Below are 57,671 nucleotides of genomic sequence, written 5' to 3' on the forward strand. Positions count from 1 at the left end.
GTTCCACCACCTACAACATTTGCAATTTCATCTATTTTTTTAATTTTCCACTTATCTGAAAACTCCAAAAACCGTAATTTAGGAACTAATTTTTCTTCACTCATTAAAATCAATCCCTAAAATAATGGTGCTTTTATGCCTAATTCATCACAGTATTTTTTAATTTCTGCATCAACTTCTTTCATTTCTTCAGAAATTTTTTCAAGTTCATTGCAAACTTCATTTAAGTCTACTGGTTCTTCTTCTTCAAATGTATCAACGTAACGTGGAATGTTTAAGTTAAAATCATTCTCTTTAATTTCTTCAAGTGATGCTCTGTGTGAGTATTTGTCTATTTCTTCACGGTTGATGTATGTGTTGACTATTTTATTAATATCTTTTTCACGTAGCCTGTTTTGATTTTTAACTTTTTCAAATTCCTGTGAAGCATCAATAAATAATATGTCTTCGTTTTCTTCACGGCATTTTTTAAATACTAATACGCATGTTGGGATACTTGTTCCGTAGAATAGATTAGATGGCATTCCTATTACTGCATCAAGGTAATTTCTTTCATCAATTAGGAATCTTCTGATTCTTCCTTCTGCTGCTCCTCTAAATAATACTCCGTGAGGTAATACTATTGCCATTGTTCCGTTTTCATCCAAGTGATAAATCATGTGTTCTACAAATGCATAATCTGCTTTTGATTTAGGTGGTAATTTTCCTGCTGCACTGAATCTTTCATCATCTAGGAATTTTTTATCTGAGGACCATTTTGCTGAAAATGGTGGATTTGCTACTATTGCTTCAAATCTCATGTCCATGAATTGTGGTTCTTCTAAACTGTCTCCTTGACGGATTTCAAAGTCATTGAAGTTTACATCGTGAAGAATCATGTTCATTCTAGCTAAGTTGAAAGTTGTTTGGTTTAGTTCCTGACCATAAAAGTCTGTTACTTTTACTTCTTTACTTACACGAAGTAAAAGTGATCCTGAACCACATGTTGGGTCATAAACTGATTTTAACCTATTTTTACCAACTGTTACTAGTTTTGCTAAGATTTTACTTACTTCTTGAGGCGTGTAAAATTCTCCTGCTTTTTTACCTGCATCTGATGCAAATTGGCCTATTAAATATTCATATGCATCTCCAAGAATGTCGTTTTCATCATTTTCAAGTTCAAAATCAATTTCAGACAAGTGTTTTATTATTTCTGCAATTACTTTGTTTTTATCAGACACTTTTCTTCCTAGTTTGGAGGATTGCAGGTCTACATCATCAAAGAGGTTTTCAAAGTCCTGTGCACTTTCTCCACCGATTGAAGAGTCTCCTACTTTTTTAAATGCAGTTTCAACATTTTGAATTAAGTCTTCATCTCCAACTTTTGCTTGGTTAACTAAATTTGAAAAAAGATATTGAGGTTCTATAAAGTACCCTAAATTTTCAATGGCTTCCTCTTTTAAATCATTCTGAAATTCTTCTATTTCATATGCTTGTTCAAAAGTTAAACCATCTTGTTTTAATTCATTTGTTAACCTTAAATCAATTTTTTCAGATAGATATTTGTAGAAAATAAATCCTAAAATGTAATTTTTAAATTCATTTGCATCCATTTTTCCACGTAGTACATCTGCTACTGCCCATAGTTTTGCTTCTAAATTTTGTTGCTTGTCTGACATTTTAATAATTCCTCACTAATTTATCCAATAATGCTTTTTGTGCCTTTTTATTGTTTTCTATTGATTTTAACTTTAATTGAATTTTATCTTCCAGTAATTTCAATAATTTACCATATTTCTTTTGATTTTCATAATCTGGAATTGGCAATTTAACTTCTTGTATATATCTAGTTCTAATATATTTTGCGAATGAACCTTCAATTAACTTATTTAGTTCTCGTCTGAATATGCTACTTTTTAAAAGAAGAACCATGAAATCAGGATCTATATTTTCATGTAATCTTATAATTGCATATCTATCTGGAATTATTAATCCTTTTTTTGTAATTTTAGTTACTCTAGTTGGATCAAAAAGAGAAACAATAATATCATTTTCTTTTGAAAAGTATTTCTCAAATTTTTCAAGATAAATATTATCTGAAACTGTTCTAGATTCACAGTCAAACTTTAAAAAATCATCAGAGTATGTTTTGTGAATCACAACTTGTGATTCACTATACTCATCATCATATCTGGATAATCTAACTCCTGAAAAAACATCAGCTATCTGAGATAATTTTTTTGTTTCTATTTAGATTCCCCCTGAATTTTTTTATAAAGAACATCTTAACCTCCTAGGTGTGAAACCACAATCAAATCTATCATGATATTCTATTTTAAAATGATGTACTAATGAAAAGCTGTTCATTAAATTGTATGTTGAAGGTTTTTGATTGAATTTACATCCGCATTTCACACGAAGATTACGATATACATCATTGTAAATTTTCCCATAATCTATTATTTTAGTTAATGGAACTTCATCTAATCCATTGTATCTAACTCCATCTACAAACCTTAAATTTTTATTTTTTGTTAATAATAACTTATCATATTCACTTTCAAGTAGAGCATAGGATTTATTATATAATGCTCTTGAAAAATCTCCAAAATCATCTATTCCAAATATTTCCAATATTTTAGCTCGATATCTATTTTCATACTGGAATCCAACTAATGGAAGTTCAGACATTTTATCAAAGTTATTAATGATTTTTAATGTTTGATATAGACTTCCACTATCACGTTCATGGTTGATAAAATAGTTTAATCCAAATTTTACAGCATCATTATCTTCTAGTGATCCAATATTTGATATTTCCTTTCTAAGTATTTCATGTTCTTCCAATACTCTTTCATAGTCTGCAAAGGTTAATGGTTCATATACTTCATATTTTCTGAAGAGATTAAATATATCACTTTCATCAAATACTGTTCTTTTAATTCCATGGCGTATAGTAAGTTCCAATGCATTTTCAGAAATTAAATATTCATGATTATTGTTATAAACCACTAATTTATTATTATACCTATCAAAAGTTATTCCATCGTCGTTTAATTCTTGTATTTTTTGTTGTGTAGTTTGTTTACTCATTTTAATACCTTTTGTTTTTTTATTTAGAAAAAAAACTGCCAGTAAACATGAAAACAAATTTTATATTTTCCATTTTGAATTTCAAAATTAAACAACAGATTTAATAATGTTGAAATAAATAGAATAAAGTGCAATCAATTTACTTGTCATGTTTACATGGCAAGTTTTTTTATTCTTAAATTAATTTTGTCCTATTTTTGTAGGACAAATTATACTTTATACTTTTTAGTATATAAATGTTTTGTCCTAATCAATTAGGACAAAAAATTAAATTAATGCAAATTTATCTACCAAATTAATAATCTTATTTTTCAACAAATCTGCTTTATGTCTACGTTTTAAAAATCCTAAATCTTCATTAAAAGACTTTCTGATCTCATCATCATATAATTTACCACTATATTCATATTCTGCAATAACTTCCCTAGTCTTTTCATCAGATAAATTCTCAGAAGCCACTAAATCACTAATTTCCTTATTTTTTTCTTTTTCAAAGTATTTAGGCAATTCCTCATCAACATCAATAGGTACATCTGACTCAACAATATTTTCATGTATAAACTTATCAATAAGCTCAGCTTTACTTTTAAGATCATGGGAAGCCTGCATTAAATCATGAATTAACCTTACATCTTTCTTAAATGAAGCATCTTTCGGATCTAACTCTTTTAAAAGAGTTAAAATATATGAAACATTAATATTGTCCTGTCTCGTAAGTTCTATTTCAAAATCAATATCATTTAAAATACTTGATTTTTTAGGACTTTCCCTGCGAACATATTTATCATGCAAGTCCAAATATTTGCTTTTATAATCATTTACTTGTTGTTCATCTAAGTTTAAATCATCATAACTAAATTCTGCAAATGTAGTCATGCGATTTAATACTCTAAGAATATTTTTAAAATTCAATACAAATTTTGCTTCATCATTTTCATCTTCCAATAAATCAACATCCTGAACTTCAGGTACAAGATTTAAAAGTCTACTTACACATTTATTGAATTTTTCAACATAATCTTCATAAGGAAGTGTTACAATGTATCCTGAAGCATCCCCATCTGAAAAAAGCCTAATTGCTTCATCTGTACGTTTTTTAAGATTCCTAAAACAAACAATATTTCCCTGTGTTTTTTTAACATCATGCACCCTGTTTGTTCTTGAGAATGCCTGAATTAAACTATGATACTGTAAATTCTTATCAACATACAGTGTATTTAATAAAGGATTATCAAAACCAGTCAAAAACATGTTTACAACTAAAAGAATATCAATCTGTTTATTTTTACTTCTTTTACTTAAATCAACATAATATGAACCAAAATCATCTGTTGAAAAATTAGTTCCAAACATTTCATTATAATCTTCTATATGGCTTCCAAGATTATCTCTAGGATGTTTATTGCCTTCTTCCAAATCTACATTATCCCCATATGAATAGATTGAGGCAATTTTTAAATCTGGACTTTTCTTTTTAAAAATCTTATAATATTTATTTAATACCGGAACTGATGAAACACAAAACATACTTGTAAATTCTTTGTGATATGTTTTATTATCATGATATTTAATAATATAATCAACAATTTTCTCTAATCTTTCTTCAGATTCCATAACTTCCCTTGTATCAATAGCTTCAACTTCAATATCTGTTTTAACTCTACTTTTATATGTTCCTACATAATCTATCGAAAATCCTAAAACATTTTCATCATGAATTGCATCTTTAATTAAATAAGAGTGTAAACATTTTCCGAATAAATCCTGTGTTGTTCTTGAGTTATTTGCATTTTCTGCAAAAATTGGAGTTCCTGTAAAACCATAACAGCAAATATTGTTAAAAAAATTAGTTATATCTTTATGCATGTCTCCAAATTGGGATCTGTGACATTCATCAAACATTAAAACCATAGAAAGATCTTTATAGTTTTCCAATTGTTTTGCCTTACCTTTTACAGCACGATGCAATTTTTGTATTGTTGTGATTATAAGTTTATTTTGACCTTTTAATTGCTTAATAAGTGCTTTTGTATTGTCAGTACCATCTACTGCACCTGCTGAAAAACTATTAAACTCTTTAGTTGTTTGATAATCCAAATCATTTCTATCTACAACAAACATTACTTTGTCAATATCATCTCTTCCAGCTAATATTTGACAAGCTTTAAATGAAGTTAAAGTTTTTCCAGAACCTGTAGTGTGCCATACATATCCATTGGTTTTATTTGAAACACTTTCAAGAATAGATTCAACTGCATAATACTGATATGCTCTTAAAACCATTAATGATTTTCTTGTTTCATTTAAAACTATGTACTGTGAAATCATTTTAGACAGATGGCATTTTTCTAAAAATGTATCTGCAAACTCTTCCAAGTTATTAATATTCTTATTATCCTTATCTTTCCAGAAAAAGGTAAAATTATAGTTTAATTCTTGATTATTTGAGAAAAATTTAGTATTAACACCATTAGATATTACAAAAATCTGAACATAATTAAATAAATTATGGAATGAATGTAATTGGTATCTTTGAATTTGTTTAAATGCTTGTTTTAATTCTACACCACGTTTTTTAAGTTCTATTTGAACTAAAGGCAAACCATTAATAAGAATAGTTACATCATACCTGTTTTCATGTTTTCCTTTCATTGTAATTTGGTTTGTAACCTGAAAAATATTTTTACACCATTCTTTCTTATTTAAAAATTTAACATAGAATGTTCCTTCTTCACGAGAAAGTTCATATTGATCTCTAAGCTTTTTAGCTTTTTCAAAAATAGAACCTCCCTGTAAATGAATAAGAATCTTTTTAAATTCATCATCATTAAAAGTAGTATTATTAAATTTTTCCAACTGCTTTTTAAAATTAGATTCCAAGTCTGTTTCATCTTTAATTAAAACTCTATCATAACCACCATCAACTAAAGTTTTAATTAAATTATTTTCTAAAGCAGCTTCACTTTGACTAGCCATAATATCACAACAATATTTAAATCATTTAGAATATTTGTTGTGCTAATTATATACAAGTTACTATTAAAAAAAAAGAAAATGGATTAAATTAATCCAAAATATCATTCATGTGTTCTACTCTTTTATTAACAAGTTCTGTAGTTCCCACATCACTTCTATGGTAAACATTACCTTTTATGCAATCACATGCTTTTTCAGCTATTTTTTCAGCTTCTTCAATACTGTCTCCACTAGCTACAATACCTAATGCTCTGGAAGTTGAAAGGTGTATTCCATCATCTTCTAAACCTACTGCTGCATAAAATACTTTAGCTCCTAATTCTTCAATAGCTTTTTCATCAACTTCAATGAGTTCTCCACCGTGAGAAGTTTCCGGATATCCTTCAGGAACTATATATTTACATACACTAGCTTTATCGTTGAATTCTACAGTATCTAAGTTACCATCAACTATAGCTTGACATACATCAGCTAATGGTGTTTTAAGTAATGGTAGAACATTCATAGCTTCAGGATCTCCAAATCTTGCATTGTATTCAATTAATTTAGGTCCATCTGCAGTTAACATAAATTGTCCGTAAAGAATACCTTTATATGGTTCAGCTTCTTTTGCAATAGCTTCTAAAGTAGCTTCCATTATTTTTACTGCAGCATCATAATTTTCCTGAGATAAAAATGGTAATAATCCTCCTTTATCAGAGTAAGAACCCATACCTCCAGTAATTGCACCTACATCTCCTTCAAAAGCATGAGGATGGTCTTGCGCTGCAGGCATTGGTGCTAAGTGTGTTCCATCACAGAAAGCTTGAATTGTAAATTCTTCACCGATTAATCTTTCTTCAATGATAACTTGAGTAAATCCGCCCATTGCATTGTCGATTACTTCTTTTGAATATTCTTTAGCTTCATTATTGTCTTTTAAGTGGTCACCTACAATTTTAACTCCTTTTCCACCAGTTAATCCCACAGGTTTTACTACAACATCTCTATCAAAGTCATCTAGAAATGCAGAGACGTCTTCATAATTATCAAATACTTTATAGACAAGTGATCCTTCAATATTATAATCTTCAAATAGTTTTCTCATAAAAGATTTATCTGTTTCTATTCTTGCTGCACTTTGAGATGGTCCAACACATTTAATTCCATTTTTTTCAAGTTCATCAACAATTCCTTTACCTAAAGGAGCTTCCGGACCTATAAATGCTATGTCAATATTATTATCTACAGCAAACTTGGCTACTTTTTCTATTTCTCCTTCATCACCTTGTGCAAATTCAGCTATTTTTGAAATACCTGGATTTACCTTACTCATATAACAATATAATTCAACGTCATTTTTAAGTGCATCAGCTATTGCATGTTCACGAGCACCAGTTCCAACTACTAAGACCTTCATTAACAATTCTCCAATTTTTATATATTATATATTTATATAAATTGACATTAAAATATATTACCTATATTTTAAAGGAGAAATCTAATGGAATTAAACAATAACATGAAAGAGATTACAGGTGACCCTAAGAAAGCTGTTAAAAAACTGGCATACCCCATTATAATAAGTATGCTTCTCATAATGAGTAATAATTTAATTGACAGTATATGGGTTGCAGGATTAGGTCCTGACCAATTAGCAGCTATTGGTTTTGTAACACCATTATTTCTTATTTTAGTTGGAATTGGAACTGGTATTGGAGCAGGTGTAAATTCCTTGATTTCTCGTTATATAGGTAGTAAAAATCAGCTAAAAGCAAATGATGCAGCAATTCAATCTGTAGTTTTGGGAATAATAGTATCCATAATAGTTACAATTATTTTTGTAGCAATTTTAGAACCTACTTTATATATTATGGGTGCTAAAGAGGTAATTAACTATGCTTTAGCTTACGGAGAGCCTCTTTTCATATTTGCAATTATTACAATACTTCCTGTAGCTTATGCCGGAATTTTCAGAGCAGAAGGAGATATTAAAAGAGCTACATTACCTATGTGTATTTCAGCTATTTTAAACATGATTTTAGATCCTATTTTTATTTATACTCTAAATTTAGGAATAGCTGGTGCTGCAATAGCTACTTTACTTAGTATTCTAGTTGAATTACTCTTAATACTTTATTGGATGTTTATTAAAAAAGACACCTACTTCCAATACACATTTAAAAACTTTAAAATAAATTTTGGAATGTATAAAGAGATTTTAAATGTTGGAATTCCAGCAGGTCTTGAAGAACTTTTAATGGCTGTTGTTGCAATTATAGTTAACATTATTCTTGAAATAACTGGAGGAACAAATGCTGTAGCTACTTATACTATTGTAATGAGATTAGTGAGTATTGCTATAATGCCGACTATTGGAATTGCAACTTCAACAATTACTGTTGTTGGAATAGCTTATGGAGCAAGAAATTATAAAAATATTAAAATAGCTACAAGATATTCAATTAAATTAGGACTTATATTTTCAATTGTTACTTCATTAATATTTATTGTATTTTCTAATCAGATTGCATATCTATTTTCATATTCATCAAACAGCAGTTCTCTTGCACCAACAATCAGTTATATTTTAAACTTTGTCTGGCTTTTCATAATTCCAGTAGCCTTTGGTGCAACAGCAAGTTATGCATTCCAGGGAATGGGTAAAGGATTAACAAGTTTTGTTTTAACAATGCAAAGAGAAGCTATTTTAGTGATTTTATTTACATTTGTACTTGGAATAAGTTTAGCTTTAGGTGTTCGTGGTGTTTATTACGGAGTAGTTATTGGTAATGCTATCGGATCTGCTGTAGGTCTTTTTGCTATTGAAAGGTTTATTAAAAAACTTTTAAAATAATTATTTGACCTCATTTTCTTTTTTTATAATTGTATAAAATCCAAAAGTTTATATACCAACAATTGCATATGCAAGAGTAATACTTGCATGTGCAAGAATTGAGGTGAAACATGACAGAAAATTCAAATGTAGAATTAATAAGAGGAGACCCAAAAAAAGCTATAAACAAATTAGCTTACCCAATTATTGGTAGTTTACTTTTAGTAATGTTAAATAACATAATTGACAGTATATGGGTTGCAGGACTAGGTGCAGACCCATTAGCTGCAATAGGATATATTACTCCACTATTTATGATTTTAGTAGGAGTAGGAAACGGTATTGGAGCCGGTGCAAATTCACTTATCTCAAGATATATTGGAGCTCAAGACAAAAATAAAGCAGACAAAGCAACAGCACATTCATTAATATTAAGTATTATAATATCAATCGGATTCATGGTACTTTTCCTTATAATTTTAGACCCAATATTAAAAATAATGGGAGCTAGCGAAGTATTAAGTTATTGTAAACAATATGGTGTTGTACTATTTATCTGGACCTTTGCATTAGTAATACCATCAATTATTGGAGGAATATTTAGAGCTGAAGGAGATGTAAATAGAGCAACAATCCCTCTTGCAGTTACAGCTATTGCAAATATGATTTTAGATCCAATATTTATATACACATTAGGACAAGGAATCGCAGGTGCAGCTATGGCAACAGGAATAGCTGGATTTATCGGTCTTTTAATGCAAATCTACTGGATATACATTAAAAAAGACACCTATCTTTCATATTCTCTTAAAAACTTTAAAAATAACATGAAAATGTATTTAGATATATTATCCGTAGGAATTCCAGCTAGTTTAGAACAACTTATTATGTCTGTATTAGCTATTGTTATTAATTTTTTATTAACTATTGTATCTGGAACAACAGCAGTTGCAGTATATACTGCAGGCTGGAGAATTATCTCAGTTGGAATCATACCTGCAGTAGGAGTAGGAACAGCAGCAGTTACAGTAGCTGGAGTAGCTTATGGTGCTCGTAATTATGATAAAATAAAAACAACAGTAAGATATGCTGTTAAAATTGGATTTATTGTTTCATTAATTACATGCTTATTAATTCATTTCTTTGCTGGTCAAATTGCATACATATTCTCATATTCATCAACTAGTGCTGCATTAGCACCATTAATCACTGATTTCTTAAAAATAATGTGTTTATTTGTATTGTTTGTTCCATTTGGTGCAACTGCCGGAAGTGTATTCCAAGGACTTGGAAAAGGAACTATTTCCCTTGTATTAACAACATTCAGAGAATTAATATTAGTTTTAATATTTGCATGCCTATTAGGATTAGTATTTAATATGGGTGAAATTGGAGTATATACTGGAATGCTTATAGGAGGACTTATTGGTTCTATAATAGCCTATGGAATTATTGAAATTTATGTTAAACGTTTAATCAAGAGGAATCAAAATGGGAATTGAAGATGAAAAAGATATTCCTACAATTCCCCTTATTGGAACAATACACCGGAAATATGGAATATTCATAAATAATAAAATGAAAGAGTATAATTTAAGTTTTGGACAATATCCTCTTTTAATAAGACTTTATAAAGAAGAATCCTCCACACAACAAAAACTAGCTACAGTTTTTCAAATTAATGAAAGTACAGTGACAAGAGCATTAAACAAATTAGAAGAAAAAGAATACATTGAAAAACATCCCGATTATGAAAATAAAAGAAAAAATTATGTTAAAATCACCCCGAAAGGTGCTAAAATAGCCGAAAAGGTTATGGACTATGATAAAAAATGGGATGAAATATGTGCTGAAAACTTAAGTGATGAAGAATTTGAAGAATTTAAAAATACTCTTAAAAAAATATATTCAGCAGTTATAAAAAGAGAAGAAAAATGAGATTAAACTCATTTTTACATTTTTTCTGGAGCTGGAACTCCTAAAATGTCTAATGCATTTTTTAAGGTAGTTTTAGCTCTATCTACTAAAATAAGTCTTGTATCTTCTACATCTGAACCAATAACTTGTTCGGATTTATAGAATTTATTAAATGCACTAGCTAAGTCTTGACAATATTGTGTAATATTGTGAATCCTTTTTTTGTTAGCACAGTCTTCAATAACTTGTGGGAATTTAGCTATTATCCTAATTAAATCTTTTTCATCATCATTAGGTACCCATTCATCAGATATTTCTAAAGAAGAGACATCTTTAGTTGATTTTTTAAGTAATTTACATGCTCTTGCATGAGCATACTGAATTGAAGCACAACCTCTCTCAAAGCTTAATGCTTCATCCCATTTAAAGGTCAAATGTTTTTCTGGAGATAATTTAGCTATAAAGAATCTGATAGCTCCCACACCAATATCTTCAGCCATTGGTGCAATTTCTTCATCAGTTAAATCAGGGTTTCTAGATTTGATTTCACTAGCTGCTCTTTTTACAGCTTCATCAACTAATTCATCTACAGAGATAAATACTCCTTTTCTTGTAGACATTGATCCTTCTGGAAGAGTGATAAATTCATAAAAGATTACTTCAGGAGGAATTTCCCTTAATATTTCCTTAAAGATTACATTAATTTGTTGAGCTGCTAATTTGTGGTCTGAACCTAAAATATCTAAAACCACATCACCTTGAGTAGCTTTGTATCTATGGTAAGCTAAATCTCTTGTTGAGTAAAGTGAAGTTCCATCAGATCTTCTAAGTACAAATTCTTTTTCAATTTGGAAACAGGTTAAATCAATGTATGTTACATCTCCATAAGAGACAAATCCTTCATGGTCAAAGTAATCAACCATTTTATCTACTTCACCACTTCTTACAAACTGACCTTCCCATACAAAGTCATCATGGTCAATATTAATTCTATGAAGTGTTTCCTTAATTCCTAAAAGACAACTTTCAACTACTTCTTCAAAAATCTTATTTAACTCAGGTTCTGCTCCACCTTCATATCTTTCAATTAGATTATCTACATGTGAAACCAAACTTTCATCTTCATTTAATTTTTGATTAGCTTTAAAGTACAATTTCCCAATTTTATGGTCAATTTTGTCTCCTTCCTGATCTTCAATTTTTAAACCAAGTTCAGTAATTCCAAATACAATAATAGCTATCTGTCTACCCATATCATTTACATAATACTGTGTTTCAACATCCCTACCTGCTAACTTTAAAAGACGATTTAAAGAATCACCAAAAATAGAATTTCTTACATGTCCAATATGTAAAGGTCCATTTGGATTAGCAGAAGTATGTTCCAATATTATTTTTTCACCTACTTCTGGAAGCTGACCATAATCATCTCCCACATACTCTAAAAGTTTTTTAGAAAAAGTTGAGTAATCAATGAAAAAATTGACATAAGGACCAATAGCTTCCACTTTTTCAAAAATTTCAGGAATTTCAAGTTTTTCCACAATTTCAGAAGCTATAATATTTGGAGCTTTTCTTAATTTTTTAGCAAGAGAAAATGCAATAGTACTAGCTAAATCCCCCATATCTGGATTTGGAGGAAACTCTAATCTAAAATTTTTCTCATCTTCAACTTGGAAATTCTCCAAAGGAACATCAACATCAAATTTTTCCAAAGCATCACTTATAGCATTAATTGCTTGTTTTTCTATTTCAAAATACATTAACTCACCTTTAAATTACAAACCTCTTAACCAAAGAGAAATATTTCCAATATATGGAATAACAATAGGATGACCATCCCAGGTTAAAACCCTTTCATTTATTTGATCTGCTGTTGCATAATATGGGTCAGGATGACTATTATGGTCTCCTTTAATCATATAATACGTTGTTCCATTAATTTGGGTAATATTAATTACTCTATGAATTACAGGTTCACTATACCATGTTGCATTATAAACAACTATATCTCCTACCTGTACATCATTTGGATCAAATTCATGAATTCCTAAAAAATCAGCCTTTTCAACAGCTACAATATCTCCCCTGTAAAAAACAGGTTCCATACTTCCAGAAACAACTACATTTAAGTGTTGTGCAGCTACTAAAACTACTGCAAGAATAACGATGTAAGATATGATTTCTTTATAATCTGTCACGCTAACACCTTAATAGTTAATTATATATTAATAATTATAAATAAGTTAGCTAAATTTTCAATTAAATAAAAAAAAATAGTTGAAGATAATATCATGGAGATATTATCCTTTTTTCTTAAAAGCTACTTCCAAAGCTATTTCAATAGCTTCAGCAGTTTGTGTTAAATCTTCCATACTATGAGCGCTTGAAATAAAGTTACATTCAAATTGGCTTGGTGGAATAAATACTCCTTCTTTTAATAATGCTCTAAAGTATCTTAAGAATCTTTTCGCATCAGAATTATGTGCATCTTCATTATCATAAACTGGAGCTGGATTGAAATATATTTGGAACATAGACCCGCAACCTACAGGAGTAATATTATAACCTTGCTCATCAATAACTGACTGAATATTACTTCTTAAAAAGTTACCTTTTCTTTCTAAATCCTTATAAAATTGATTATCCAATTGTTTTAAGGTGGAAATTCCTGCCTGAACAGATATAGGATTTCCACTAAATGTACCTGCCTGATAAACTGGACCATTAGGTGCAATTAACTCCATTATTTCCTTTTTACCTGCAAAAGCACCCATTGGTAAACCTCCACCTACAATTTTACCCATTGTAGTTAAATCAGGAGTTACACCATAATATTCTTGAGCTCCACCTCTAGCTAATCTAAAACCAGTGATAACTTCATCAAATATTAATACAATACCATTTTCTTCTGTAATCTCTCTTACAAACTCTAAAAATCCCTCTTTAGGTTCAATGCAACCAATATTACCCATAACCACTTCCATAATAAGACAAGCTATATTATCACCTTCCCTTTTAATCAAATCAGCTAATGCTTCTTCATTATTAAAAGGAACAGAATAAGTATTTTTAGCTGTATCAAGAGGAATCCCATTAGTATCTGGAATGCAAGGTTGACCTGGCTCTCCTTTAACTAAAGTATAATCATGAGCTCCATGATATGCACCATCAAATTTAATAATTTTATCTTTACCAGTAAAACCACGAGCTAATCTAATAGCACTCATAGTAGCTTCCCCACCACTATTTACAAATCTAACCATTTCAGCACTAGGTATTCTATCAACAACTTCTTTTGCCAAAATAATTTCATTTTCAGTTGGAGCACCATAAGCAGACCCAATAGTTAATTGATTAGACACTTCCCTAACTACTTTAGGATCTGCATGTCCAAGTATTAAAGGACCATAAGCTAAACAATGGTCAATATACTTATTTCCATCAACATCATATATTTTTGAACCACTAGCTTTTTCAACAAAAAATGGATATGGTTCAAATGCACGAACTGGAGAACTAACTCCACCAGGTATGAATTTTTTAGATTCTTGGAATAAATCTTTAGAAGACATATTATCACATTATAAATTTTGAATTAAAGAATTTACACAAGCTACAGCTATTGGTGTTCCACCTTTAGGACCTTCAACAATAATATTTGGAATATTTGAATTTCTTAAAGCTTCTTTTGAATCTGCAGCACCTACAAAACCAACAGGAACTCCAACAATTGCTTTAAGATTCATTTGACCTTTTTCATATAAATCCATAGCTTCAAAAACAGCAGTTGGAGCATTACCAGAAACAACAATTCCTTCAAAATCATTTTGAGCAGCATACCTCATAGCTGCTGCAGCTCTGGTAATCTGATTCTCTTTAGCTATTTTTTTAACTTCTTCATTTTTAATAAAACATTCAACATTTCCCTCATATTGAGTTATACCATATTTAACCATGTTAATATCAGTTAAAATTGTTTCTTTATTTCTTAAAGAAGCCATAGCTGCTTCAACAAAATCAGCACTCATATGTACAAGTTCAGCATATTCTGGATCCGCAGTAGAGTGAACAATACGTTCAACAATATCTCTTTCAGCAGGAGCCAAATCTTTAATGTCATCACCAATAAGACTACGAATAATTTCCCTACTTTTAGTAGCTATATCATAACCTTGTTTAGTTGATGCACCCATAAACATCTGATTTTTCATAATATAATATATATTGTTAGGATATTTATAATTTATAAAAATAGACATATTGTTAAAAAAAAGTTTTTATTGTTTAATAATACCAAATAACATCAAATTATCTAATTTCACCAATAAACAGACCTTCTCATAAATTTATCATAATGATTATTTTAAATACTTTGTTTTATAAGATTATTTTCACTTTAAAATATTTAATTAACTGTTATTTTTTATATAACTTATTTAAAATTGCAATATAATTAAATGAAAAGTTTTAAATACATTTTAACGAATATAAAGTATTACAAAAATTTTTTAAGAAAGTGATAATTATGGTTGTTCAACATCTGGATAAAATTCTTAAAGGTATTGCTAAAGAAGATGCATTTAGTTTAATCAATAAAATACCTTTAGAAATGCTTAATATTACTCCAGACCAATTACAAACAAAAACTATTATATGTAACCCAACAGAATTGTTAGAAATAAATCCTAAATTATACCATGCAGATTTTATCATGGAATTAGATCATGTAATTTTAATAACAGAATTTCAATCAACTTACATAGACCTACATGATAAACGACAATTTAGATTATATACAGCACTTAAAGACAAAGATCGTACAAATAACAAGCCAATGTATTTGATTGTTTTTAGCACTGTAGAAAAAACTAAAATAATAGATTATAAAATCAATGATACCTGCAGCTTCAAAATATTAGTAATCTCTCTAAAAAATCATGATGCTGAGGAAGCTATAAATATTATTGAAACTAAAATAAAAAACAACCAAAAAATAAACCAAACCGAATTAATAAACCTTGCATTATCACCATTAATGAGTTTTGAAGGCACAATAGAAGAACAGCTAGAAAAAACTGTGAAAACACTAAATAAACTAATAAATTCAATAAATCGTAGCTCAGAATTTGTATTTGGCATAACTTGGCTATTAATAGATAAATTTATTGAAAATGAAAACACACGAAAAAGATTATGCAACTTATTAAGTGATAATATGAGATTAATAGAAGAATTTGGTCAATCCAAATTTGAAGATGGAATGGAAAAAGGAATAGAGAAAGGAATAAGAAAAGGAAAAAAGGAGGGAAAAGCAGAAGGTAAAATGGAAGGAATAATAGAAGGTATGATAAAAGGAGAAAAAAGAGGAGAAGAAAAAGGAATAATAAAAGGAGAAAAAAGAGGAATAAAAAAAGGTAAAGAACAATCACAAATAGAAATAGCTAAAGAATTACTAAAAGCAAATATTCCAATAAACACCATCTCACACGCAACCAAGATACCCAAAAACCAATTAAAAACACTATACGGGAAATAAGTGATAATATGAATGACATATTATACGAAGACCAAAGATTTAAAGAAGGATTTAGAATAGGATATAAAAAAGGATTCTACGAAGGATTCCAAAAAGGAATAACAGAAGGTGAAAAAGAAGGAATAATAACTGGTGCAGAACAGGGAAGGGAACAAAAAAGTATTAAAATAGCTAAAACATTGATAAAAGAAGAAAAAATGAATTTATATGACATATCTTATGTAACTGATGTTGGAATAGAGACATTAAGCGAAATAAAAGAATCATTGAAAAAATGATTCACTTTTTTATTTTTTTAGATGCAGATAATCCTGCTAAATAACCTGTAGAAAATGCAATTTTAAGATTATATCCTCCAGTAGGACCAACAGGTTCTAAGATCTCACCAGCAAAATATAAATCTTCCATTATAGTGGATTCCATAGTTTTAGGATTAACATTATCAATAGCTATTCCTCCTAAAGTAACATGACTTAAATCCTTATTAAATCCAATGATTTCAAATTTAAAATTTTTTAAGGATTCCACTAGTTTATTTTTTTGTTTTTTATTAATTCTACTTAATTGAGTTTCACCATCAATTCCAGCTTCTTCTAAAAAGAAGGGAATAAAATTATTAGTTAAAAAGTACTTTAAATAGTTTTTAATATATGTTTTTCCTTTATCCTGGAAATCATTAGTGAATTTAAATCTAAGTTCATCCTGATTAAAATTAGGACATAAATCAATAGCTAATGATTCATTTAATTTTACATCAGCATCTTTTAAAATATTATAATCAGCATTTCTTGAAATTTCCGTACTTATATTTAGAATTCCTGGTCCAGTTAATCCAACATGACTTATTAATACATCTCCAGAAATTTTAAAGTGTTTATATTTTATAATAACCTCATATAACGTAATCCCTGCTATATCAGATAAATCTTTTTTAGTTACTAACGGAACCAGAGCATATTTAATATTAGTAAGAGGATTATCTGTTAATAAATAACCATCTCCAGTAGAACCAGTTTTTGAAAATGTAGCTCCACCAGTAGCAATTATTACTTTTTTAGCTATTATATCATTATTTATTATAAAATTTCCATCTTTTTTAATATCTGAAACATTATAATTATATTTTATAGTTATATCACTTAAATAATCTTTTAAGATATTTAATACATCCAAAGATTTTTCAGTTTCTGGAAATATTCGATTATTATCTTCAGTTATAAAATCAAGGCCTTTATTCCTAAATAAGTCCAGTAGCATTTCATTTGTAAAAGTGTAAAAAGAGTGTTTTAAAAAGTTTTTATCATGAAAAGAATTTAATAGCTTTTTAATTGGTTTTCCATTAGTTATATTGCATCTTCCACCACCAGTTATAAGAAGTTTTTTTCCTAATGATGAATTTTTTTCAAGCAATACAACATTTAAATCACTGGAAATAGCTATTGCAGCCATTATTCCAGCAGGACCTCCACCAATTATAGCTATATCAAATTCTTCCATATTAATCAGATTTTTTTAAGGAGTTAATCTATGTCTGTCTCTTGGGAAGAGAACTGTTTCACGAATGTTTTCAACTCCAGTAAGTACCATAGCTAACCTATCAGCACCTACACCCCAACCTGCATGAGGTGGCATTCCATATTCGAAAGCTTTTAAGTAACTACCAAATGAAGCTACATTTAATCCTTTTTCTTCTATTTGTTTTACTAAAACATCGTATTGATGAACACGAGTAGCTCCAGAGGATAATTCTAAGTTATTATACATTAAATCAAAAGCTTGAGCTTTAGTAGGATCTTTAGAATTAGGCATTACATAAAATGGTTTAATTTCAGAAGGCCATTCAGTTAAGAAGTAGAATCCTCCCATTGCATCACCTAATGCTTTTTCTCCTGCACGGGATAAATCTTCACCCCAACTCATTTCAACATCTCTAGAATTTACAATATCTACTGCTTCATCATAAGTTACAACAGGGAAAGGTCCATCAGGAATAGGCATTTCATGTTCTAATATGTTTAATTCTTCTTTACAATCTTCATTAACATCAATAATAACTTGTTCAATCATATTATTGAGTATTTTCATGACATCAACATCATCCATGAAAGAAGCTTCTGCATCTATAGAAACAGCTTCATTTAAATGTCTTAAAGTATCATGTTCTTCAGCTCTGAAAATTTGACCTATTTCAAATACTTTATCCATTCCACTAGACATCATCATTTGTTTATATAATTGTGGAGATTGACCTAAGAATGCTTCTTTTTCGAAATATGTTATTGGGAAAAGCTCTGTTCCTCCTTCAGTAGCAGAAGCTACAAGTTTTGGAGTGTTAATTTCCATGAATCCATTTTCATAGAAGAAATCCCTTACAGTATGGAACATCCTATTTTTAATTTTGAAAATAGCACTAACATTTTCTCTTCTTAAATCAATGAATCTAGAATCAAGCCTGGTATCAATTTCAGCTTTAACTTTATCAGTAGGATCCATTGGAAGTGGTTGATTAGCTAAGTTTAAAAGATTAATTTCTTTAGGAATAATTTCAACACCATTAGGTGCTTTAGGTGCTTCTTGAACAGTACCTTTAATAGCTACAACAGACTCTTTCCTAAGTTTTCTAAGATCTTCAAGCATTTCTGCATCTACTTTTTTACTAGGTGCGGTAATTTGTACTCTACCTTCCCTGTCTCTAATAATAACAAAGATGATTCCACCTAAATCACGGATTTCATGTACCCAACCCATGACGACAACATCTTGTCCAGTTAATTCAGGAGTAACATTTTTAGTATAATTTGTTCTTCTCCATTCATTTAATAAACCTTGCATTAGTTCACCTCTAGGTTTTTTAAAAAAAATAATTATAATAAAATTAAATTTTCATTATATTAATAAATTTAAGTTTTATATTTAATAAAGATATGTTAATTTCCCAATGTTTTAAATATTTTATAAATAACTATTATTAAATAAGAAAAAACTAACCTACAATAAATTATGGAGCCAATTAAAATGTTAATTGATTTTGTTGATAAAGAAAGCCCCTTTCAAGTTGAAAAACCGGTTAGTTTTGATTATTTCAAAGGAAGGCAAAAAATTATCAAAAAATACTAAGATATTTAAATAAAGCAACAAAAGGAGATGCCCAACACTATTTTATAACTGGGAAAAAGGTATGGGTAAAACTTCATTGGCAAAATATGTTCAGAAATTAGTTTCAGATAAAATGCTTGGAGTATATATCTCTAACAAAGGAAATGAATCTCTGGAAAAACTAGCTACAGATATTATTGAAGGATTAGTTAATTACATCCCCGAAAATTCCATCAAACATAAAATTAAAAAAATATTTGGAGATTCTATTGAAAGTCTAGAATTTAAAGGAACAAAAGTTAACTTTAAACTAAATGATTACGCAACTAAAGATTTTGTAAATGATTTTTCACATTATTTATACGAAACATATTTAGAATTAAATACAGATAAAGGGATTTTTCTAATAATTGATGATATTAATGGTTTATCTGATTCAAAGGAGTTTGTTAATTGGTATAAACGATTTGCAGATACTATTGAAATGAGAAATTACAATATTCCAATCTATATATTAATAGCAGGATATCCTGAGAAATTTCAAAACCTCGTAAACCATGATGAATCATTTGCAAGAATTTTTCATTATGATGACATTGATTATTTAAGCGAAAATGAAATTACTGATTTTTTTAAAGATACTTTTAATAGTGTAAATATGAACTGTGATGAAGATGCATTGTCTTTTATGACTACATTTTCAAGAGGAATTCCTTTAATGATGCAAGAAATTGGAGACACAGTATTCTGGGAAACAGAAGGATTTAATGTTAATATTAATTATGCTAAAGATGGAATCATAGAAGCAGGACGTTTAATAGGTAGACAAATAAAACCTGTGTTAGATAGAACTATACGTAGCGAAAAATATGAAAATATTTTAATGAAACTTGGAAAATACAGTGCAGATTCTTTTAAAAAAAGTAATTTTGAAAAATATCTCACTTCTGATGAAAAAAAAGTTTTTTCAGATTTTCTTAAGAGAGCTACACAATTAAATATCTTAGAATCCATTGGAAAATACAAAAGCGGAGAATATCGTTTCAGCAATAGACTGTATTTAGTTTATTTTATGATTTTAAATTTTGAAAATGATATTTCAAATTAAATACCATTATATTTTCTTTTTTTAAAAGTAACATAGCTTTTATTTATTATTAAATATAATATTAAACCATTAAATGACTTAATGTGTGATTAAATGAAAAGTGATAATATTAAAAAAGGAATTCAAAGAGCTCCACATAGGTCCCTACTTAGAGCATGTGGTCTTAAAGATGATGATTTTAATAAACCTTTTATTGGAATAGCTAATAGTTTTACAGAAATCGTTCCTGGACATATTCATCTTAGAGAACTTGTTGAATTTGTAAAAGAAGGAATAATTGCTGCAGGAGGCATTCCATTTGAATTTAACACTATGGCTATTTGTGATGGAATCAGTATGAATCATGAAGGAATGAAGTATTCCCTTCCTTCAAGAGAAATTATAGCAGCTACTGTTGAAAGTATGGCAAAAGGTCACAGTTTTGACGGTTTAGTTTTAATGCCTAGTTGTGATAAAGTAGTTCCAGGTATGATTATGGGAGCAACCAGAGTAAATATACCTACAATTGTAGTTACTGGAGGTCCTATGGCTGCTGGACATTATAAAGGTAAAAATGCTGATTTAATCACTGTATTTGAAGCTGTTGGTCAGGAGTCTGCAGGAAAAATATCTGAAGATGAAGTTTATGAGATAGAAAAATGTGCTTGTCCAGGAGCAGGTAGTTGTTCTGGATTATTTACTGCTAATACAATGGCCTGTGTAACAGAAACATTAGGATTATCCTTACCATTTTGTGCTACAACACATGCTTTAGATAAAGCTAATGAAGAAATGGCTTATAATTCAGGAAAACAAATCATTAAATTAGTGGAAATGGATTTAAAACCATCTGATATTTTAACTCAAGAAGCATTTAATAATGCAATCACTATTGATATGGCTCTTGGCGGGTCCAGTAACACTGCACTCCACATTCCAGCAATAGCTAATGAAGTTAAAGATGTTGATGTTACTCTTGATTTATTTGACAAAATTAGTAGAGTAGTACCACATATCTGTCTAATTTCACCAGCAGGTAGCGACACAATGATGGATTTACATAAAGCTGGAGGAATTCCAGGAGTATTAAAAACACTTGGAGATAAAATTAATACTTCCACTATTACAGTTACTGGAAAAACATTAAAAGAAAACATTGCAGATGTTGAAGTTACAAATACTGATGTTATTCATCCATTAGACAATCCTATACATGCAGATGGTGGAATAGCTATATTAAAAGGAAATCTTGCACCTAACGGATCAGTTGTTAAAAAAGGTGCAGTTTCACCAGATTTAATGCATCTTAAAGGTCCTGCAAAAGTATTTGATAGTGAAGAGGAAGTTACCCAAGCTATATTTGATCATAAAGTAAAAGAAGGAGACATTTTAGTAATCAGATATGAAGGTCCTAAAGGAGGTCCTGGAATGAGAGAAATGTTAAATCCTACTTCTGCACTTGCAGGTATGGAAATCAAAGATGTTGGACTTGTTACGGATGGAAGATTCTCCGGAGGGACAAGAGGACCATGTATTGGACATGTTTCACCAGAAGCTATGTCTGATGGACCAATTGGTGCTATTGAAGATGGAGACATAATAGAAATTGATATTGAAAACAGATTTATAAATGTGGAATTATCTGATGAAGAAATAGCAAATAGATTAGCTAATAGAAAAAATCCACAAAGAGATGTTGATGGATGGTTATCATTATACAGTAAACTTGTTCAATCAGCAGATACTGGTGCTATATTGAGGTAATTTAGATGGAACTTTTAAGATATGAAGATATTGATTTATCTCAAACAGTTAAAAGGTCAGAAGAAGATGTAAACAATGTTTTAGATACTGTATCTGATATTTTAAAAAATGTTAGAGATAATAAAGATCAAGCACTAAAAGATTATACTCAAAAATTTGATAAAGTAGAAATAGATACTCTTAAAGTTAGTGATGAAGAAATCAAGGAAGCTTATGAAACTATAGATGATAATTTATTAGAAGCTCTTAAAAAAGCAGCTGAAAATATTAAAAAATTCCATGAAAAAGAAATTCCTGAAGAATGGAAAATTGAAGTTAAAAAAGGAATTACAGCTGGACAGATTGTAAGACCACTAAACAGTGTTGGTTGTTATATTCCCGGAGGAAGAGCAGTTTATCCATCTACAATTTTAATGACTGTGATTCCTGCAAAAATAGCTGGAGTTAAAAAAATCGTGTGTTGTTCACCACCACAAAAAGATGGTAAAATAGGCAATGCAATTCTAGTAGCTGCTAATTTAGCTGGAGCAGATGAAATATACAAAGTAGGAGGAGCTCAAGCTATAGGAGCTATGGCTTATGGTAGTGAAAGTGTTCCTAAAGTCGAAAAAATTGTAGGTCCTGGAAACATTTTCGTGACAGCTGCTAAAAAATTAGTATTTGGACAAGTAGACATAGAATTCCCTGCAGGTCCTTCAGAAGTTTTAATACTTGCAGATTCATCAGCAAATGCAGAATATATTGCAACAGACATATTATCACAAGCAGAACACGACCCTAAAGCATCCTGTTTTTTTGTAACTGATGATGAAGCATTAGCTAATGAAGTATTGGAATTTGTAGATAAAAAAACTAAAGATGCGCCAAGAAAAGAAATTATCTTAGAAGCATTATCTAATAGTGGAAAAATCATTCTTACTAAAAACTTTGAAGATGCAATACATGTTACTAATGAATATGCTCCAGAACACTTAGTTATCATGACTAACGATGATGAAAATGTATTAAGTCAAATAAATAATGCTGGATCAATATTTTTAGGTAAATATTCTCCAGTAGCATGTGGAGATTATGGATCTGGAACCAACCATGTACTTCCAACTGGTGGAGGTGCTAAAATGTACTCAGGATTATCTACAGAATCCTTCATTAAAAAACCAACTGTTCAAAAAATCACACAAGAAGGTTTAGAAAACATAGCAAAAACATGTGTTCCAATAGCTGAATATGAAGGATTATATGCACATGTTGACTCAATTAAAACTAGATTAAATAAATAATCTAGTTTACTTTTATTTTTCAAATGCTTACCCAAAAGCATTAATTATAACTAATATAATATAATTAATCATGTCTACTTTAAGTAAGATGAAAGTTTTAACTGACTCTGCTCAGTATGACTTATGTGATTATGTAAACCATCAAAAATCATCACAAGTTAATTTACCTGGAATTTACCATGCTATTGGTCATAATGGATGTGAAATACCATTATTTAAGACTTTACTTACAAACAAATGTAAAAATGATTGTAAATACTGTATTAACCAATCTAAAAGAAATTTTACAAGACTCGAATTAAGTCCCCAAGAACTAGCTAAAGCTTTTATGGTATATTATGATAAAGGTCTTGTAAACGGTCTATTTTTAAGTTCAGGTATTGCAGACAATGAAGATTCTACAATGGAAAAAACAATAGAAACTTGTAAATGTCTTAGAAAAGATTATGGTTATGATGATTATATACATCTAAAAATAGTTCCGGGAGCATCTAAAGATTCTATTAAAAGAGCTATGTCACTAGCTAATAGAGTTAGTATTAACATTGAAGCAGCCACACCAAGTGGTTTAGCTGAATTATCATCTACAAAGGATTATAAGAAAGATATTTTAAAAAGACTACACTGGATAGACAGTCTAGAAAATAGTTCTACTACATATCCAAATTCTACCCATACAACACAATTAATTATTGGTGCAAATAATGAAACAGATAAAGAAATTCTACATAGAATGGATAAAATATACAGAAATTCTAAATTAGAACGTGCATATTACAGTGGATTTACACCAATTGATGGGACTGAATTTGAAAAAAAAGATAACTGCAACAGCCAAAGAGTAGGTAGACTTTACAATGCAGATAGTTTACTTAATGATTACAAATACAAAGTTAAAGAATTAAGTTTTGATAATAATGATAGATTATCACTAGACATTGATCCTAAAATTTCAGCTGCAAATAAAATGAATATTTTTCCTGTAGAAATTAATAGTGCACCATTTATTGATCTTATAAGAGTTCCAGGTATTGGTGTAAAATCAGCTAGAAAAATAATATCTATTAGAAAAAAATATAAATTTACAAAAAAAGAAGAATTAAAAAGATTAGGAATAGCTGTAAATAGAGCTGAAAGATATATTAAATTAGATGGAGAGTATCAACCTAGTTTAGATATCTTCGAATAATTCCCAAATTTCAGGATATTTTTTAGATACTGCTTCATCAACTAAAACTGAAGCTTCTTTACTAATACTAAATTCAGGTTCAGTTTTTCTTAAGTATCTAAATACTGCTGCAGATCTGGAAGACCATAAAGTAATCCTTGGATTTTTATCAACAATTTCTTTAACTTCAGCTACGTTTTCTGAGATTTTTTCTTGTTCTTTTTGATTTTGTATGCTTTCTTCATCACTTTCAACGCTAGATAAGTCTTCGGATGATGTTTCAATATTTTCAGTTTCCTCTTGGTTGACATCCTCATCGCTATCATCTTCCTCATCATTTTCTTCTTGTTGAGTTTCTTCTTTTACAATATCTTCAATATCATCACCTGAAGATTCTTCAGAAGAATTATCATCTACAATATCCTCACTTGAAGACTCTTCAGAAGTATCATCATCTACAATATCTTCATCCAAAGATTCATTATCTTCAGGAATTTCCTCACTAGATTCATCATTTTCAGAAACTTCTTCTACAATTTCCTCATTAGAATCTTCATTTTCAGAAATTTCTTCAACATGTTCTTCACTAGATTTATCTTCTTCATCAATATTTTCTACAATATCTTCATTAGATTCTTCCTGTTTTTCATCTTCATTTAACATTTCTTCCAGAGATACTGCAGAATTACTATCAAAATCTTTATCATAAAAATCAGGGATTAAAGAGTCTAATCCTTTTCCCAAACCTGTTGATTTTTTAGCCATCTACTCGCCCCCATCACGTTCTATAATTTCTTTAGCTAAGTTTAAATAAGCTTTTGTACCAGTACTTTCAGGATCATAAATTAAACAAGGTTTACCATAACTTGGTGCTTCAGCTAACCTAATATTTCTTGGAATCACTGTATTAAATAATAGATTAGTACTTCCAAAATGACTTTTAAGTTCCTTGTAGACATCCTTACTAAGTCTTGTTCTTTTATCATATAATGTTAGAAGAATACCTTTAATAGGAACAGGTGTTCTGAGTCTTTTCTTAACTAAATTAATAGTATTAATCAAATCAGCTACTCCTTCCAATGCATAATATTCAGCTTGAATAGGTATAAGAACACTGTCAGCTGCAACTAATGCATTAACAGTTATAACACCTAAAGAAGGAGGTAAATCAATGAATATATAGTCAAATAAGGGAGGTAACTCCTTAAGAGTTTCTTTTAATATAATATGATAATTTTCTTTTTTGCTTAATTCAACTCCTGCTCCACTTAATGAAATATTACTTGGAATAATAAATAAGTTCTTAATAAAAGTAGGAATTGTTGCCTTTTTAACACTTACATCCCCTACAATCGCGTCATAAATAGTGTTTTCTAATTGTGTTTTATCAATTCCAAAGCTAGTAGTTGCATTAGCCTGAGGATCCATATCAATTACTAAAACCGTTTTACCCATTACAGCTAATGAAGTTGCAGTATTAACCACAGTTGTAGTTTTTCCACAACCACCTTTCTGATTCATTACAGCTATTATTTCACTCATTAATTAACTCTCCTTATAAATGATAAGTTCTAACTTATTAGAAATAAATTTTAAGTTATAAATTAAAAGAAATAACTTTTAACTTTTAAGAAATAAGTTAAAAGAGATAACTTATAGGATATAACTTAAAAGAAATAAGTTTTAACTTTTAATGAATAAGTTATAGGATATAACTTCTAATTAATAACTTATACCTCATAACTTAAAAGAGATAAGTTTTAAGTTAAAAGGTTTAATGTATAAGTTATATTTTATAACTTCTATCTTATAAATTCTACGTTTTAAGAAATAAGTTATAAGTTAGATATGTTAAGTAATAACTTATAAAGAATAAGAAATAAGTTAATAGTTAGAAGTTATTAGTTATATGTTTTTAGTTATAAGTTATAAGTTATAAATAAAATACAATTGAAAAAATTTATAAATCAACAAAACAAATATTACATGAAATTAATTTTGTCTTAAAATAATTTCAATAAAAATGGAGGCTTAAAATACGAAAGTAAAAATAGCTATAATCATATTAGTATTTTTCTTAACATTATCCTCAGTATATGCAATGGATAACGAACAAAATAATAAATATGATACAATTCAAGAAAATGAAATTTCAAATGAAAATAACATAACCCTAGAAGATAACTATATAAATCAAAGTAATATTAATGAAATTAATTTAATGAGTAGTAAAACTAATACACATGTATTAGGTCATGATTATAAACTAAATCACAAAGGATTACCATTTATTGTTACCTTAAAAGATATTTATGGCAATCCATTAAGTTCAGAAACAATTATTTTTACAATACATGGAGTAAGTTATTCCCGTGTATGTCAAGAAGATGGTAGTGCCCGTTTAAATATTAATTTAGAATACGGAACATACCCTATAACTTATACTTATCAAGGAAATACATTTTACAATCCATGTAGTGGATCTGCTACAATTTCAATGATTAATTATAAATTACAACCGTCAATTTCTGGATTTAGATATAAGTAAATATTATGGCGATTCCAACCAATATGTAGTAACTTTAAAAGATAACAATCAAAATCCTATGAAAAATTGTAATATCAACATCAAAATAAACGGAATTACTTATACCAAAACTACAAATGACCATGGTAAAGTTTTTCAAAATATAAACCTTTATTCTGGTAAATATACAGTATCCACCACATATTTAGGTAATAATTACTATTATGGATCAAGTATCACAAATACTATAAATGTTAACCGTAAAGCAACAAGTTTATCAGGTAACGATTTAACAAAATATTACGGAAATCCCGAACCTTACAAAGTTAAACTCGTGGATTATAAAAATAACGTTTTAAACAATAAAGATGTGCAAATTACAATTCATGGTGTAACTTATACAAGAACTACTGATAACAAAGGATATGCTACATTAAACATAAATCTTCAAGAAGGAAAATACATAGCATCTTCAGTCTATAATGGTGATGAATATTACTCAAACTCAAATCATGTTAATAATGTTATTATTATTAAAAAGTCAACTTACTTAATAGCAAATAATTTAAATAAATATTTTGATGAAACAAGTAAATTTAATGTTAAATTAACAGATGGCAATACAGGTATCGCAAATAAAAATCTTATTTTCACAATAAATAATGAAAAATATACAAAAACAACAGATAATAATGGAAATGCATTCATAAATATCAATTCAAACCATATAGGAAAATATAAAATCAGCATAACATTTAATGGTGATGATTACTATAAAAGTTCAAGCATTATAAAAGAAATTAATGTAAATAAACATCCCACCACATTATATGCAAATGATTTAAAATTATTTATTGAAGAAAATAAAACCAAATGTTTTAATATTACCTTAAAAGACAATTGGAATAGAGGACTTAGTAATCAGCTAATCAATATTAATATTAATAACACAAATTATAGTCTAAAAACAGACACACATGGTCAAGTTAGCTTAAAAATAGTTCTAAAACCAGGAACATATAAAATTACTTCCAAATATGATAGTAATGATTATTACATGCCATCAAATAAAATAAATAACATTATAGTTGATAGTAATATTTTCAGATATACAATACTTATTCCAAATTACTTAAATGTAACAAACTTTGGTTGGCTTATAGAAGCAGGTTGGCTTAAATCAGAGTATATAGCCTCAGGAGGGATAACTGGAAATATTAAAATACCTGTTACAAGATTATTAAATATAGTTACAAATACCAAAGAATATCAATATTATACTGGAATGCAAAAATCAAATGGTTATTCAGGATTTGAAGATATTGATTTTAAAACTACTAAAATTATAAAATTAGATAATACCGGATTATCCAATATTACAATAACATCAAATCAAAATAATACAAACATAACATATTATGGATTCTTAAATAATGGGACTAATCAATTTAGCGCAATATACAAACAAAAAGAACAATCAAACATGGCAATTCCAGATTTTGAAGAAAATATAATCGTGATTAATGGTATTAAAAAAATAAGCATAGGATTTAGTAATCCTTGCCAATTAGATGAAACAGGTGTAAGATTTGGCCTCATTAAAAATGATATGGGTCACAATACTGATGTAATGGTACGACCCTATAATAAATTCAATAGATATAACAATTTACAATTTGCTGAAACTAAAGAATACCTTAATTATACAGATAACATGCAAAAAATTGGTAATCTTCCATCAAAAGAAAGTATTATAACAACTTTCAACTTTAAAGATTATCAAGTTCTTAAAAAAGAACATATAAGCTTTGGTAAATACTATGATAGAAAAAATGGATTTGAAGTAATACAATCTTATGCAATAACAAATCAAAAAATAACAAACAACACAATAATCCACTATTTAAATCAAAATAGAAGTTATCCTATTGGCGGAATGAAAGCATCATATGGAACTTTTTTAACAGCATTAAGTACCATTTGGTTAAGTGATTTCTTTGCAGATTTATACTCCCAAAAATATAATGTCACTTGGAATAGAAACTCAAATATTATTGTTATGTGCGGAGTAAATAATAATGAATCAGCATATATTCATTCATTAAATGCCAGTATGAGTATGAATATTAATTCCAACAACCAAACAAATATTATTGGATTTAGATTTGTTAATTCATTAGCATTATCCAAATTAGAAAATATAGCATTAAGTTTGCTGGAAATTCAAGTAACTGTTCTTTAGAGTTATTATGCAACTCCATAATCAATAATAATTTTACAATACTAAAAAACAACGATACATTCAGCATTATGTCTACAGACGGAAGTAATTCATATATTACCATAAACACTACTACTGGATTAGTATATGATATATTATTCAAAGACGATTTTTGTTATAAAGGAGTATATTCTAATAATATATTTACTTGTTTCCATGATAATTTAACAGACAATCTCATTAAAAATCTAAAAAACTGTATCAACAACGTTATGAATGTCATTACAGATTTTGGAGATTTTTTTGAAGGTATAAGAAAAACAAATACAAATGCAACATTCTTTGAAATAATTGATATTAAGGCAGGACTAGAATTAAGTATTGGAACTATATTTTTAGGATGTACATCTATTTTGGAGGCAATAGGATCATCAGTTAGTTTAATGATAGGATATGGTGAATTTACTGTTCAAGTGAGAAATGATTTAAAACCTATGGATACTTGGCAATACTTCAGTTATCATCCATCTCTGATTCAAGATAGAACAAAAACCTTTTGTTTTAAAGACAATAATGGGTATGAAGCATTTATTGAAGTTCCTGTTTTAAGTGATGGTAGATTAGATAGAGATAATGCTATTTATATTAATGGCAAAAATGGAGCAAGAAAAATGGACAGAAATGAAACATATTCCTATTTTAAACATAACCAAATAGATGCATGGGATTATTTAGGATATAATGCTCTTAGATAATGGTGAAAAATATGAAAAATATAGAACTAAAATATCTCAAAATATTATATGCTATACTAATAATTCAATATAGCTACATGATCATAATGAGATTATTTAACATAGATATAAACAATACATATACCAATTTCATATTTCTAATCCCTTTTCTATCAATAATAATATTCGCCATACATTCGAAAATTAAACCATTTAACAAAAAACATCAAAAATATGAGAGGTTATGGATGATTTTAGAATGTTGGTACTGCATAATATTCCAAATAGTATTTTACGGAATACTTTCAAATTAATAGAGTAGAAAATTAATCTCAACTCTATTTTTATTTTTTTAATTTAGAGAGAAATAATACCACTTATATCAACAACAAGAATAAAACAGGAAAAAATATGAAAAATATAGAACTAAAATATCTCAAAATATTATATACTATGCTAATAATTCAATATAGCTACATGATCATAATGAGATTATTTAACATAGATATAAACAATACATATACCAATTTTATACTGATAATCCCCGCCCTATCCGGAATAATAATATTCACCATACATTCGAAAATTAAACCATTTAACAAAAAATATCAAAAATATAAAGAACGATGGTTGCTTTTAGAAGGTTTGTACTGTATAATATTTCAAATAGTATTTTACGGAATACTTTCAAATTAACAGAGTAGAGAATTAATTTTTCACCCTATTTATAATAGAATAATGCCATTTATATCAACAACAATAATAAAGGAATAAAATATGAAAAATATAGAACTAAAATATCTCAAAACATTATATGCTATGCTAATAATCCAATATAGCTACATAATTCTAATGAAATTATTTAACATGAATGTGAATAATTCTATATATACAGGTTTCATACTTTTAATTCCATTATTATCTTTCATAATCTTTATAAAACATCCCAAATTCAAAACATTAAACAAACATCCTAAATATAAAGATCTATGGCTATTTTTAGAAAGTTGTTACATTATATTATCAGGGATATTATTTCCAAAGTAAATTTTAAAAAATGAGTCTGTAAAATTAATTATTTTTAAATTTTTTAAAACTGAAAATTTACAGCTTAATGAAATTTATATTGAAGTTAAACTAAAAAATAGTAAAATAGAATATTACAGAATTAATAGAGTAGAGAATTAATCTCAACTCTATTTACTGTTTGGCATTTCACCAGAGAAGTAGTTCGCATAACCTTTTAAATCTAACATACCATGTCCTGAGAAGTTAATAACAATAGTTTTTTCTTCTCCTGTTTGTCTGCATTTAATAGCTTCATCAATACCTGCTTTAATTGCATGAGTAGTTTCTGGTGCTGGAACTATTCCTTCACATTTAGCAAATTGGATTCCTGCATTAAATACATCTCTTTGATGGGCAGTTCTTGGATTAATATATCCTTCATGTGCAAGTAATGAGATTTGTGGACACATTCCATGGTATCTTAAACCTCCTGCATGTACTGCTGGTGCTACAAAGTCATGTCCTAAGGTATACATTTTAAGAAGTGGAGTGAATCCGTTTGAATCTCCAAAGTCATATTCATATTTACCTTCAGTTAATGTTGGACATGCACTTGGTTCTACTGCAATAAATTCAGTGTCACTGTTTCCATCAAGTTTATCTTTGATAAATGGATATAATGCTCCTGCAAAGTTACTTCCTCCACCAACACAAGCAACCATAGTGTCTGGTTCTTCATTAGCTATTTCTAATTGTGTTTTAAGTTCTTGACCAATAATAGTTTGATGTAACATTACATGGTTTAACACACTACCTAAAGTGTATTTTACATTGTCATTGTTAAGAGCTTCTTCCATTGCTTCTGAAATAGCTATTCCAAGTGATCCTACATGGTCAGGGTTTTTGGCTAATACTTTACGTCCAAATTCTGTGTTTTCACTTGGGGAGGCAAAGACTTCTCCACCATAAATATTCATTATGTTTTTTCTGTCTGGTTTTTGATTAAATGATACTTTAACCATGTATACTGTACATTCCAAGTCAAGTAATGAACAAGCAAGTGATAATGCAGTTCCCCATTGTCCTGCACCTGTTTCTGTTGTTAATCTTTCAATTCCTTCTTTTTTAGCAAAGTATGCTTGTGGAATTGCACTGTTTAATTTATGTGATCCTGTAGGAGAGGTGTCTTCTCTTTTGTAATAGATTTTAGCTGGAGTATTTAATTTTTCTTCAAGGCGTTTAGCTCTAAATAAAGAAGTTGGTCTTCCCATTTGCATGTATAATTCCCTTACTTTTTGTGGAATTTTAATATATCTTTCAGTTGCAAACTCCTGATCTAGTGCTGCTTTTGTAAATGCTTTTTGTAAATCTCCAATTTGATCTTTTCCTTCACTGTTTTTTGGCATTGGAAGTTCACAAGGTAAATCAGCGTTAATATTGTACCATTTTTTTGGCACATCTTCAGATGATAATTCTATTTTATAATTCATATTAATAAATTATATAATGTACTATTTAAAACTTTAGTGTACATTTTTGTACAATAATAATATATTAATAGAATAAAAACCTATTTAAAAATATGAAAATCTTAGCTATTGATGTTGGAACAGGAACTCAAGATATACTAATTTACAATAACAAAAAAGAGCTAGAAAACTCAATTAAATTAGTTCTACCTTCACCACACATTTACATTTCCCAACAAATTAAAGAAATTGAAAATGACATTTATTTTGACGGAGAAATTATGGGTGGAGGAAAATTAAAAAGAAGTATTCTTGAACATATAGATAAAGGTTATGACGTGGTAATGGAAGCCAATTGTGCTAAAACAATAAGAGATAACTTAGAACAAGTAAAATCCTATGGAATTAAAATAGCTGATGAAAATAAAAGTTATGAAGGATACAGTAAAATCCATCTAGGAGATATAAATATTAAAAAGTTATCTGAGTTTATATTAGGTTATGATTTGGATTTTGATATTGATAAAATAGCTATTGCTGTTCAAGACCATGGATACAATGAAAATATGGGAGACAGAGACTTCAGGTTTGAAAAAATCAGGGAAAAATTAAGTAAACCTATCGAACCTGAAAGCTTTGGATTTAATGGAAATGTTCCAGATTATTATTCCAGAATGAAATCTGTAGAAAAAACCCTTAAAAAAGAAGGTATTGATGAAACACCCCTATTAATGGATACTAAATTTGCTTCAATAGCTGGAATGTGTTATGATGAAGATGCTTCCAAATTAAATAGTTATATAGCTATTGACATTGGAAATGGACATACTACTGCTGCATCAATAGAAAATGGTAAAATCCAAGGATTATTTGAACACCATACTTCTAATTTAACTGGCGAATCATTGGAAAGATATATCAACAGATTAGCTAGTGGTGAAATTACAAATGAAGAAATATATAATGACCATGGTCATGGAGCACATGTGTTAAATCCTATATCCAAGTTAGAAAAAGTAATAGTTAGTGGTCCTAAAAGAGAATTAATTGAAAAAACTAATCTTGATTGGCATTATGCATGTCCAGGAGGAGATGTAATGATGACTGGAACAGTCGGGTTAATCAAAACTATTGAATGGAATGAATAAAAATGTATAAATTAGATTCTCATATACACTGTCAGTATTCTCCAGATTCTTCTACAAAAATAGATGATATAATAAAAAAATCTATTAAAGACCATATTGACATCATAGCTATTAGTGATCATAACACAGTAGAAGGATCTAAAATTGCAATTGAAAAAACAAAAAATATTGAGAATCTTCTTGTAATTCCATCTATTGAAATTTCATCTTCAAAAGGCCATATTCTGGGGTTTGGCTGTGAAGAGATTGTTCCAAGAGATTTAGAACCTGAAGAAACAATTGATAAGATTCATGAACAAGGAGGATTAGCTATTATTCCTCATCCTTACTGTTTTTATAGACATGGATTATTTTGTAAAAGTAATCCTTACGAATTAAATTTTGATGCAATAGAAAGTAAAAATGCTCGTTTTATTGTTGGATGGTGTAACTCTAAAGCAAAAAAACTAGCTATTAAAAATAACATGCCTCAGTTAGGAGCAAGTGACTCTCATTATATTGATTTTTTAGGTGATTGTTATAGTTTAATTGATTGTGAATTAAATATTGATAGTGTTTTAAAATCTATCAAAAAAGGTCAAGTAGAAGCTCATGGAAAAGGAACTTCAAATATAAAATTATCAAAATATCTATTTGACAAACATGTTCGTAAATTATATTAAAAAAAAAGATAAAAGAAAAAAGAAGTAAATTTACTCTTTTTTTACTAATTTTATTGCTATAGTGGAAACGTTTGTTTTTTCGCCGTTGTAAGTGTCTATTTGTTCTGTAGCAATACTAATATCCTCAACATCAGTGTTTGGAATAAATCCATTCCTAACAATTTCTGCAGTGTCTACAGCACGACTAATAGCTTTACCTCTTGCTTTAAGAGATATTTTGTCTGCTCCACCATTGAATTGTGTTACTACTGCTAAAACATAGTTCATTACTGGTTTACTGCCAATAAAGATAATACTTTCATCCATAGTATCATGACTCCATATAGACTTTATTTCAGTTAAATGTATAGTTTTTTTAACATATAAACATTACTTCAACTAATTTTTTTCCATCAATAATATTTTGTTAATAGAGTCTAACACCGCTAATATACTAGCCATTATAACATCATCATTAGTTGCTCTACCAGTTGATTTATTACCTTCACCATCAGAAGAAATAACAAATACTTCAGCTAATGCATTAGTTCCACCAGTAATAGCTTCAAGATTATATTCTTCAAGTTCAATATCCATTGTATCTTGAATTAATTCCCTTATTGCATTAATAGCTGCATCAACTGGACCTACACCAGTACAGGATGTTTCTTTTAATTCGCCATTAATATTTAACTTAACAGTAGCTGTTGGAGATACAATTGCTCCAGATAATATTCCTAAACCTTCAAGTTTAATAGGAGTTTCTTTAGCTGAACTTATTTCAGTTATAGCAATAGCTCTTAAATCATCATCAGTTACTGTTTTACCTTTATCTCCTAATGCTTTAATTTGATTAAATACGCTTTGGAATTGTTGTTCAGTTAAATCAATATTATATTTTTCTAATTTAGCTTTTAAAGCATTAGCTCCAGTATGTTTTCCTAAAACAATTCTTCTTGAATGACCAACAAGTTCTGGAGAAATTGGTTCATAGGTTAATGCATTATTTAACACACCATGAACATGAATACCAGATTCATGTGCAAATGCATTAGCTCCAACAATCGGTTTATTAACAGGCATTTTAATACCAGTAATACGACCTACAAATTCAGATAAACTGTATAATTGTGTTGTATCAATATCCAAGTCAATATTGTAAGCTGCATGTAAAGCTACAATAAGCTCCTCAAGAGGAGCATTACCAGTCCTTTCCCCCATACCATTAACAGTTACATGAGCTTGATTTGCTCCACATTCAATAGCAGTTAATGTATTTGCAGTAGCTAAACCAAAATCATTATGGAAATGAACACTAATCGGAGTAGTGTACCTTTCTTTAAGAGAGGTAACTAATTCTTTAGTTATAACAGGAATTAATACTCCAACAGTATCCGGAACATTTAAAAAGTCTGCACCAGCATCTACAACAGCATCATAAACATCAAATAAATATTCACGTTCAGTTCTTGTTGCATCTTCTGCAGAAAACTCAACAGTCAAACCATGGTCTTTTGCATATTCAACAGATTCAACAGCTGTTTCGATGATTTTTTCTTTAGACATTTTAAGTTTATAATCTCTATGCAATGGAGAAGTGCCAATAAAAGTATGTATGTAGTCCAATCCGGAATCAAGTACAGCATCAATATCTTTTTGTACACTGCGAGCTAAACCTAAAACTGTAGCATTCAAACCTAATTCATTAAGTTCTTTTGCAGCTTTTCTTTCACCATTTGAGGATACTGGAAAACCTGCTTCAATTTTATCTACACCAAGTTTATCAAGCTTTTGTGCAATCTGAATTTTTTCGTCAACTGTTAGTGCAACTCCAGGAGCTTGTTCACCGTCTCTAAGAGTTGTATCAAAAATATGAATTTTATCAGCTAAATTCATATTTTCTTTTTTTAATGTCTCGATGTTTTTACCATACATAATTAAAACTTCCCATTTTAATGTAATTAGTATTACTTCTTTTTAAATATTTAAAGTTTATCTTTTATTATGTTTTTTAACAGTTTTAACCACAACAACAATTACAACTAAAATTACAACTAAAATAGCTAATGAATAATATAGATATTCTGCTGTAGGAACTTCATTTTTATCAATGTTTAATGAATAAACATGTCCACTATGATCTGCAAAGAATAAACTGTTTCCATTAATTACAGGAGAGGAAGTTATTTCTGAATTAAATAAAACAGTACCTGGATTATAAGTAAATTCTTCTTCACCAGTGTATTTATTTAATACATAACCATTTCCATCATTAGAACCGAATGCAATTAAATCTTCTTTCATAGCAGGAGTTGACTGAACTGGAGCACCTGTAGCATGACTCCATTTAAAAGTTCCATCTCTTAAATCAAGACAGGTTAAATTACCTTCATCAGAACCTATGTAAACATTATTATTATATTCATCAACACATGCAGACGATTTAACTTTATTATTTAAATCATAATCCCAACATAAATCTCCAGTTGTTTCATTTAATGCATATACAGAATCATCATCAGAACCAATTATAATTTTACCATCAGCATATGTTGGAGAAGAATAAATAGCATCTCCTGTAGCATATTGCCAGGTTATATTTGTATTATTTATATCTATACAGTAAACATTACCATTAGTTGAACCAACATAAATTGATCCGTTAACAACAACAGGAGAAGAGACTATTTCATCATCACCTAAATCTGCTTCAAAAGTTTTATTACCATCAGCTACATTAAATCCATAAACATTACCATTATCACAACCAACATAAACAGTTTCATTATCAACAAAAGCTGCTCCTTGAATAGCTTCTTCAGAAGTATTATATTTCCATAAAATATCTTGTGAATCAATATCAATAGCTTTAAAACTTTCATTATTTCCTACAAATACTGTATTGTTACTTACAACTGGTGTTGCATTACTATCTCCTTTTAAACTAAATGACCAGTCTTCAGTACCATTTTCCATGTCAATTGCTTTTAAAATTCCTTCTTGTGAAACAACATACATATAATCTCCATAAATTGCAGGTGAACCTACAACTGGAGATTCCATATTAAATACCCATAAATTTGTAACAAAATCTGAATTATCATTTAAATATCCTGTGTGATTTAAATTACCCTGAAATGTGTTCCAGTCGATATTTGCACCTGATATTGGACTGATACATAACATGCAAATTATAAATCCAATTGCTAATTTGTTATATTTAGACATTATTTTAACCTCCTCAAATATCTCTATTAAATCTTTTAACACCAATTATAAAGAATAGTGCTGTGAATCCTAATAAAATAACTAAATCCAACCATACATCCCCTAAACTTTGACCTTTAATCATTATTCCCCTCATTGCATCATTAAGATAGGTTAATGGGAATAAATAAGCTATTTTCTGTAAAATCCAAGGCATAGTTTCAACTGGATAAAATACTCCAGAAACAAACATCATAGGCATTGAAAATGGCATAGCTATTTGAGTATAGTCTTCCTGAGTATTTGTTCTTGCAGATAACATAATACCAAAACCAACAAAACATAAAGCTCCAAAGAAAAGAACAACAAATGTCTGTACGATTCCACCTTTAATACTTACATCAAAGAATACAATAGCCATTATAATTAATATAAGTGCTCTAACTAATTCAATTACAAGTTTAGATGCAATTTTACCTCCAACTACAGTTGCGATTGATGTTGGAGTCATGAATAATCTAGCTAATTCTCCAGTTTCACGTTCTCCTGCTATTGATGCTCCCATACCCATCATACAAGACATCATAACAGTCATTCCTAAAATTGCAGGTACTAAAAAGTCAATATATTTAATATTACCATATATTTTGTTAATATGAAGTGCAATATCATCTTTAAAATTATCAAATGAATGACCAATAGAATTTGTAACATTTGCACTTTGAGTGTCAGTAGCTAAGGAAGTTTGATTAATAGTGGCATTACTGTTTTCTAACTCTTGTGATGAAGGACTAGCAGTTATTGCATTAGCTGCTTCCATATTTGATAATTTAGCAAATATTCCTTGAGTTACACTTTCTAAAGTAGATGAAGCCATTTGATCAGATGAATCCAGATACAGTGTAACTGCTTTTTGAGAGGCATTACTATCATAGTTCTCAGGCAGTATAATAGCTGCTTTTACCTCTCCACTATCAACCCGCTCTTTTGCATCATCCACATCATCCATAACTTCTATTACCTTATACTGGTCTGTTGTTTTAATAGTATCTAATGTTACATCAGTTAAATCACCATGACTTTGAGAAACAACCACTACTGGTAGATCAGTCATGTCTCCTCCCATACCATAACCAAATAACAAAATCATGATAATAGGAAATGCTACAATAGAAATTAATCTTGGAGGGTGTCTTTTTAAACTTAAAAGTTCTTTTTTAATCATCCAGGCAAATTTTCTAAGCTCTATCATCTTCATTCACCTCTGCTGTAGCTTTAATAAATACATCTTCTAAAGATGGTTCTTGAGTATATATAGATTTAACAACTCCACCTGCTGAAATAATATCTTTTAGAACATCATTAACAGCATTATCATCAAAATTATCAATTCTTAAATTAAAACGACCATTTTTAGCTATTTCAACACCATGTACTTTTGGGTTAGCTTGAATAGCTGAAATAATTGAGTCATTAGTATCTTTAAGTAAAAATGACATTTTCTTTAAGTTTAAAGTTTCAATGTCCTCTTTAGTTGACCTGTTTATTTCATTTTCACTTGAAATATCACTTAAAGTATTTTTTATTTTAAGTTCATGTTCTTCTTTTTCTTCTTTTAAAAGAGAATCTTTAAGACCTTGTGGAGTATCATAAGCTACTAAATTACCAGTATTTATAATTCCGACATTATCACAAAGCATATCTACTTCATACATGTCATGAGAACATAAAATAATAGTATTTCCTTCATCATTTAATTCACGAATTAAATCCCATAATGTTCTTTTAGTAGTTGGGTCAAGACCGATTGTTGGTTCATCTAAAAATAATATTTTAGGTCTATGTACTAAACTAGCTACAAGAGAAGCTTTTTGTTTTTGTCCACCAGATAATTGACCTACTCTTTTATTTCTAGCATACTTAATATCTACTAATTCCATTAATTCTTCAATACGGTCATGTTTTTCATCAACTGGAACACCATAATAATCAGCACATAATTCTGAATTTTCCTGAACTGTTAAGTCTTTATATAAACTAACCTGTTGAGGAACCATACCTAATAAATTCCTCACTTCATTTGGATTTTCCTCAACATCATATCCTCCAACCTTAGCCTGACCAGAAGTAGGTTGAATCAAACATGTAAGCATTTTAATTGTTGTAGTTTTACCTGCCCCATTTGGTCCAAGTAATCCAAAAATACTTTTTTCAGGAATCTGTAAATTTAAAGAATTAACAGCAGTGAAATTTTTATAGACCTTTGTAAGATCTTTAGTTTCAATTGCATTCTTCATTGTTTTCCACCTCATTTTTTCCATTATTTGACATGTCTTCAATAAAATTTAACCAAAGAGGGCTGTCAAGTAAGTAAGCAAATTCATTTTTAAAGTTATTAAGTAATATTTCACCTTCACAAGTAAGAGTGTAATATTTAACACGTTTATTGTTACTAACTCCCCATTCCCCCTTAATAATTCCATGTTTTTCTAATCTCCTCAAAATAGGATAAATCTTACTGGAATTTGTTTTACTAGATTCATTAGAACTACAAGATTCAAAAAATTCATCTAATTTCTTCATAATTCCATAACCATGGATTCTTTCATTACTAATAATCCATAATATAATAACATGAGTTAAACCATTAGAAAAGTGTTTTAAAATCTTATTTGAAATATGATCAACTGTTTCTTTACGTTTAAACATCGGTTAACTCAAACCTCCTATTTGTTATTTAAAAAAATTATATATGTAAAAATTTGATATATAACAAAATAAAATATAGATAATTATAATATATAAATATAACTTTCAATTTAAAAAAAAAGAATATTAGAAATCTATAAAAATAATTTCTGAAATTTTTTCAATAACATAATCTGTTTTATTGATTAATTTTGGAGAAACTTCCTCCTCTTGCTCAATTGTTAAAACAGACACATCTGCATTATTAAATGCTAAAATATCATTAAGCCCATCCCCTACCATCATGACTTTATAATTTTTATTTTTTAAATCCTGAACAATTTTACATTTTCCTTTTGGAGAAACAGTCCCAAATGCATGACTTTTACTAACATTTAAAATCTCAGCTAACTTATTAATAGCACCTTTCCTGTCCCCAGATGCAATATAAATTTCAATACCTCTTGAGTGTAAAATTTCAACTGTATCTTTAACTTCAGAAAATAATTTCCCTGCAGAAGTTATAGTATAAGCTATTTTCTTTTTATCAATATCAATAATTACTGCAGAACCATTACACAGTTCCATTCTAGGAATTTTCTGCTTTAAAATAGGAAAACCATCAGTAATATCACAAATAGTAGCCTGATTTTCATTTTCTAAAATTTCAGCAATTTCATCAACACTAGTTTCACAACTTGTAAAACTAACATCAAAATCAATATTGTACTTTTTAATCACATCAGAAATTAAAATATTACTATCTAAATTCAAAAGACAATTTGTATTAAACTGAAGAACAACCAAAGCTAATGAATCCATAGAATCAATTAAATGAAGAGAATTAACATCAGTAAATAATTCACCTGTTGAAACATCTTTAATAACCCTATAACGCTCAAGTAAAGTTCCTGAATTATCAAACACAATAGCTTTTTTCATTTTGAACCCTCAACATAGTTGTTTATTACATATAAAATATAATTTATAATATATTAAAAATATATCCCTTATATATGCAATTAATCCATAAATTCTCATATTTCACTAAATAAGCTTTAATCAACTAATTTATGACTCTATTGGAGTTCTTTCTACTTTTTTTAAAAAACATTAACAACTTATATAAACCTTAAAAAATAAAATATTACTTATTATATATTATTATGATTATTCAGGTGTTTTAATGAATGTTATTGAAAAATTAAATTCCATTCAAAATAAAGAAATGACTGCTAAGGAGAATGTAGAAAACTTCATTAAAGTTATTGATGAAAAAAATGAAGAATTAAATATTTTCTTAGAAGTTAACAAAGAATCTGCTTTAAAACAAGCAGAAGCTATTGATGAAAAAATAGCTAATGGAGAAGAAGTCGGATTTTTATCTGGTTTAGTATTCGCTGTTAAAGCAAATATTAATGTTGAAGATTACATTATATCTGCAGCTTCAAAAACATTAGATAACTACTTCGGAAGTTACAATGCTAGTGTAATTGATAACATATTAGCTCAAGATGGAATCATTCTTGGTATTACAAACATGGACGAATTTGCAGCAGGAAGTTCAACTGAAAGTTCATGTTTCGGACCTACTCAAAACCCTGCAGCTCCTGGAAAAATCCCTGGAGGTTCCAGTGGAGGAAGTGCTGCTGCAATAGCTGCAGACATGTGTGACATTGCAATCGGTTCAGATACTGGAGGTTCAATTAGGAATCCTGCATCACATTGTGGAGTTATTGGATTTAAACCAACTTACGGTGCAGTGTCAAGACAAGGATTACTTGACTTATCAATGAGTTTAGATCAAATTGGACCATTAGCTAATGATGTTAGTGGAATTGCACTTACTTTAAATGCAATATCTGATTATGATGAAACAGAATGTACAACCTTAAAAGGTGAAAGACCAAACTTCACCAGCGTACTTGAAGATAACTCCCTTGAAGGAATGAAAATAGCAGTCTGTAAAGAATTTATTGATGTTACTGATGATGAAATCAACGCAACTGTAAATAAAGCTATTCAAAAATTAGTTGACGCTGGAGCAGAACTTGTTGAAGTAAGTTTTGACCATATTGATTTATGTCTCCCAACCTACTACCTAATTAACTATGTAGAATTCTTTTCAGCTACCAGAAAATACGATGGAAGAGACTACGGTTACAGAATAGAAGAAGTCTGTGGAGAAGAAGTATTAAGAAGAATTGAAATCGGTTCTTACATTTCACAAAAAGAATACAGTGGAAAATTCTATAAAAAAGCACTTCAAGCAAGATCACTTATTAGAGATGAAATCAATGCAATGTTAGAAAATGTTGATTTAATTGTAGGACCTACAGTTCCTAAACTTCCTCACAATATCGGTGATGAATTAACCCCTATGGAAATGTATGCATACGATGTATTAACTGTAATAGCTAACCTTGCAGGAATTCCAGCTGCAAGTATTAAAGCTGGAGAAGTAGAAGGCATTCCAGTTGGTTTACAAATCCAAGCAAAACCATTAGATGATTTAAAAATCATTAAAGCAATGAGTGTTTTCGAAAAAGAAAATTAATTTCTTTTACTATTTTTTATTTTATAAAAAAAATAAAAAGGAAAATTAATTATTTTTTCCTTTTAAAACCTATAACCGAACCAATAATTGCTATTAATAAAATAGCTATTGGAATTCCAGTAGATTTCAGTTGAACATTATTATTTTGATTTATTGTTTTATTAGTACCTTGTAATGAAATATTCTCATTGTTACTTGAAGCAATATTCGAGTTTTGACCATGTGTGGCTGATTGGTTGGTATTGTTCTCACTTGTCATGTTGGATTCTCTTAACTGAGTAATATTTTCAAGTCGGGTAGAATCTCCTATGAATTTAATTAGATTACTCTCCATTATTTGAGTAATGTAATGTTTTTCACCATTAACTTCCCAATATCTTGATCCATTATCATATTTAATAAAATATTTTGTTCCATTATTTATTATGTATTCATTCCCATTTTCATCAATTGGATATTCATCAATATAATATCTATTAAAATAGGTTCCTTTAGTTAAATAATATTTTTCACCATTAACCTCCATATATTTTAATCCATTATCAGACTTAAGAAGATATTTTGTTCCATTTTCTATCATACATGGATTTCCATTTTCATCTACAGATTCATTAACAAGATAATTCTTATAATAATAACATTCCTTATCAATTTGATAATATTTTTTACCATTTTCCGTGTATTTAACTGGATACTGACCATGAGTTGTATTTATGTACTCTTTACCATCTTTAATTATTATTTTTGGAACATTATTTGGAATATTGTTTTGCCTAATATTTTGTATTAGACTATTTTCATCATTACTTGAAGTATTATCTGTGTTGTTACTAATGTAATTATTTTGTGTTTGAGATTCATTCGTAAGTACTGTTTTATCAGTTATGTTGTTTTCTTGTGAAATCGCATAAGTTCCAGAAACTAAACATATTCCAATTATTAAAATTAATACTCCAAAGAATATTTTTTTCATAATCTCACCTATTAAATTAATATATTATTTATAGCATATATATTTTACATCATCATATTTTCAAGTTTATTAAATCTGGAATTATTTGTTCCATTAGACAATTTTTATTTAATAACGATGAATCTCTATTTTTATCCAACGAAAAGCTTATTCCCTCACTATTTGAATATATAACAATGACACATGCTGTTATGTGGTAATTATTTTGAGGAAGATAATTTTTGTTTCCTATATACCTACATTCTGACATTTTTGTGTATACTCCATTATTTGATGTTGCAGCAGAGTTATCAACAGTTATCCATATTCCATCAACTAATATTTGACCAATTTCATGACCTCCACCATTATTATTCTCTAGTGAAAGATATCTTGATCCATATCCTGCAATTCTTGATAGTGATACAAATACATTAGTTTGGTCAACACAATTTCCACCAAATGATAAAAGTGTGTTTAAAGCACTTTTACTGGTGCCTTTGTAAAATTCATAATTTATTGAAGAAACATATGAATTAACAGAAATTACATTTTCTAACTTATCATTATAACATGTTAAATAATTAGATAATTTAACAATATAATCATTATTCACATCTGCAATAATATTACTTGTAGAATATCCTGCCATTTGTAAATATTTTGTAGGATTAATCCAATCACTTTCTGAAAATGAGTAATTTCCATAATTCGTATGAAAAGTATAATTTTCATAATTTAAATCATAAACATTGTTTGCTATGTAAAATAGTTTGTATACATTTGTTGGTTTATATAATGTTCCTATACTAGTTCCTGCGAAGCTAGCAGTTATAGGATAAATGTTAGGGTTTTGGAAACGTATGGTGATACTTGCAATTCCATTACTGTCAGTTGTCCGTGTGTATTCCACACCATTTACGTAAAATATTATATTTTGATTAGCTAAATTAGCATTAGTTTTTTTATTTTTTAACTGTACTTTAAATACATCATTAGTCCACAATGTTGTGTTTAATGGATTTATTATAGTTTCTAATCCGTTGTTTGCTGCGTTGATTGTTAGTGTTCTTGTTTTTTCCAGACTTCCATAACTTGATTTAACTGTATATGTTCCAGGATTTAGGTTTAATGTGAATTTAGCTATTCCTTGTTTATTGGTTGTTGAAGTATATGTAGCTGAATTTATAGTTAAACGTATATTTTTATTAGGTATAGGTAATCCATTGTCTTCAGCTAATTTAACCTCATAAACTCCTCCTTTTTGAATATATTTAGTAATTGGAATTAAAATAGGATTACTATAACTGTGAACCATATCATGATAAACATAAATCGAGTAACCTAAATTTAAACCATTTTCCATAACTGTTATAGTATAAATGTTAGGATTTAAATTAATATTTATCTTTGCTATTCCATTACTGTCAGTTGTTCTAGTGTAAACTACACCATTAATATTAAACTGCACCTGAACATTGGTTTTGGGATTACCTTGTCCGTTTAATATTTTAGCTTCAAATGCTTTAGACTCACTTTTGAACTTAACCATAATATTACCAACAATAGTAGATAAAACCGTTACAGTATTACTCATTTCCAACCCATCATTGGTGTTGGTGGTTGTTATAGTGTATTTTCCAGGGTTTAAATTAATAGCAAGTGTAGCACGACCATTAGAATTAGTAGTACGAGTATAAATAACACCATTAATATTAAATTTAACATCAGTATTAGCCATTGGCTGACCAGCACCATTTAAAATAGTGACACCATATGAACTATCATTTTTATAGTATTTAACTAGATTATTACTTATTATAGTGGATAATACTGTGATTTTATTAATTACACTTGAATCATCAAATGTATTAATGGAAGTAATGTAATAAACACCAGGACGTAAATTAATATTAATACTTGCAACACCATTACTATTTGTTGTACGAGTATAAGATTGTCCATTGATTTTAAAAGTAATATCACTATTAACTAATGGCTGGTGGTTAGAATTAAAAAAAGTGGCTTTAAATTGGGATGAGTTTCTATAATATTTAGTCAAGTCACTACTTTGAATAGTAGAACTTTTGGTTTGTTGAGATTCATACTCCATTTCATAAATACTAGAGTCTATATAAGTAAAATCTTCATCAACAGGATCTAACAATTTCATATTTTCATCATACTGATTTCGATCAATATCTGTTGAATTAGTATCTGAAGCAAAAGCTACAGGAACCAACATCAAAAATATCAAAAGAAACATTAATATATTTAATCCTTTAATATTCATTTATTTCACCTCAATAAAAGTTTCATAATTACCGATGTGTAACTAATAGTATTTATATTCTTTTATTTTCCAATTAAACTGTTTGTTTAATTTTTTAGTTGCTTTTACAGCATTTTTTAGTTAACTGTTCACACTTAAAAGAAGATTAAACTGTACACTAAAAAAGAAGATTATTAAACACTTTTCAATGTATCATCAAATATAAAAAAGAAAAAAAAGTTATGATATTAGTTTAGTTTGATGCCTTTAACTTTTTTTAAATTCCTCATCAAAGCTGATTAAATTATGAATGTTATGTTTTTTCATTAATTAATATATCTAAAGTATTTCATTCATTCAAATTCCTTTTTAATTCAACTGAATTAATTTCTTTTTCTAAATGAAATGCTCCAATTAAATTTTTTATGTTTTTTTCTTTCTGAAGTTTATTTCAGGTTTTCCATCCTGGACATCCCATTCAATAACATGATCCCTATTGATATTGAATTTTTTTCTTATTTCTTTTGGAATGCTTGTTTGATAATTTCCGTATGTTTTAGAAGTAGCTAGAACCATGTTTTTCACCTCTGTAATAATTATGTTAAAATAATCTTATCTGTTAATATTAAATTCTATTATTTATTTTGAGAATATAATATTTTTTTCTAATCATTATAAAAAAAAAAGTCTATTTCCAGATTATTTTGAATAAATACAGAAAATTATTAAAAGTAATTATAAAAAAAGAAAAAAGTTAAAGAGAATTATAGTAGAATTCTCTTTTTATTTTATTGTAATTTTGTTTCCAATTTGGTAATCATTCCACATAGAAGTAATGATATATTCACCAGCGATTAAATTAATGTTTAAACTTGCAATACCCTTACTATCAGTAGTTCTATTATAGAACACACCGTTTATGTTGAATATTACTGTTTGATTAGCTAATGGTTTTCCTTGACTGTCAAGAACAGTAGCATTAAACTTACTGCCATCTCCATGTTTCATGGATAAATCCTTAGTAACTAATACTGTATTTACTGTTACATTATTACCTACAGCATATCTGTCGAATATTGCTGTTATAATGTATTTTCCAGGATTTAAGTTAATAGCTAATGTAACTATACCCTTTTTATCAACAGTTCTGTTATAGAATACTCCATTAATGTTGAATGTTACATTTTTACCAACAGCTAAGGTTCCGTCTTTATTGTAGACTTTTGCTGTGTATTGAGTTCCATTTTTATAATATTTGATTATATCATGGTTTTCACTAATAGGAGCTTTAACAGTAATATTAAATCCTTCTTGTTCACCAGTTACTGGATTATATGCAGTTAAAATGTATTCTCCAGGTCTTAAATTAATATTTAGTCTTGCTGTTCCATGTTCATTAGTTTTTCTTTCATAGAACACTCCATTAATATTAAATTTAACTGTGGTATTTGCTAATGGATTTCCTTTGTTATCTGTGAAGTTAGCAAAGAACTGAGTTCCATTTTGATACATTTTAACAATGTTTTCACCAATGATAGATTGGATGATTTTTACAGAAGCATTAACTTCAGCACCGTTATAGTAATCATTACCTTGATAAACAACAGTTGCAACATAGTCTCCAGAATTTAAATTAAGAGTTAAGAATGTATAACCATCATTATCAGTAACACGACTATAAGACATACCATTAATAGTAATAGTCACTGTTGCATTAGCTATTGGATTACCATAAAAGTCTTTCAATAGGACAGTTAATTTAGATCCGTCATGATAAATCATTAGGACATTATCAACGATTAATATTGCATCTTTGTTAACATCCACGGTAATATTTCCTTCCTTGATTACTGGATCATACTTATCATCACCGGGGTAGATAACTGTGATGTTGTGTATTCCTTTATCTAATGGAGGAATATCCACACTACCCGTACCGTTAGATACGTTTCCAGTGTAGTTTTTACCATCGATTATTACAATGATTTCACCAGTAGCATCATCTGGTAAGTCTATACTGATTGTAGAGTTTTTACCTTCAACACCATCAGGAATAGTAATATTTGCAGGATACTCTTCTACTTTAGAAACATTAAACTTACCAGCCACAGAAGCATCCATATAATTATTGTCACCTTTCCAAGTAGCAGTAAAATCATAGACACCTTCATTATGTAATCCAGCAATAGTTAATTTACCTTCACCATTAACAACAGACACAGTATAATCTTTACCATTAATAATTACAGTAACATCACCAGATAATTTAGCATTGTTTATTCCAGTTAAAGTAGCTTTTATAGTAATATCCTCATCAATTTTAACATCATCTATTATGACGTTTAATGTAGAGTTTGCTTTAGCTACATTAAAACTACCAGAAGCACTAACTGCATTGTAATTACTGTTTCCAGAGAACTTAGCTGAGAAATCATAAGATCCAGCAGGCAATTGAACTCCAGATAAAGTACCTTTACCATTAATGATACGTACGGTGTAATTTTTACCGTTAACTGTTACAATTACATCACCAGTTAATTTAGCACCATTAACACCAGTTAAAGTAGCGTCAATAACAAATACTTCTCCATAATTTATATTATCAATTACAACATCTAAAACAGGGTTTGCTTTAGCTACATTTACGGTTTTAGTAATTTCTACTGGAGTGTATTTGTAATTACCCATATATTTAACAATGACTGTGTGAGTACCAGCATTTAATCCAGAAATAACTTTATTAATTTTACCGTTTACCACTGCAGCAGTGTAGTTTACACCATCAACAGAAATAATTACAGTACCATTAATATCACCAGGTAAGGTAGCTATAACAGTTATGTTCTCACCAAAGACAATATCACTAATAATTACGTCCATAACAGGATTTATTTTAGATACGCTGAATTTGGCAGTAGTGGAGATATTGTTATAGTTGTTATCTCCCAGATATATTATATTTGCTGTGTAATTACCTGCTTTAAGACCAGATACTTTAATAACAGCTTTACCATCAACAATAGTACCAGTATAATTTTTACCATTGATTACCACAATAATTTCTCCTGTAGCATCAGAAGGTACAGTTACAGTGATAATTTCATCATCATCTACTTTGATATCATTTACATTAACATCAATAGTTGAATTTATTTTATTAACATGGAAACTGCCGGTAACAGTAGTTTCATTATAATTATCATTTCCAGTCCAACTAGCTGTGAAATCATAAGTTCCAGCAGGCAATTTAATACCAGACAATGTACCTTTACCATCTACAACACGTACTGTGTAATTTTTACCATTAACAGTTACAATAACATCACCGGATAATTTAGCACTATTTACACCAGTTAAAGTAGCTTCAATAGTAAATACATTATTATAATCCACATCCACAATGACTACATCAAGAACCGGATTTGCTTTAGCTACATTCACAGTTTTAGTAACTTCTACAGGAGCGTATTTATCATTACCACCATATTTAACAGTGATTGTGTGAGTACCTGCATTTAAGCCTGAAATAATCTCATTAATCTTACCATTTATAATGACAACTGTTTTTTCAACATCATCAACAGAAATAATTACAGTACCATTAATATCAGCTGGTAAATTAACATTAACAACTGCATCATCACCAAAGACAATATCACTAATAATTACATCCATAACAGGATTTACTTTAGATACAACAAATTTATCAGCACCAGTTATACCATTATAATTGTTATCTCCAAGATATTTAACATCTACAGTGTAATTACCTTCTTTAAGACCAGATATTGTTATATTAGCTTTACCATTGACAACAGCTAAAGTATAATCTTTACCATCAACAGTTACAATAACATTACCAGTTGAATCATATGGAAGATCAACATTGATAACTACATCTTCACCTACTTTAATATCATCAACAGAAATATCAACTGTGGAAGCTATTTTATTAACTTTAAAGTTACCTGAATCAGTAGCTGGATTGTAATTGTTGTTTCCATTAAATTTAGCACTGAAATCATAAGTTCCAGCAGGCAATTTAATACCAGACAATGTACCTTTACCATCTACAACACGTACTGTGTAATTTTTACCATTAACAGTTACAATAACATCACCGGATAATTTAGCACTATTTACACCAGTTAAAGTAGCTTCAATAGTAAATACATTATTATAATCCACATCCACAATGACTACATCAAGAACCGGATTTGCTTTAGCTACATTCACAGTTTTAGCAATTTCTACCGGAGCGTATTTGTTATCACCAGGGTATTTGACAATGATTTCATGATTTCCAGCGTTTAAACCAGGAATGGTTTTTGTTGCTTTACCATCAACAAGAGTAACTGTATAATTTTCACCATCAACAGTTATGATAAGATCTCCAGTTGCATCAGCAGGTAAAACTACATCAATAGTTAAATCATCACCAAAGACAATATCATCAGCAGTCACATCCATAACAGGATTTACCTCAGATACTGTGAATTTAGCACTATTAGAAGCATTATTGTAATTATTATCACCAGCATATCTGACAGATACATCATAAACTCCTTCTTTAAGACCAGAAATTGTTTGAACAGCCTTACCATCAACAATAGCTACAGTATAATTCTCACCATTAACAGTGATTATAACATCACCAGTAGCATCAGAAGGCACAGTTACAGTAATAACTGCATCATCACCAACAAGAATATCATCAACAGAAATATCGATAGAAGGAGTTATTTTATTAACTTTAAAGCTACCAGAATCCTGTACTGAATTATAATTATCATTTCCAACCCAACTAGCTGTGAAATCATAATATCCAGCAGGCAATTTAATACCAGACAATGTACCTTTACCATCTACAACTTTAATTGTGTAATCTTTACCGTTTACAGTTACAATAACATCACCAGTTAACTTAGCATTATTTGCACCAGTTAAAACAGCACCTATAACAAATATTTCATTGTAATTTACATCACCAATAACTACATTTAAAATAGGATCTGCTTTAGCCAAATTAATGGTTTTAGTAACTTCGACAGGATTGTATTTGTCATTTCCATTGTATTTAACAACAACTGTATGATCTCCAGCATTTAAACCAGAAATAACTTTAGTAACTTTACCATTTACCACATCTACTGTGTATTCTTTTCCATCAACAGTAATGATAACCTCACCATTAATATCACTTGGCAATAAAGCACTGATAATTAAATCATCACCAAATACGATATCATCAGCAGTTACATCCATTACTGGATTTATTTTAGATACTGTGAATTTAGCAGTGCTAGAAGCATTATTATAATTATTATCACCATCATATCTGACAGTTACATCATAACTACCTGCTCCAAGACCAGAAATTGGTTGAACAACTTTACCATCCTTAATAGCTACAGTGTAATCTTCACCATTAACAGTTACAATAACATCACCAGTAGCATCAACAGGAACACTAACAGTAATAGTTACATCTTCACCTACATTAATATCATCAACGGATATATCGATAGTTGAAGCTATTTTATTAACTTTGAAGTTACCGGAATCACTTACAGAGTTATAATTATCATTTCCAGCAAATTTAGCACTGAAATCATAAGATCCAGCAGACAATTTAATTCCTTCTAATGTACCTTTACCATCAACGACAGATACAACATAATCCTTACCATTAACAGTTACAATAACATCACCTGTTAACTTAGCACTGTTTACGCCATTTAAAGTAGATTCAATAGTAAATACACTATCATAATCCACATCAGCGATGATTACATCAAGAACTGGATTTGCCTTAGCTACACTAATAGATTTAGCAACTTCAGCAGTAACATACTTGTCATCACCATTATATTTGACAATAACTGAGTGATTTCCAGCACCTAAACCAGAAATAGATTTAGTAACTTTACCATCTACAATAGCTACATTATAATCTACGCCGTCAACAGTTACAGTAACACTACCAGTTGCATCAGCAGGTAAAACCACATTAACAGTTAAATCATCCCCAAATATGATATCATCTACAGAAACATCTATTGTAGGATTTACTTTAGATACTGTGAATTTAGCAGTGCTAGAAGTATTATTATAATTATTATCACCATCATATCTGACAGTTACATCATAAACTCCTTCTTTAAGACCAGAAATAGTTTGAACAACCTTACCATCCTTAATAGCTACAGTATAATCTTTACCATTAACAGTTACAATAACATCACCAGTAGCATCAACAGGAACACTAACAGTAATAGTTAAGTCGTCTCCTACCTGAATATCATCAACAGATATATCAATAGTAGAAGCTATTTTATTAACTTTAAAGCTACCAGAAACAGCAGTTGAATTATAATTATCATTACCAGCGAATTTAGCTGTGAAATCATAAGATCCGACAGATAATTTAATACCAGACAATGTACCTTTACCATCCACAACTTTAACAGTGTAATCTTTACCATTAACAGTTACAATAACATCACCAGTTAACTTAGCATTATTTGCACCAGTTAAAACAGCATTAATAGTAAATATAGTATTGTAATTTACATCATTGATAATTACATCAAGAGTTGGATTTGCTTTAGCTACATTTACAGTCTTAGTAACTTCAACAGAATTGTATTTGTCATTACCATTGTATTTAACAACAATTGTGTGATCTCCAGCATTTAAACCAGAAATAGTCTTAGTAACTTTACCATTTACCACATTTACTGTGTATTCTTTTCCGTCGACAGTGATGATAACTTCACCATTAATATCGGCTGGTAATAAAGCACTGATAATTAAATCATCACCAAAGATGATATTATCAGCAGTTACGTCCATTACTGGATTTATTTTAGATACTGTAAATTTAGTAATGTTAGAAGCATTATTATAATTATTATCACCATCATATATGACAGTTACATCATAACTACCTGCTCCAAGATTAGCTATTGTTTTAATAGCTTTACCATCCACAATAGCTACAGTGTAATTCTCACCATTTACAGTGATTACAACATCACCAGTAGCATCAACAGGAACACTAACAGTAATAGTTACATCTTCACCTACATTAATATCATCAACAAATACGTCGATGGTTGAAGCTATTTTATTAACTTTAAAGTTACCGGAATCACTTACAGAGTTATAATTATCATTATCTGCGAATTTAGCACTGAAATCATAAGATCCAGCAGACAATTTAATTCCTTCTAATGTTCCTTTACCATCAACGACAGATACAACATAATCTTTACCATTTATAGCGACTATTACATCACCAGTTAATTTAGCATTGTTAACACCATTTAAAGTTGCTTCAATAGTAAATACATTGTTATAATCCACATCAGCAATAACTACATCAAGAACAGGATTTGCCTTAGCTACACTAATAGATTTAGCAACTTCAGCAACAGTATACTTGTCATCACCATTGTATTTAACAATAACCGTGTGATTTCCAGCACCTAAACCAGAGATACTTTGTGTTGCTTTACCATCCACAATAGCTACATTATAACATATGCCGTCAACAGTTACAGTAACACTACCAGTTGCATCAGCAGGTAAAACCATATTAACAGTTAAATCATCACCAAAGACAATATTATCGATAGAAACATCTATTGTAGGAGTTACTTTAGATACTGTGAATTTATCTGCACTAGAAGCAGTGTTATAATTATTATCACCACCATATCTGACAGTTACATCATAAACTCCTTCTTTAAGACCAGAAATTATTTGAACAGCCTTACCATCCTTAATAGCTACAGTGTAATTTTCACCATTAACAGTTACAATAACATCACCAGTAGCATCAACAGGGACAGTAACAGTAATCGTTAAGTCATCTCCTACTTTAATATCATCAACAGATACATCAATAGTAGAATCAATCTTATTAACCTTGAAATTACCAGAGATTTGTTCAACATTGTAATTATCATTTCCAGCGAATTTAGCTGAGAACTCATAAGATCCAACAGGTAATTTAATTCCTTCTAATGTACCTTTACCATCTACAACTTTAACTGTGTACTCTTTACCATTAACAGTTACAATTACATCTCCTGTTAACTTAGCATTGTTAACACCAGTTAAAACAGCATTAATAGTAAATACAGTGTTGTAATTTACGTCATTGATGATTACATCAAGAGTTGGATTTGCTTTAGCTACATTTACAGTCTTAGTAACTTCAACAGAATTGTATTTGTCATTACCATTGTATTTAACAACAATTGTGTGATCTCCAGCATTTAAACCAGAAATAGTCTTAGTAACTTTACCATTTACCACATTTACTGTGTATTCTTTTCCGTCGACAGTGATGATAACTTCACCATTAATATCGGCTGGTAATAAAGCACTGATAATTAAATCATCACCAAAGATGATATTATCAGCAGTTACGTCCATTACTGGATTTATTTTAGATACTGTAAATTTAGTAATGTTAGAAGCATTGTTATAATTATTATCACCTGCATATTTAACAGTTACATCATAAGTTCCTGCTCCAAGATTAGTTATTGTTTTAATAGCTTTACCATTAACAATAGCTACAGTATAATCTTCACCATTAACAGTAATTATAATATCACCAGTAGCATCAACAGGAACACTGACTGTAATAGTTACATCTTCACCTACATTAATATCATCAACAGATACATCAATAGTAGAATCAATCTTATTAACCTTGAAATTACCAGAGATTTGTTCAGCAGTGTAATTATCATTTCCAGCAAATTTAGCACTGAAAGCATAAGAACCTGCATCTAACTTATCAGCAACTAATGTTCCTTTACCATTAACAACAGATACAACATAATCTTTACCATTTATAGTGACTATTACATCACCAGTTAATTTAGCATTGTTAACTCCATTTAAAGTTGCTTCAATAGTAAATACATTGTTATAATCCACATCAGCGATGATTACATCAAGAACTGGATTTGCCTTAGCTACACTAATAGATTTAGCAACTTCAGCAACAGTATACTTGTCATCACCATTATATTTAACAATAACTGTGTGATTTCCAGCATTTAAACCAGAGATACTTTGTGTTGCTTTACCATCTACAATAGCTACATTATAATCCATACCGTCAACAGTTACAGTAACACTACCAGTTGCATCAACAGGTAAAACCACATTAACAGTTAAATCATCACCAAAGACAATATTATCAACAGTTACATCCATACTAGGAGTTACTTTAGATACACTAAATTTAGCACTATTAGAAGATGCATTGTAATTATTATCACCTACATATTTAACAGTTACATCATAACTACCTGCTCCAAGACCAGAAATAGTTTGAACAACTTTACCATTGACAATAGCTACAGTGTAATCTTTACCATTTACTGTGATAGTTACACTACCTGTTGCATCAGAAGGTACGTTAACAGTAATAGTTGCATCTTCTCCTACTTTAATATCATCAACAGATATATCGACAGTTGAAGCTATTTTATTAACTTTAAAGTTACCAGATATTTGTTTTAGGTTGTAGTTATCATTTTCAGCGAATTTAGCTGTGAAATCATAAGATCCAGCAGATAATTTAATTCCTTGTAATGTACCTTTACCATCTACAACTTTAACTGTGTAATCTTTACCATTGACAGTTACAATAACATCACCAGATAATTTAGCATTGTTAACACCAGTTAAAACAGCATTAATAGTAAATATAGTATTGTAATTTACATCGTCAATGATTACATCTAAGTTTACATCTGCTTTAGCCACATTAATGGTTTTAGTAACTTCAACAGGATTATATTTATCATTTCCATTGTATTTAACAACAATTGTATGATTTCCAGCAGTTAAACCAGAAATAGGTTTAGTAACTTTACCATTCACAACATTTACTGTGTATTCTTTTCCATCAACAGTAATAATCACATCACCATTAATATCACTTGGCAATAAAGCACTAATAATTAAATCTCCACCAAAGATGATATTATCAGCAGTTACATCCATTACTGGATTTATTTTAGATACAGTAAATTTAGTACTATTAGAAATAGTATTGTAATTATTATCTCCTGCATATTTAACAGTTACATCATAACTACCTGCTCCAAGACCAGAAATAGTTTGAACAGCCTTACCATCCTTAATAGCTACAGTATAATCTTTACCATTAACAGTAATTACAACATCACCAGTAGCATCAACAGGGACACTGACAGTAACAGTTACATCTTCACCTACATTAATATCATCAACAGATATGTCCATAGTTGAAGCTATTTTATTAACTTTAAAGCTACCAGAATCAATTACAGAATTATAATTATCATTTCCAGCAAATTTAGCACTGAAAGCATAATAACCGGCATCTAATTTATCAGCAGTTAATGTTCCTTTACCATTAACAACAGATACAACATAATCCTTACCATAAACAGTTACAATAATATCTCCTGTTAATTTAGCATTGTTTACACCATTTAAAGTTGCTTCAATAGTAAATACATTATTATAATCCACATCAGCAATAACTACATTAAGAACTGGATTTGCTTTAGCCACATTAATGGATTTAGCAATTTCAGCAGTAACATACTTGTCATCACCATTATATTTAACAATAACTGTGTGATTTCCAGCAGCTAAACCAGGAATAGCTTTAGTAACTTTTCCATTAACAATAGCTACATTATAATCCACACCATCAACAGTTACAGTAAGAGTACCTGTTGCATCAGCAGGTAAAACCACATTAACAGTTAAATCATCACCAAAGACAATATTATCAACAGTTACATCCATACTAGGAGTTACTTTAGATACTGTGAATTTTACAGTATTAGAAATAGCATTGTAATTATTATCACCTGCATATTTAACAGTTACATCATAACTACCTGCTCCAAGACCAGAAATGATTTGAACAGCCTTACCATCCTTAATAGCTACAGTATAATCTTTACCATTAACAGTAATTACAACATCACCAGTAGCATCAACAGGGACACTAACCGTAACAGTTACATCTTCTCCTACATTAATATCATCAACGTCGACGTCCATAACTGGAGTTACTTTATTAACATTGAATTTACCAGAGTCCTGTGCTGAGTTATAATTATCATTTCCATTCCAATTAGCACTGAATTCATAAGATCCTACAGGTAATTTAACACCACTTAAAGTACCTCTTCCGTTTTTAACTTCAACCTGGTAAGTTTTATCATTTAATACAACAGTAACGTTACCATCTAAACCAACAGATTTAACACCAGTTAAAACAACATCAATGTCAAATATTTCGCCATAGTTTATATCTTTAATAATAACGTTTAAAACTGGATCTGCCTTGTATACTTCAAGCATTATATAATCAGAAACTGGAGAATATTTTTCATTACCCTCAAATGATACAAAAATAGCATACATACCTGCATTTAATCCAGATAATTTAATTTTTGCTATACCATTTACAACATCCACTTCCATAGGATTATCATTA

The 57,671-nt window shown here is 29.1% G+C and carries 40 protein-coding genes (1 of these 40 running past the window's edge); 15 read left to right on the plus strand and 25 right to left on the minus strand.

The annotated features are described in order from the left end of the window. Positions 1-116: 116 nt before the first annotated feature. The 5 genes from Q0984_RS08205 to purD form a co-directional block, all read right to left on the minus strand. Positions 117-1,661: a type I restriction-modification system subunit M gene (locus tag Q0984_RS08205; RefSeq protein WP_299526298.1), complete on the minus strand. Its 1,545-nt coding sequence runs from the start codon at positions 1,659-1,661 to the stop codon at positions 117-119. Position 1,662: 1 nt separating this feature from the next. Beyond that, positions 1,663-2,232: a restriction endonuclease subunit S gene (locus Q0984_RS08210; RefSeq protein WP_365907283.1), complete on the minus strand. Its 570-nt coding sequence runs from the start codon at positions 2,230-2,232 to the stop codon at positions 1,663-1,665. A 21-nt stretch (positions 2,233-2,253) separates the two neighbouring features. Next, positions 2,254-3,075 (minus strand): hypothetical protein, encoded by an 822-nt coding sequence (locus tag Q0984_RS08215; RefSeq protein WP_299526299.1) that lies wholly within the window; start codon positions 3,073-3,075, stop codon positions 2,254-2,256. A 267-nt stretch (positions 3,076-3,342) separates the two neighbouring features. Next, positions 3,343-6,051 (minus strand): type I restriction endonuclease subunit R, encoded by a 2,709-nt coding sequence (locus tag Q0984_RS08220; RefSeq protein WP_299526301.1) that lies wholly within the window; start codon positions 6,049-6,051, stop codon positions 3,343-3,345. An 88-nt stretch (positions 6,052-6,139) separates the two neighbouring features. Beyond that, positions 6,140-7,450: a phosphoribosylamine--glycine ligase gene (gene purD, locus Q0984_RS08225; RefSeq protein WP_299526303.1), complete on the minus strand. Its 1,311-nt coding sequence runs from the start codon at positions 7,448-7,450 to the stop codon at positions 6,140-6,142. A gap of 84 nt (positions 7,451-7,534) precedes the next feature. Here purD and Q0984_RS08230 point away from each other — a divergent pair, with 84 nt between their 5' ends. From Q0984_RS08230 to Q0984_RS08240, 3 genes are all read left to right on the plus strand, one after another. Next, positions 7,535-8,887 (plus strand): MATE family efflux transporter, encoded by a 1,353-nt coding sequence (locus tag Q0984_RS08230; RefSeq protein WP_299526305.1) that lies wholly within the window; start codon positions 7,535-7,537, stop codon positions 8,885-8,887. 110 nt (positions 8,888-8,997) lie between these two features. Next, positions 8,998-10,368, plus strand: coding sequence for an MATE family efflux transporter (locus Q0984_RS08235; protein WP_299526307.1), 1,371 nt, complete (start codon positions 8,998-9,000; stop codon positions 10,366-10,368). Further along, on the plus strand, positions 10,358-10,804 hold the full coding sequence (locus tag Q0984_RS08240; RefSeq protein WP_299526309.1) for a MarR family winged helix-turn-helix transcriptional regulator: 447 nt from the start codon (positions 10,358-10,360) through the stop codon (positions 10,802-10,804). Before Q0984_RS08235 ends, Q0984_RS08240 begins: the two co-directional genes overlap by 11 nt. A gap of 14 nt (positions 10,805-10,818) precedes the next feature. Here the strand turns inward: Q0984_RS08240 and argS are convergent, their stop codons facing one another. The 4 genes from argS to Q0984_RS08260 all read right to left on the minus strand — a co-directional run bounded on the left by argS (position 10,819) and on the right by Q0984_RS08260 (position 14,997). Then, positions 10,819-12,546 carry an arginine--tRNA ligase gene (argS, locus tag Q0984_RS08245; protein WP_299526311.1) on the minus strand — a complete coding sequence of 576 codons (1,728 nt, stop codon included), beginning with the start codon at positions 12,544-12,546 and terminating at the stop codon, positions 10,819-10,821. A 15-nt stretch (positions 12,547-12,561) separates the two neighbouring features. Next, positions 12,562-12,984: a signal peptidase I gene (locus tag Q0984_RS08250; RefSeq protein ID WP_299526313.1), complete on the minus strand. Its 423-nt coding sequence runs from the start codon at positions 12,982-12,984 to the stop codon at positions 12,562-12,564. Positions 12,985-13,086: 102 nt separating this feature from the next. Beyond that, the gene (gene hemL, locus Q0984_RS08255) at positions 13,087-14,358 is read right to left on the minus strand and encodes a glutamate-1-semialdehyde 2,1-aminomutase (protein WP_299526315.1); all 1,272 of its coding nucleotides are present in this window, start codon (positions 14,356-14,358) and stop codon (positions 13,087-13,089) included. A gap of 9 nt (positions 14,359-14,367) precedes the next feature. Continuing rightward, the gene (locus Q0984_RS08260) at positions 14,368-14,997 is read right to left on the minus strand and encodes a cobalt-precorrin-8 methylmutase (RefSeq protein WP_299526317.1); all 630 of its coding nucleotides are present in this window, start codon (positions 14,995-14,997) and stop codon (positions 14,368-14,370) included. A gap of 314 nt (positions 14,998-15,311) precedes the next feature. On the opposite strand from Q0984_RS08260, the gene Q0984_RS08265 reads away from it, so the two are divergent. Further along, a complete protein-coding gene (locus tag Q0984_RS08265) occupies positions 15,312-16,322 on the plus strand; it encodes a hypothetical protein (protein WP_299526319.1) in 1,011 nt (336 codons plus the stop codon). Between the two features lie 8 nt (positions 16,323-16,330). Then, positions 16,331-16,600: a hypothetical protein gene (locus Q0984_RS08270; protein ID WP_299526321.1), complete on the plus strand. Its 270-nt coding sequence runs from the start codon at positions 16,331-16,333 to the stop codon at positions 16,598-16,600. 1 nt (position 16,601) lies between these two features. Here Q0984_RS08270 and Q0984_RS08275 read toward each other — a convergent pair whose 3' ends face one another. After that, positions 16,602-17,819 carry an aminoacetone oxidase family FAD-binding enzyme gene (locus Q0984_RS08275; RefSeq protein WP_299526323.1) on the minus strand — a complete coding sequence of 406 codons (1,218 nt, stop codon included), beginning with the start codon at positions 17,817-17,819 and terminating at the stop codon, positions 16,602-16,604. Positions 17,820-17,834: 15 nt separating this feature from the next. Continuing rightward, positions 17,835-19,154: an aspartate--tRNA(Asn) ligase gene (aspS, locus tag Q0984_RS08280; RefSeq protein WP_299526324.1), complete on the minus strand. Its 1,320-nt coding sequence runs from the start codon at positions 19,152-19,154 to the stop codon at positions 17,835-17,837. 346 nt (positions 19,155-19,500) lie between these two features. Here aspS and Q0984_RS08285 point away from each other — a divergent pair, with 346 nt between their 5' ends. From Q0984_RS08285 to Q0984_RS08300, 4 genes are all read left to right on the plus strand, one after another. After that, complete coding sequence (locus tag Q0984_RS08285) at positions 19,501-20,526, plus strand: ATP-binding protein (protein ID WP_299526326.1); 1,026 nt, start codon at positions 19,501-19,503, stop codon at positions 20,524-20,526. Positions 20,527-20,619: 93 nt separating this feature from the next. Then, the gene (ilvD, locus tag Q0984_RS08290) at positions 20,620-22,269 is read left to right on the plus strand and encodes a dihydroxy-acid dehydratase (RefSeq protein ID WP_299526329.1); all 1,650 of its coding nucleotides are present in this window, start codon (positions 20,620-20,622) and stop codon (positions 22,267-22,269) included. A gap of 5 nt (positions 22,270-22,274) precedes the next feature. After that, the gene (gene hisD / locus Q0984_RS08295) at positions 22,275-23,549 is read left to right on the plus strand and encodes a histidinol dehydrogenase (RefSeq protein ID WP_299526332.1); all 1,275 of its coding nucleotides are present in this window, start codon (positions 22,275-22,277) and stop codon (positions 23,547-23,549) included. Between the two features lie 70 nt (positions 23,550-23,619). Then, entirely contained in the window at positions 23,620-24,738 is a 1,119-nt protein-coding gene (locus tag Q0984_RS08300) for a radical SAM protein (RefSeq protein WP_299526335.1), read from the plus strand. On the opposite strand, the gene Q0984_RS08305 is transcribed toward Q0984_RS08300, so the two are convergent. Together Q0984_RS08305 and Q0984_RS08310 are read right to left on the minus strand one after the other, a co-directional pair. Then, positions 24,721-25,482, minus strand: a complete 762-nt coding sequence (locus Q0984_RS08305) for an AAA family ATPase (protein ID WP_299526338.1) — start codon at positions 25,480-25,482, stop codon at positions 24,721-24,723. The two genes, Q0984_RS08300 and Q0984_RS08305, sit on opposite strands and share 18 nt — an antisense overlap. Continuing rightward, positions 25,483-26,259: a ParA family protein gene (locus Q0984_RS08310; protein ID WP_299526341.1), complete on the minus strand. Its 777-nt coding sequence runs from the start codon at positions 26,257-26,259 to the stop codon at positions 25,483-25,485. 559 nt (positions 26,260-26,818) lie between these two features. Between Q0984_RS08310 and Q0984_RS08315 the strand changes: the two genes are divergently transcribed. From Q0984_RS08315 to Q0984_RS08325, 3 genes are all read left to right on the plus strand, one after another. After that, the gene (locus Q0984_RS08315; protein WP_299526343.1) at positions 26,819-27,265 is read left to right on the plus strand and encodes an Ig-like domain-containing protein; all 447 of its coding nucleotides are present in this window, start codon (positions 26,819-26,821) and stop codon (positions 27,263-27,265) included. Between the two features lie 58 nt (positions 27,266-27,323). Beyond that, a complete protein-coding gene (locus Q0984_RS08320) occupies positions 27,324-29,486 on the plus strand; it encodes an Ig-like domain-containing protein (protein WP_299526346.1) in 2,163 nt (720 codons plus the stop codon). Positions 29,487-29,554: 68 nt separating this feature from the next. Continuing rightward, entirely contained in the window at positions 29,555-30,220 is a 666-nt protein-coding gene (locus tag Q0984_RS08325; RefSeq protein ID WP_299526350.1) for a hypothetical protein, read from the plus strand. A gap of 1,175 nt (positions 30,221-31,395) precedes the next feature. Here the strand turns inward: Q0984_RS08325 and Q0984_RS08330 are convergent. After that, positions 31,396-32,697 (minus strand): TrpB-like pyridoxal phosphate-dependent enzyme, encoded by a 1,302-nt coding sequence (locus tag Q0984_RS08330; RefSeq protein WP_299526353.1) that lies wholly within the window; start codon positions 32,695-32,697, stop codon positions 31,396-31,398. Positions 32,698-32,789: 92 nt separating this feature from the next. Between Q0984_RS08330 and Q0984_RS08335 the strand changes: the two genes are divergently transcribed. After that, positions 32,790-33,824 carry a DUF1786 domain-containing protein gene (locus Q0984_RS08335; RefSeq protein WP_299526356.1) on the plus strand — a complete coding sequence of 345 codons (1,035 nt, stop codon included), beginning with the start codon at positions 32,790-32,792 and terminating at the stop codon, positions 33,822-33,824. Between the two features lie 2 nt (positions 33,825-33,826). After that, positions 33,827-34,486: a PHP domain-containing protein gene (locus tag Q0984_RS08340; protein WP_299526359.1), complete on the plus strand. Its 660-nt coding sequence runs from the start codon at positions 33,827-33,829 to the stop codon at positions 34,484-34,486. Between the two features lie 30 nt (positions 34,487-34,516). Here the strand turns inward: Q0984_RS08340 and albA are convergent, their stop codons facing one another. From albA to Q0984_RS08375, 7 genes are all read right to left on the minus strand, one after another. Next, positions 34,517-34,792 carry a DNA-binding protein Alba gene (gene albA, locus Q0984_RS08345; RefSeq protein WP_299526362.1) on the minus strand — a complete coding sequence of 92 codons (276 nt, stop codon included), beginning with the start codon at positions 34,790-34,792 and terminating at the stop codon, positions 34,517-34,519. Between the two features lie 72 nt (positions 34,793-34,864). Beyond that, the gene (locus Q0984_RS08350) at positions 34,865-36,400 is read right to left on the minus strand and encodes a 2-isopropylmalate synthase (protein ID WP_299526365.1); all 1,536 of its coding nucleotides are present in this window, start codon (positions 36,398-36,400) and stop codon (positions 34,865-34,867) included. A 57-nt stretch (positions 36,401-36,457) separates the two neighbouring features. Then, on the minus strand, positions 36,458-37,693 hold the full coding sequence (locus tag Q0984_RS08355; protein ID WP_299526368.1) for a PQQ-binding-like beta-propeller repeat protein: 1,236 nt from the start codon (positions 37,691-37,693) through the stop codon (positions 36,458-36,460). Between the two features lie 13 nt (positions 37,694-37,706). Beyond that, positions 37,707-38,924, minus strand: coding sequence for an ABC transporter permease (locus Q0984_RS08360; protein WP_299526371.1), 1,218 nt, complete (start codon positions 38,922-38,924; stop codon positions 37,707-37,709). Then, positions 38,911-39,969 (minus strand): ATP-binding cassette domain-containing protein, encoded by a 1,059-nt coding sequence (locus Q0984_RS08365; protein WP_299526374.1) that lies wholly within the window; start codon positions 39,967-39,969, stop codon positions 38,911-38,913. The genes Q0984_RS08360 and Q0984_RS08365 overlap by 14 nt, the downstream gene beginning before the upstream one ends. Further along, a complete protein-coding gene (locus Q0984_RS08370) occupies positions 39,953-40,381 on the minus strand; it encodes a PadR family transcriptional regulator (protein ID WP_299526377.1) in 429 nt (142 codons plus the stop codon). Before Q0984_RS08370 ends, Q0984_RS08365 begins: the two co-directional genes overlap by 17 nt. 126 nt (positions 40,382-40,507) lie before the next feature. Continuing rightward, positions 40,508-41,302 carry an HAD family hydrolase gene (locus Q0984_RS08375; protein ID WP_299526380.1) on the minus strand — a complete coding sequence of 265 codons (795 nt, stop codon included), beginning with the start codon at positions 41,300-41,302 and terminating at the stop codon, positions 40,508-40,510. Between the two features lie 244 nt (positions 41,303-41,546). Between Q0984_RS08375 and gatA the strand changes: the two genes are divergently transcribed. Further along, entirely contained in the window at positions 41,547-42,917 is a 1,371-nt protein-coding gene (gatA, locus tag Q0984_RS08380; protein ID WP_299526383.1) for an Asp-tRNA(Asn)/Glu-tRNA(Gln) amidotransferase subunit GatA, read from the plus strand. Positions 42,918-42,966: 49 nt separating this feature from the next. Here gatA and Q0984_RS08385 read toward each other — a convergent pair whose 3' ends face one another. The 4 genes from Q0984_RS08385 to Q0984_RS08400 all read right to left on the minus strand — a co-directional run. Next, positions 42,967-43,890 (minus strand): hypothetical protein, encoded by a 924-nt coding sequence (locus tag Q0984_RS08385; RefSeq protein WP_299526386.1) that lies wholly within the window; start codon positions 43,888-43,890, stop codon positions 42,967-42,969. A 52-nt stretch (positions 43,891-43,942) separates the two neighbouring features. Then, positions 43,943-46,162, minus strand: coding sequence for a transglutaminase domain-containing protein (locus Q0984_RS08390; RefSeq protein ID WP_299526389.1), 2,220 nt, complete (start codon positions 46,160-46,162; stop codon positions 43,943-43,945). A 402-nt stretch (positions 46,163-46,564) separates the two neighbouring features. Then, positions 46,565-46,717, minus strand: a complete 153-nt coding sequence (locus Q0984_RS08395) for an AbrB/MazE/SpoVT family DNA-binding domain-containing protein (protein WP_299526393.1) — start codon at positions 46,715-46,717, stop codon at positions 46,565-46,567. 207 nt (positions 46,718-46,924) lie between these two features. Further along, positions 46,925-57,671, minus strand: the 3' portion of a protein-coding gene (locus tag Q0984_RS08400) for an Ig-like domain repeat protein (RefSeq protein WP_299526395.1). 2,996 nt of this gene lie beyond the right edge of the window; the window shows 10,747 of its 13,743 coding nt (coding positions 2,997-13,743); the start codon falls outside the window, past its right edge; the stop codon is at positions 46,925-46,927.

The organism is uncultured Methanobrevibacter sp. (assembly GCF_934746965.1).
In the GTDB taxonomy this organism is placed as follows: domain Archaea; phylum Methanobacteriota; class Methanobacteria; order Methanobacteriales; family Methanobacteriaceae; genus Methanocatella.

Bases quoted from the DNA above. Each gene is read 5' to 3' on its own strand.
- Q0984_RS08205 (WP_299526298.1), bottom strand. From the start codon at position 1,661: ATGTCAGACAAGCAACAAAATTTAGAAGCAAAACTATGGGCAGTAGCA.
- Q0984_RS08215 (WP_299526299.1), bottom strand. From the start codon at position 3,075: ATGAGTAAACAAACTACACAACAAAAAATACAAGAATTAAACGACGAT.
- Q0984_RS08220 (WP_299526301.1), bottom strand. From the start codon at position 6,051: ATGGCTAGTCAAAGTGAAGCTGCTTTAGAAAATAATTTAATTAAAACT.
- purD (WP_299526303.1), bottom strand. From the start codon at position 7,450: ATGAAGGTCTTAGTAGTTGGAACTGGTGCTCGTGAACATGCAATAGCT.
- Q0984_RS08230 (WP_299526305.1), top strand. From the start codon at position 7,535: ATGGAATTAAACAATAACATGAAAGAGATTACAGGTGACCCTAAGAAA.
- Q0984_RS08235 (WP_299526307.1), top strand. From the start codon at position 8,998: ATGACAGAAAATTCAAATGTAGAATTAATAAGAGGAGACCCAAAAAAA.
- Q0984_RS08240 (WP_299526309.1), top strand. From the start codon at position 10,358: ATGGGAATTGAAGATGAAAAAGATATTCCTACAATTCCCCTTATTGGA.
- argS (WP_299526311.1), bottom strand. From the start codon at position 12,546: ATGTATTTTGAAATAGAAAAACAAGCAATTAATGCTATAAGTGATGCT.
- hemL (WP_299526315.1), bottom strand. From the start codon at position 14,358: ATGTCTTCTAAAGATTTATTCCAAGAATCTAAAAAATTCATACCTGGT.
- Q0984_RS08260 (WP_299526317.1), bottom strand. From the start codon at position 14,997: ATGAAAAATCAGATGTTTATGGGTGCATCAACTAAACAAGGTTATGAT.
- Q0984_RS08265 (WP_299526319.1), top strand. From the start codon at position 15,312: ATGGTTGTTCAACATCTGGATAAAATTCTTAAAGGTATTGCTAAAGAA.
- Q0984_RS08270 (WP_299526321.1), top strand. From the start codon at position 16,331: ATGAATGACATATTATACGAAGACCAAAGATTTAAAGAAGGATTTAGA.
- Q0984_RS08275 (WP_299526323.1), bottom strand. From the start codon at position 17,819: ATGGAAGAATTTGATATAGCTATAATTGGTGGAGGTCCTGCTGGAATA.
- aspS (WP_299526324.1), bottom strand. From the start codon at position 19,154: ATGCAAGGTTTATTAAATGAATGGAGAAGAACAAATTATACTAAAAAT.
- Q0984_RS08285 (WP_299526326.1), top strand. From the start codon at position 19,501: ATGGGTAAAACTTCATTGGCAAAATATGTTCAGAAATTAGTTTCAGAT.
- ilvD (WP_299526329.1), top strand. From the start codon at position 20,620: ATGAAAAGTGATAATATTAAAAAAGGAATTCAAAGAGCTCCACATAGG.
- hisD (WP_299526332.1), top strand. From the start codon at position 22,275: ATGGAACTTTTAAGATATGAAGATATTGATTTATCTCAAACAGTTAAA.
- Q0984_RS08300 (WP_299526335.1), top strand. From the start codon at position 23,620: ATGTCTACTTTAAGTAAGATGAAAGTTTTAACTGACTCTGCTCAGTAT.
- Q0984_RS08305 (WP_299526338.1), bottom strand. From the start codon at position 25,482: ATGGCTAAAAAATCAACAGGTTTGGGAAAAGGATTAGACTCTTTAATC.
- Q0984_RS08310 (WP_299526341.1), bottom strand. From the start codon at position 26,259: ATGAGTGAAATAATAGCTGTAATGAATCAGAAAGGTGGTTGTGGAAAA.
- Q0984_RS08315 (WP_299526343.1), top strand. From the start codon at position 26,819: ATGGATAACGAACAAAATAATAAATATGATACAATTCAAGAAAATGAA.
- Q0984_RS08320 (WP_299526346.1), top strand. From the start codon at position 27,324: ATGAAAAATTGTAATATCAACATCAAAATAAACGGAATTACTTATACC.
- Q0984_RS08325 (WP_299526350.1), top strand. From the start codon at position 29,555: ATGTCTACAGACGGAAGTAATTCATATATTACCATAAACACTACTACT.
- Q0984_RS08330 (WP_299526353.1), bottom strand. From the start codon at position 32,697: ATGAATTATAAAATAGAATTATCATCTGAAGATGTGCCAAAAAAATGG.
- Q0984_RS08335 (WP_299526356.1), top strand. From the start codon at position 32,790: ATGAAAATCTTAGCTATTGATGTTGGAACAGGAACTCAAGATATACTA.
- Q0984_RS08340 (WP_299526359.1), top strand. From the start codon at position 33,827: ATGTATAAATTAGATTCTCATATACACTGTCAGTATTCTCCAGATTCT.
- albA (WP_299526362.1), bottom strand. From the start codon at position 34,792: ATGGATGAAAGTATTATCTTTATTGGCAGTAAACCAGTAATGAACTAT.
- Q0984_RS08350 (WP_299526365.1), bottom strand. From the start codon at position 36,400: ATGTATGGTAAAAACATCGAGACATTAAAAAAAGAAAATATGAATTTA.
- Q0984_RS08355 (WP_299526368.1), bottom strand. From the start codon at position 37,693: ATGTCTAAATATAACAAATTAGCAATTGGATTTATAATTTGCATGTTA.
- Q0984_RS08360 (WP_299526371.1), bottom strand. From the start codon at position 38,924: ATGATAGAGCTTAGAAAATTTGCCTGGATGATTAAAAAAGAACTTTTA.
- Q0984_RS08365 (WP_299526374.1), bottom strand. From the start codon at position 39,969: ATGAAGAATGCAATTGAAACTAAAGATCTTACAAAGGTCTATAAAAAT.
- Q0984_RS08370 (WP_299526377.1), bottom strand. From the start codon at position 40,381: ATGTTTAAACGTAAAGAAACAGTTGATCATATTTCAAATAAGATTTTA.
- Q0984_RS08375 (WP_299526380.1), bottom strand. From the start codon at position 41,302: ATGAAAAAAGCTATTGTGTTTGATAATTCAGGAACTTTACTTGAGCGT.
- gatA (WP_299526383.1), top strand. From the start codon at position 41,547: ATGAATGTTATTGAAAAATTAAATTCCATTCAAAATAAAGAAATGACT.
- Q0984_RS08385 (WP_299526386.1), bottom strand. From the start codon at position 43,890: ATGAAAAAAATATTCTTTGGAGTATTAATTTTAATAATTGGAATATGT.
- Q0984_RS08390 (WP_299526389.1), bottom strand. From the start codon at position 46,162: ATGAATATTAAAGGATTAAATATATTAATGTTTCTTTTGATATTTTTG.
- Q0984_RS08395 (WP_299526393.1), bottom strand. From the start codon at position 46,717: ATGGTTCTAGCTACTTCTAAAACATACGGAAATTATCAAACAAGCATT.